General features: G+C 68.9%; 42 protein-coding genes, 1 tRNA gene, 1 pseudogene and 1 riboswitch. Of the genes and pseudogenes, 12 read left to right on the plus strand and 32 right to left on the minus strand.

Annotation, left to right across the window (positions count from 1 at the left end; genetic code table 11):
• Positions 1-120: 120 nt before the first annotated feature.
• The 23 genes and pseudogenes from IP93_RS16090 to IP93_RS10890 all read right to left on the minus strand — a co-directional run.
• Positions 121-300 (minus strand): annotated as a pseudogene (locus IP93_RS16090) (transposase); the annotation flags it as partial.
• A gap of 3 nt (positions 301-303) precedes the next feature.
• Positions 304-555, minus strand: a complete 252-nt coding sequence (locus IP93_RS10780; protein ID WP_144815576.1) for a hypothetical protein — start codon at positions 553-555, stop codon at positions 304-306.
• A 62-nt stretch (positions 556-617) separates the two neighbouring features.
• Positions 618-971, minus strand: coding sequence for a flagellar hook-basal body complex protein FliE (gene fliE / locus IP93_RS10785; protein ID WP_144815578.1), 354 nt, complete (start codon positions 969-971; stop codon positions 618-620).
• Positions 972-1,032: 61 nt separating this feature from the next.
• The gene (locus IP93_RS10795) at positions 1,033-2,778 is read right to left on the minus strand and encodes a sigma-54 dependent transcriptional regulator (protein WP_242006844.1); all 1,746 of its coding nucleotides are present in this window, start codon (positions 2,776-2,778) and stop codon (positions 1,033-1,035) included.
• Complete coding sequence (locus tag IP93_RS10800; protein ID WP_144815580.1) at positions 2,775-3,185, minus strand: response regulator; 411 nt, start codon at positions 3,183-3,185, stop codon at positions 2,775-2,777. Before IP93_RS10800 ends, IP93_RS10795 begins: the two co-directional genes overlap by 4 nt.
• Positions 3,185-4,606 (minus strand): RNA polymerase factor sigma-54, encoded by a 1,422-nt coding sequence (rpoN, locus tag IP93_RS10805; RefSeq protein ID WP_144815583.1) that lies wholly within the window; start codon positions 4,604-4,606, stop codon positions 3,185-3,187. Before rpoN ends, IP93_RS10800 begins: the two co-directional genes overlap by 1 nt.
• Before the next feature lie 101 nt (positions 4,607-4,707).
• Positions 4,708-5,271 (minus strand): PilZ domain-containing protein, encoded by a 564-nt coding sequence (locus IP93_RS10810; protein WP_144815586.1) that lies wholly within the window; start codon positions 5,269-5,271, stop codon positions 4,708-4,710.
• Positions 5,268-5,552 carry a hypothetical protein gene (locus IP93_RS10815; RefSeq protein ID WP_144815588.1) on the minus strand — a complete coding sequence of 95 codons (285 nt, stop codon included), beginning with the start codon at positions 5,550-5,552 and terminating at the stop codon, positions 5,268-5,270. Before IP93_RS10815 ends, IP93_RS10810 begins: the two co-directional genes overlap by 4 nt.
• A complete protein-coding gene (gene fliS / locus IP93_RS10820) occupies positions 5,549-5,953 on the minus strand; it encodes a flagellar export chaperone FliS (RefSeq protein ID WP_144815590.1) in 405 nt (134 codons plus the stop codon). The genes IP93_RS10815 and fliS overlap by 4 nt, the downstream gene beginning before the upstream one ends.
• Before the next feature lie 8 nt (positions 5,954-5,961).
• The gene (fliD, locus tag IP93_RS10825; RefSeq protein ID WP_144815592.1) at positions 5,962-7,302 is read right to left on the minus strand and encodes a flagellar filament capping protein FliD; all 1,341 of its coding nucleotides are present in this window, start codon (positions 7,300-7,302) and stop codon (positions 5,962-5,964) included.
• Positions 7,303-7,591: 289 nt separating this feature from the next.
• On the minus strand, positions 7,592-9,001 hold the full coding sequence (locus tag IP93_RS10830; RefSeq protein WP_144815594.1) for a flagellin: 1,410 nt from the start codon (positions 8,999-9,001) through the stop codon (positions 7,592-7,594).
• A gap of 161 nt (positions 9,002-9,162) precedes the next feature.
• Complete coding sequence (flgL, locus tag IP93_RS10835; protein ID WP_144815597.1) at positions 9,163-10,383, minus strand: flagellar hook-associated protein FlgL; 1,221 nt, start codon at positions 10,381-10,383, stop codon at positions 9,163-9,165.
• 18 nt (positions 10,384-10,401) lie between these two features.
• Positions 10,402-12,276, minus strand: a complete 1,875-nt coding sequence (gene flgK / locus IP93_RS10840; RefSeq protein ID WP_144815600.1) for a flagellar hook-associated protein FlgK — start codon at positions 12,274-12,276, stop codon at positions 10,402-10,404.
• A 5-nt stretch (positions 12,277-12,281) separates the two neighbouring features.
• Positions 12,282-13,292, minus strand: coding sequence for a flagellar assembly peptidoglycan hydrolase FlgJ (flgJ, locus tag IP93_RS10845; RefSeq protein ID WP_144815602.1), 1,011 nt, complete (start codon positions 13,290-13,292; stop codon positions 12,282-12,284).
• A 3-nt stretch (positions 13,293-13,295) separates the two neighbouring features.
• Positions 13,296-14,393 (minus strand): flagellar basal body P-ring protein FlgI, encoded by a 1,098-nt coding sequence (locus IP93_RS10850; protein WP_144815604.1) that lies wholly within the window; start codon positions 14,391-14,393, stop codon positions 13,296-13,298.
• 8 nt (positions 14,394-14,401) lie between these two features.
• Positions 14,402-15,097 carry a flagellar basal body L-ring protein FlgH gene (gene flgH / locus IP93_RS10855; RefSeq protein WP_144815607.1) on the minus strand — a complete coding sequence of 232 codons (696 nt, stop codon included), beginning with the start codon at positions 15,095-15,097 and terminating at the stop codon, positions 14,402-14,404.
• A 5-nt stretch (positions 15,098-15,102) separates the two neighbouring features.
• Positions 15,103-15,888, minus strand: a complete 786-nt coding sequence (flgG, locus tag IP93_RS10860; RefSeq protein ID WP_144815609.1) for a flagellar basal-body rod protein FlgG — start codon at positions 15,886-15,888, stop codon at positions 15,103-15,105.
• A gap of 29 nt (positions 15,889-15,917) precedes the next feature.
• Entirely contained in the window at positions 15,918-16,661 is a 744-nt protein-coding gene (locus IP93_RS10865) for a flagellar basal body rod protein FlgF (RefSeq protein ID WP_144815612.1), read from the minus strand.
• Positions 16,662-16,679: 18 nt separating this feature from the next.
• Complete coding sequence (gene flgE / locus IP93_RS10870) at positions 16,680-17,900, minus strand: flagellar hook protein FlgE (protein ID WP_144815614.1); 1,221 nt, start codon at positions 17,898-17,900, stop codon at positions 16,680-16,682.
• 52 nt (positions 17,901-17,952) lie between these two features.
• Entirely contained in the window at positions 17,953-18,627 is a 675-nt protein-coding gene (locus tag IP93_RS10875) for a flagellar hook assembly protein FlgD (protein WP_144815617.1), read from the minus strand.
• Between the two features lie 29 nt (positions 18,628-18,656).
• On the minus strand, positions 18,657-19,064 hold the full coding sequence (gene flgC / locus IP93_RS10880; RefSeq protein ID WP_144815620.1) for a flagellar basal body rod protein FlgC: 408 nt from the start codon (positions 19,062-19,064) through the stop codon (positions 18,657-18,659).
• Between the two features lie 19 nt (positions 19,065-19,083).
• Entirely contained in the window at positions 19,084-19,449 is a 366-nt protein-coding gene (flgB, locus tag IP93_RS10885) for a flagellar basal body rod protein FlgB (RefSeq protein WP_144815623.1), read from the minus strand.
• Between the two features lie 77 nt (positions 19,450-19,526).
• A complete protein-coding gene (locus tag IP93_RS10890) occupies positions 19,527-20,456 on the minus strand; it encodes a chemotaxis protein (protein ID WP_144815625.1) in 930 nt (309 codons plus the stop codon).
• A gap of 103 nt (positions 20,457-20,559) precedes the next feature.
• On the opposite strand from IP93_RS10890, the gene flgA reads away from it, so the two are divergent.
• From flgA to IP93_RS10910, 4 genes are all read left to right on the plus strand, one after another.
• The gene (flgA, locus tag IP93_RS10895) at positions 20,560-21,210 is read left to right on the plus strand and encodes a flagellar basal body P-ring formation chaperone FlgA (RefSeq protein WP_242006845.1); all 651 of its coding nucleotides are present in this window, start codon (positions 20,560-20,562) and stop codon (positions 21,208-21,210) included.
• 90 nt (positions 21,211-21,300) lie between these two features.
• The gene (gene flgM, locus IP93_RS10900; RefSeq protein ID WP_158636329.1) at positions 21,301-21,615 is read left to right on the plus strand and encodes a flagellar biosynthesis anti-sigma factor FlgM; all 315 of its coding nucleotides are present in this window, start codon (positions 21,301-21,303) and stop codon (positions 21,613-21,615) included.
• Positions 21,615-21,953, plus strand: coding sequence for a flagellar protein FlgN (locus IP93_RS10905; RefSeq protein WP_144815631.1), 339 nt, complete (start codon positions 21,615-21,617; stop codon positions 21,951-21,953). Before flgM ends, IP93_RS10905 begins: the two co-directional genes overlap by 1 nt.
• A gap of 20 nt (positions 21,954-21,973) precedes the next feature.
• Positions 21,974-23,161, plus strand: a complete 1,188-nt coding sequence (locus tag IP93_RS10910; RefSeq protein ID WP_199747190.1) for an ATP-binding protein — start codon at positions 21,974-21,976, stop codon at positions 23,159-23,161.
• A 9-nt stretch (positions 23,162-23,170) separates the two neighbouring features.
• Here the strand turns inward: IP93_RS10910 and IP93_RS10915 are convergent, their stop codons facing one another.
• The 5 genes from IP93_RS10915 to IP93_RS10935 all read right to left on the minus strand — a co-directional run bounded on the left by IP93_RS10915 (position 23,171) and on the right by IP93_RS10935 (position 28,032).
• A complete protein-coding gene (locus tag IP93_RS10915; RefSeq protein ID WP_242006846.1) occupies positions 23,171-24,913 on the minus strand; it encodes an EAL domain-containing protein in 1,743 nt (580 codons plus the stop codon).
• Between the two features lie 12 nt (positions 24,914-24,925).
• Entirely contained in the window at positions 24,926-26,365 is a 1,440-nt protein-coding gene (locus tag IP93_RS10920) for a M28 family peptidase (RefSeq protein ID WP_144815636.1), read from the minus strand.
• 107 nt (positions 26,366-26,472) lie between these two features.
• Positions 26,473-26,880 carry a large-conductance mechanosensitive channel protein MscL gene (gene mscL, locus IP93_RS10925; RefSeq protein ID WP_144815638.1) on the minus strand — a complete coding sequence of 136 codons (408 nt, stop codon included), beginning with the start codon at positions 26,878-26,880 and terminating at the stop codon, positions 26,473-26,475.
• A 45-nt stretch (positions 26,881-26,925) separates the two neighbouring features.
• The gene (locus IP93_RS10930) at positions 26,926-27,660 is read right to left on the minus strand and encodes a fumarylacetoacetate hydrolase family protein (protein ID WP_144815641.1); all 735 of its coding nucleotides are present in this window, start codon (positions 27,658-27,660) and stop codon (positions 26,926-26,928) included.
• Between the two features lie 78 nt (positions 27,661-27,738).
• Positions 27,739-28,032 carry a hypothetical protein gene (locus IP93_RS10935; protein WP_242006847.1) on the minus strand — a complete coding sequence of 98 codons (294 nt, stop codon included), beginning with the start codon at positions 28,030-28,032 and terminating at the stop codon, positions 27,739-27,741.
• Between the two features lie 73 nt (positions 28,033-28,105).
• Here IP93_RS10935 and IP93_RS10940 point away from each other — a divergent pair, with 73 nt between their 5' ends.
• On the plus strand, positions 28,106-28,459 hold the full coding sequence (locus tag IP93_RS10940) for a Rieske (2Fe-2S) protein (protein ID WP_144815644.1): 354 nt from the start codon (positions 28,106-28,108) through the stop codon (positions 28,457-28,459).
• A 1-nt stretch (position 28,460) separates the two neighbouring features.
• On the opposite strand, the gene IP93_RS10945 is transcribed toward IP93_RS10940, so the two are convergent.
• Genes IP93_RS10945 through IP93_RS10955 form a run of 3 tightly spaced genes read right to left on the minus strand, consistent with a single transcriptional unit; the run spans position 28,461 to position 31,877 of the window.
• Entirely contained in the window at positions 28,461-30,302 is a 1,842-nt protein-coding gene (locus IP93_RS10945; protein ID WP_144815646.1) for an SLC13 family permease, read from the minus strand.
• A gap of 22 nt (positions 30,303-30,324) precedes the next feature.
• Positions 30,325-31,068 (minus strand): tRNA (guanosine(46)-N7)-methyltransferase TrmB, encoded by a 744-nt coding sequence (gene trmB / locus IP93_RS10950; protein ID WP_144815649.1) that lies wholly within the window; start codon positions 31,066-31,068, stop codon positions 30,325-30,327.
• On the minus strand, positions 31,065-31,877 hold the full coding sequence (locus IP93_RS10955) for a thiazole synthase (protein ID WP_144815652.1): 813 nt from the start codon (positions 31,875-31,877) through the stop codon (positions 31,065-31,067). Before IP93_RS10955 ends, trmB begins: the two co-directional genes overlap by 4 nt.
• 285 nt (positions 31,878-32,162) lie before the next feature.
• On the opposite strand from IP93_RS10955, the gene IP93_RS10960 reads away from it, so the two are divergent.
• The 5 genes from IP93_RS10960 (at position 32,163) to IP93_RS10975 (ending at position 39,404) form a co-directional block, all read left to right on the plus strand.
• Positions 32,163-34,388, plus strand: a complete 2,226-nt coding sequence (locus IP93_RS10960; RefSeq protein ID WP_144815655.1) for a PAS domain S-box protein — start codon at positions 32,163-32,165, stop codon at positions 34,386-34,388.
• Positions 34,385-35,014 carry a response regulator gene (locus IP93_RS10965; RefSeq protein WP_144815657.1) on the plus strand — a complete coding sequence of 210 codons (630 nt, stop codon included), beginning with the start codon at positions 34,385-34,387 and terminating at the stop codon, positions 35,012-35,014. Before IP93_RS10960 ends, IP93_RS10965 begins: the two co-directional genes overlap by 4 nt.
• A gap of 299 nt (positions 35,015-35,313) precedes the next feature.
• Positions 35,314-35,658, plus strand: a complete 345-nt coding sequence (locus IP93_RS15665; RefSeq protein ID WP_158636330.1) for a hypothetical protein — start codon at positions 35,314-35,316, stop codon at positions 35,656-35,658.
• The gene (locus tag IP93_RS10970; protein WP_158636331.1) at positions 35,639-37,948 is read left to right on the plus strand and encodes a putative bifunctional diguanylate cyclase/phosphodiesterase; all 2,310 of its coding nucleotides are present in this window, start codon (positions 35,639-35,641) and stop codon (positions 37,946-37,948) included. The genes IP93_RS15665 and IP93_RS10970 overlap by 20 nt, the downstream gene beginning before the upstream one ends.
• A gap of 49 nt (positions 37,949-37,997) precedes the next feature.
• Entirely contained in the window at positions 37,998-39,404 is a 1,407-nt protein-coding gene (locus tag IP93_RS10975) for a GGDEF domain-containing protein (RefSeq protein ID WP_242006848.1), read from the plus strand.
• 256 nt (positions 39,405-39,660) lie between these two features.
• A riboswitch (cyclic di-GMP riboswitch) is annotated at positions 39,661-39,750 on the plus strand.
• A 59-nt stretch (positions 39,751-39,809) separates the two neighbouring features.
• On the opposite strand, the gene thiS is transcribed toward IP93_RS10975, so the two are convergent.
• A complete protein-coding gene (thiS, locus tag IP93_RS10980; RefSeq protein WP_144815662.1) occupies positions 39,810-40,010 on the minus strand; it encodes a sulfur carrier protein ThiS in 201 nt (66 codons plus the stop codon).
• A gap of 181 nt (positions 40,011-40,191) precedes the next feature.
• Here thiS and IP93_RS10985 point away from each other — a divergent pair, with 181 nt between their 5' ends.
• Positions 40,192-42,036 (plus strand): autotransporter domain-containing protein, encoded by a 1,845-nt coding sequence (locus IP93_RS10985; RefSeq protein WP_144815665.1) that lies wholly within the window; start codon positions 40,192-40,194, stop codon positions 42,034-42,036.
• A 74-nt stretch (positions 42,037-42,110) separates the two neighbouring features.
• Positions 42,111-42,184: transfer RNA gene (locus IP93_RS10990), tRNA-Gly, on the plus strand.
• Positions 42,185-42,261 lie beyond the last annotated feature (77 nt).

The following is a 42,261-nucleotide window of genomic DNA, read 5'->3' on the forward strand; positions in this document are numbered from 1 at the left end:
CCCCTTGGCAAAGTACGCGGCGGCTTTTTTTAGGATGTCGCGCTCCTCGGTCACACGCCGCAGCTCGGCCTTGAGCCGGCGGATCTCGGCCGAGTCGCTCGGCGCTGCTGAAGCGCCCGATGCCGGCGCCATTTTCCTCGCCACCTGCACCCAGCCATACAGGGTGTGCTTGGGGATCCCGATCCGGGCGGCGACGTCCACCACCGTGAAGCCGCGCTCGATCACCTGCTTCACCGCCTCGGCCCGGAACTCATCCGTGTACTGCTTGCTGTTGCCCATAAACACCTCGGTCATTGCCATGAATTATGGCGTCCGGATGTCTACGAAAGGCTGGTCGGTCCACAGCTCGCTGGCCTCGGTGGTGGACTTGGCGTCCAGCCCGGCAAAGACCGGCACGTAATCCGGCTTTTGTGTCCAGAAGAACAGCCACAGGCCCAGCGCGATCGCGGCTGCGGTCACGGCCAGCACCCCCAGTTGGCGGACGATGGGGATGTCCTGCAGGCGGCCCAGGTTCTTCAGGCGGTCCTGGGCGGTGTTGGCGGGCACGACGCTCATCGGGCGGGTCTCGGGGCGGGTCTCGGGGCGGGGCGGTCAGTGGGACGGTGGTTGGACAGGACTCAGACCGGCATGTTCATGACGTCCTGGTACGCTTGGACCAGCCGGTTGCGGACTTCGACCGTGGCGCGGAAGGCCACCTGCGACTGCTGCATCGCCACCATCACCCGGGCCAGGTCGGCGCGCGGATCGCCCAGTTCGAAGGCCTGGGCCAGCGCCCCGGCGTCGTTCTGCGCCTTGCTGACGCCGTCCATCGCCCGGTTGAGGGTCTGGGTGAAGCCCGCGCCTTCCCCGGGCTTGGCGCCCGCCGGCCCCGGCGCGATGGCGCCCGACGGCGGCGCATCGGCCAGCACGCTGCGGCTGCGCATCTCGTGGGCGCGGATCTGCGAAAGGATTGAGGAAATCGCGTCGCTCATGGTCGGGCGGTGGTTCTCCTTGCTTGACGGTGATCAAGCAAGGCCCGTGCCAGAGGGGGTGTCAGGATTCCGGCGTTGCGCCGTCGTCGTCGCGTTCGATGCCGTACTTGCGCAGTTTTTCCACCAGGGTGGTGCGGCGCAGGCCCAGCAGGGTGGCGGCGTGGGCCACCACGCCCCCGGACTGCTGCAGCGCCGCCCGGATCAGGTCCAGCTCGATCGCGGCCATATGCTCGCGCAGGGCGATGCCTTCCGGTGGCAGGGTCGCGGTCGGTGAAATCGTGGCCGGGGCAGTGGTGCCCACGGATGGATCCGCCACCGCGACAGCCGCTGGCGGCGCCAGCGTGGCGAAGGGTGCCTCGGCCCCCGGCAGTGCCCGGGCCGGCCCACTGACGTCCGTCGGCGAGCCGAACAGGGCGTCAAAACTGGAGCGCCCCGGCGGGTTGGGGGGGCGGCCATGCAGCAGGGCGAACTCGGCGGCGCGCTCGTCGGCCGAATCCGGCAGCAGGTCCGGGGGCTCGGAGCGCCGCGGTGCCGCCATGGCGACTTCAGCCCCGGTGGCGGCCACGGGGGTTCCCGCTGCAGCAGGCATGGTCAGCGTGGGTGCGGCTGCGACGGCGGGTGCGGATGCGACGCCCCCGGCCGCACCGGGAGCCGGCGGCGCGTGACGGTAACGCGTCGGCAGGTCGTCCACGTCGGCCACCCCCTCGGGGTGGAGCACGGCCAGGCGTTCCAGCAGGTTGCTCAGCTCGCGCACGTTGCCGGGCCAGGGGTAGGCCTGCAGCACCTGGATCGCCGCCGGCGTCAGCCGGATCCGGCCACGACCGCCCTCGTCCAGCTGCTGCGTGATCTCGCTGATGAGTTCCGGCAGGTCATCGGTACGCTCGCGCAGCGCCGGCATTTCGATGGGGAACACGTTGAGCCGGTAGAACAGGTCTTCGCGAAAGCGCCCGTCGGCGATGGCGGCCTCCAGGTTGCGGTGCGTGGCCGCGATGACCCGCACGTCGCAATGCATGGTCTGGGTGCCGCCGACCCGCTCGAAGCTGCGCTCCTGCAGCACGCGCAGCAGCTTGACCTGCATCGGCATGCTCATGTCGCCGATTTCATCCAGCAGCAGGGTGCCGCCTTCGGCCATCTCGAAGCGGCCCTTGCGCTGGGTCAGCGCGCCGGTGAACGCGCCCTTTTCGTGGCCGAACAGTTCGCTTTCCAGCAGGTCGGCCGGGATCGCACCGCAGTTGATCGCCACGAACGGCTTGGTGCGCCGGCGCGAACGGTCGTGGATGGCGCGGGCCGCCACCTCCTTGCCGGTGCCGGATTCGCCCAGGACCAGCACGGTGGTGTTGTGCGGGGCCACCTGGTCGATCATCCGCGACAAGCGGGAGGCCGCGGCGCTGTGGCCGGTGGGGCCGCCGCGCGGCAGTTCCGCCTGCTCGTCCTGGCTGATGCGGCGCAGGCTGGCACGCCGCAGCGCCTCCTGCAGCTGGGCATGGCGCACCGGATATTCCAGCGGCCATACGGTTTCCGGGTGCAGGCGGCCGCGCACCAGCGCATTGGACTGGCCCGGCAGCACCAGCACCGGTGGCGGCTGTGGCTGGCTGGCCAGCCAGTCGACGAAGGCGGGGGCGTCGGGGTCGTGGCTGAGGTCGCCCATCACCACTGCCAACCATTGGTTGGCGCGCGCCCGCGACAGGTCGATGTCGGCCGCGTCGGTGCACAGCCGGGGCACGAAATCCATGAACTCCAGCAGCGCCGCGAATTTCTCCGCGCGCTCGAAGTCCTGGTCCAGCACCAGTATCCGCGACTCGCTCATTCCGCCGGTGCGTCCCCTGCCACCGCGTCGGCAAGGCGTCGGTCACGCAGTTGTTCCAGCAACGGAATCGCGTCGTGCAGGTAGGTCAGCTTGCTGATGAAGGCATCGGCGCCCGCGCGTGCGGCATGCTCGCGGTGCTCCGGATCGTCGAAATGGCTGGCGATGACCACGTAGGGCGCGCCATCCTCGGCCTTGATCAGCCGCGTGGCCTGCAGGCCGCCCATCTCGGGCATGGCCAGGTCCATCAGCACGACATCGGGGCGCAAGGCATCGCAGCGCACGATCGCCTCGATGCCGTTGGCCGCGGTACCCACCACCCTGAGCCAGTCCAGGTGGCGCAGCTGGCGCAGCGTCGCATTGATGAAGGCTTCGTGGTCGTCCACCAGCAACAATGTCAATGGAGGCATCAGCGGCTCGCTTCGGCAGGGGCGCCGCCGGAGGGCGCGCGCATCCGCGACCGGGCAGGACCGATCGCCAGCTGGTCACGATACTTGGCCACGGTCCTCCGCGCGACCCGTACCCCGTTGCGGGCCAGCAGCACGGCGATGGTTTCGTCGGCCAGCGGGGCGTCCGGCGGCTCGCTCTCGATCAGCCGCTTGACCATCGCCCGGACGGCATTGCCCGACACTTCCGCGCCTTCCAGGCGCACGGCGAAGAACTGTTTCAGCTCCAGCACGCCGCGCGGGGTCTGGATGTACTTGCCGCTGGTGACGCGGGAAACGGTGGACTCGTGCATCCCGATCTCCTCGGCCACCTCGTTGAGGGTCAGGGGGGCCAGGGCTTCCGCTCCGCGCTCCAGGAACCCGCGCTGGCGCCTCACCAGCACGTGGCCGGTGCGCAGCAGGGTGTCGTTGCGCATGCCGATGCCGCGCAGCAGCCAGCGGGCTTCGTCCAGCAGGCCGCGCAGCGCCGAGGTGTCGCCCGGGGCGCTCGCAAGTGCCCGCTCGCAATGGGCGGCGATGCGCACCCGCGGCAGCGCGCGGTCGTTCAGGGCGACGCGCCATTCGCTGCCGACGAAGGTGGCCACCAGGTCGGGAATGATGTGCTCGGCGGCGGGCGTCGCGGCATCGTCGACCGGCGTCGGGCGCAAGGCCCGGATCTCGGCGATGGCGGCCGCGACCCGCGCCGGGTCTTCGCCCAGGCGCGCGGCCAGTGCAGTCACGTTCCCGCTGGCCAGCGCGTCAAGCGCCTCGGCGACGATCCGTCGCGCCAGCAGCACGGGCGGGGTGTCGGGGCGCCGCGCCAACTGCGCCAGCAGGCATTCGGCGGCGGTTTCCGCGCACATGCCGGGCCATTCGCCGTGCAGCAGCCGTTGCCGGATCACTTCCAGCTCGCCCGCGTCCACGCCCAGCGCCTGGGCGCCTTCGGCCAACAGCGCCTGGCGTGGCTCTTCCAGCAGGCCCAGGTCGCTGCAGCGGTCCAGCCACCAGGCTGCCAGCCGCAGGTCGGCGGGCGCCCAGTGCAATGCCAACCGTTCCAGCAGGCGCATCCGCGGATCGGTCGATTCGCCCGCCGCGATGCGTGCCGTGGCGTCCAGCTCACCGTCGGGCGTGCCGCTGCCGGACCCCGACAGGAACGCCGGCTCCGGCAACTCGTCCCAGGCGCCGGCATCGAGCGCGCTGTCCGCAGCAGTGGCGTCGTGGGCGTCGGTATCGGTCTCGCCGACGTCCTCGCCCTCGTCGCGCTCCAGCATCGGGTTCTGCTCCAGCGCCTGCAGCAACTCCAGTTCCAACTGCTGGGCAGTCAGTTGCAACAGCCGGATCGACTGCAGCAGTTGTGGGGTCAGGTTGAGGGTCTGACCCAGTTGCGGGCGGAGCGTGGTTTTCACGACGAACAGGCACGGACCTTGCTAGTCAATGGTGCCAGTGTGGCGAAAAGTGGCCACGGCGCAACCCCGCCGCGGACCAAAGTCGCCGGTCGTGCAGTGAATCAGGGCTTGCGTCGCAGTTCGGCGATGGCGCGACGGTGCACGCGGAACACATGGCGCTCCAGCGCAGTCTGCAGCGACTCGGGCAGCGGGGCGAACCGCAGCCACAGCCGCCATGCGCCGGCGTAGGGTTCAGCGGCGACCACGGTAACGGGCAGGCGCATCGGTTGGGGCAGCCAGTCCGCGGGCTGCAGGCACAGCAGGCCCGGCGTGCCGGGCGTGGCTTCGTGTTGGCCATCCAGGCACGCGCCGGTCGCCGACCACCACAGCAGGCGCAGCGGGTCCTGCCGTTCGCGTACCGCGTTGAGCCCGGCAATCAGTGCCATCAGCAGGTCAAGCTTGGCCTCGACCCGCTGCAGCGCGTGGGCTTTCTCGCTGGGTTCGTCGTTGTCGTCGCCGCGGTGGTCTTCAACCACCGCCAAGGCGCGCAGCAGGCCTTCGGCAGCACCCAGGGCCGCCCGCATGACGGCCGGGTCGGGCGCGCCGGGGATGAACGCCGCAGGCCGCAGCTCCTCGCACACCAAGGCGTCGTCAAACAGCCTGGCGTGGGGGCTGTCGGGGATCATCCCAGAGCGCCGCGCAGGTAGGCGTTCATGCCGCGGCGCTGCTGGGCCATCTCGCGCAGCCGCTGGCCGGTCTGGTCGCGGGCGACCTGCAGCTCGGCCAGCAATTCCAGTTGCTCCACCAGCAGCGACTGCCACTGCGACAGGTCTTCGGCGGTCAGCGTGGCGCTTTCGAGCGTGCGCTGTACCGCGGCGTCGTGCGTGGCAAGCAGGTTGGACGATGCCTCCCAATCCCCCTCGGACATCGCGCGGCGCACGGCTTCAACGGGCAGCTTGGGGATCATGGCATGGCATCCGGCGTGATCGCGTTCCATGCGCTTTCGATGTCGGCCAGCAGGCCGTCGATCTCCGCAAGCGGCGCGGCATCATTGTTGACGTTGGCATCCACCAGGCGGCGTTGCGCGTAGTCATACAGCGCCGCGAGCCCGTCGGCGATGTCGCCACCGGCCTCCAGGTTCAGCGAGCCGTCCAGCCCGCCAATGATGGTGGACGCTTCGTTGATGGCCTTGGCCTTGCGCGGCAGGTCGCCGCGTTCCAGACACGCGATGGCCAGTTGCGCACGCTCGCGCGCGCCGGCCAGCATCAGCGAAACAAGCTGGTGGGGACTGGCGTCGAGCACGGCGCTGCTGACGGCAGTCTGTCGGTACTGGTTGGCGTAGCCGCGTGGTGACATGGCAAGGCTCATGGAAGAAGTCAGGAGGATTTCTGGAACTGGCTGATCTGCTGCGCGAGGTAGCTGGACGTGCTCTGCATCTGGCTCATCATCGTGTCGAGCGCGGTGAACTGGCGGCGGTACATCGCCGCGATGCCCTCGATGCGCTGGTCGAAATCCGCCCGCTGCTTGGTCAGGTCTTTCAGCCGCTTGTCCAGCGATTCGCTGCGCGACTGCAGCATCCCGTCCACGCCCACGTACGACGCCAGCGAATCACGCAGCCGCCCGCCCAGGCCGGACTCGTTGCCGGCCAGGCGCTTCACGGCCTCCGGATCGGCCAGCAGGGCTGCGTCGAACTTGCTGCCGTCCAGCGACAGCGAGCCGTCCACGCCGGTCTTCAGGCCTAGTGCACTCAGCTCGCCGTAATAGGTACTGACGGCACCGCGCAGCGACTGCATGATGGCGCGCGGTGCCGCGTCGCCGCTCAGCGGGCCGGCGGCCTTGCCCTCGCCGCCGGATGCACTCTGCGTGCGCAGCGCGCTCAGTGCGGCGTTGTAGGCGCTCACGAAGCCCAGTACGGCGGCCTTGAGCGTGCTGGGGTCGGACGTGACCTCCAGGCTGAAGGTTTCGCCCGGCTTCGCCTTGGTCAGGTCCAGGGTGACCCCGTCGATGAGGTCGGTGATGTTGTTGCCCGAAACGGTGCGGGTGATGCCGTCCACGATCACCTGCGCGTCCTGCGCCGGCGTCACCTCGGTCATGCCCGGTCCGCCGGTGGCGAGCGCCGAGAGCTTGCCGTCGCCGCCGCTGGCGGTGACGGTCAGCGCCCCCGCACTACCCACCTTGGCCGAGCCCAACACCAGCACCTGGCCGGCATTGCCATTCACCAGCGTGGCGGTGATGCCCTTGCCGGCAGCCTGCGTGTTGATCGCATCGCGGATGTCGGCCAGCGTGCCCTTGCCCTCGCCGATGGCCACGTCGAAGGCCTCGCCGCTGCCCACCTTCAAGGTCAGCGTGCCGTGGCCCACCTGCGCATCCTTGGCATGCGCCGTGGACTGCAGCTTGTGCGCCGTGGCCAACCGCTCCACGCTGATGGCGTACTTGCCCAGCGCCGCGCTGGGCGAGGCGCTGGCGGTAAAGCCTGCATCGGCGCCCACCGTGGTCTTGCGGCCGGGCAGGGCGCCGTTGCCTTCGAATTTCTTCAGCGTGCTTTCAAGGCCCGACAAGGCCGACTTGATGGCACCGAAGGCCGACACCTGCGCCTTGGTCGACGACTCGATCCGGCCAAGCCGTGCATCGCCGGGCGCACGTTCCGCGGCCACGAGCTGCGAGACCAGACCGTTGACGTCCAGACCTGAGCCGATGCCTGCGCTGGAAATGGCCATGCTGTCTCCTCGGCGGCGTCCGCGACGGCGGCGCCATGGGGTATGGGGAAATTAACGGCGCGGTTGGCCCATGCTTGAGCGTACCGTGTCGCGTGGTGGCGCCTGGCCTCTGACCGGGGCGGGTAGGTCGGGCGCCGGATACGACGACGCCCCGGCGCCGGGCGTCGGGGCGAAGCGGTCCTCGCTGGGCGAGGCATTGACGGACGCGATGCTCGACATGGCGACTCATCTTTGCAAACCGTGCGGGGAGGCCGGCGAACCGGCCTCCCCGACGGGTACCACCGGGAAATCAGCGCAGCAGGCTCAGGACGCCCTGCGGTGCCTGGTTGGCCTGGGCCAGCATCGCGGTGCCGGCCTGGGTCAGGATCTGCGTGCGGGTCAGCTCCGCGGTTTCCTTCGCGAAGTCGGTGTCGCGGATGCGGCTGCGCGACGCGGTCAGGTTCTCGGAGGTGGTGTTGAGGTTGGCGATGACCGACTGGAAGCGGTTCTGGATGGCACCCAAGTCGGCGCGGCTCGAAGTGATCCGCTCCAAGGCCGCGTCCATGGACGTGATCGCGGTGTTGGCGCCGCCGACCGTGCTGATGTCAATGGCGCTGAGGGCCGTGCCGGTCGCCGCCAGGGCCTTCGCGGCGGGAGCGAAAGCACCGGTGAACGAAACGTTGCCGGAAGCGCCCGCCGGAGCGCGGTAGGTGACGTCGATCGTCGCGCCCGTCGTGCCGGCCGCCATGCCGAAGTCGGCGATCGTCGTGCCGACGGCAGTGCCGAGGGCAAAGCCGGAGACGGTCACGTTGCGGCCGTCGGCGGCGACCATGCTGATGCCGGAGCCGGTGTCGGTGGCCACCACGCCGGTGGTGGACGAGACCGCGTTGATGGCGGCCAGGGCGTTGGAGCGGTTGGTGCTGGCGTTCGTCGTCGCGTTCAGGGAAATTTGCTGGCCGTTCAGGCTGAAGCTGGCGGTGCCACCTGTGGTGGTGGTTACGGCTTGCGCTGCGGCCGCCACTGACGTGGCGTCGGCGCTGGCCGACAGGCCGGCGATGCCCGACGCATTCAGTGCATTGGCGATGGCCTTCGCATCATTTGCAATCGTGCCCAGCGAGGTCGTGGTGGTGCCGATGGTGATCGACTGCGCCGCGGGCGTGTCGCTCGCGGTACCGATGCTCTGGTTGGTGAAGGTCGCGCCGGTGAACTGGCCGAGGGCGCTTGCACGGGCGTTGGCGACGCTGGACACGGTAATCGTCTGGCCGGCGTTCGCGCCTACCTGGAACTGCTGGGCGGAGAACGTGCCGTCGAGCAGCTTTGCGCCGTTGAACTCGGTCTGGGTCGCAACGCGGTCGATTTCCGCAACCAGCTGGGAGACTTCGGACTGGAGCGCCTGGCGGTCGGACGCCGAGTTGGTGGCGTTGGCCGACTGCACGGCCAGTTCGCGGATACGCTGCAGGTTGTTGCCGACTTCCGCCAACGCGCCTTCGGCGGTCTGCGCCAACGAGATGCCGTCGTTGGCGTTGCGGGACGCCTGGTTCAGGCCGCGGATCTGGGTGGTGAAGCGCTCGGAAATGGCCAGGCCGGCGGCGTCGTCCTTGGCGCTGTTGATGCGCAGGCCCGACGACAGGCGCTGGATGGTGGTACCGAGGCTGGCGTTGTTGGTCGCGAGGTTGCGCTGCGAGTTCAGCGACATCACGTTGGTGTTGATCATGGACATTGCATTGGTCTCCTGGGTAGCGATGCCGGCGTAGGTCAGGGCGTTGCCGGTGGGTTCCGCAGGGGCTTGCCGTTCCGTCCGGCCCTGTCCGCTGCTGAGCTAGCTAACGGCGTTGTCAAGAGGATCTTTAGCGAAATTCCGGAATTTTTTTGACCTGCTGCTCAAAGCTTGCTGAACAACGACATGCCCTGCGCCTGCAGGATGGTCTTCTGCGCGGCTTCCAGCGCCACCAGCTGCAGGTTGAGCCGGCTGATGGCCTCGGCGTAGTCGGTGTCGCGCAGTGTCGACAGCGATTCGGCCAGCGACACTTCCTGCAGGCTGCGGTCGTCGTTGGCGGTGTCGATGTTGGCCAACCGCCCGCCCACATCTGAGCGCAAGGCCAGCATGTGGTCCTGCGCGGTGGCGATGTCGGCGATGGCGCTGCCGAAGGCATTGGCGCGTTGTGCGGCGTCGGCGGGCGTGGTGCCGGGCGAGGACAACGCATCGGCCAGCGCCTGCAACGTGGCGAACACGTCCTGGTTGGGCGCGGGCTGCAACGTGAAGCTGTCGCCGGCGACCGGACTGCCGGTCACGCGGAATTCCACCCCCAGTCCCGCCGAAGCCGGCGGCACCGCGGCACCGCTGCTCCAGCTGCCGCCGACGGTAGGGCTCAGCGGGTTGCCCGCGCCGTCCACGATTTCGTAGGCGTCCGGCGCGGTGAAGCGCAGCGTGAGTGCCGCGCCGCTCCAGTTCGCCGCATTGGTGACCTGGGCGGTCTGCAGCATGCCGCTGCCGGTGTTGGTACCGCCGGCCGTGCCGCGCACCTGCCCATCGCCGGTGCGCACGCGCATGAACACCGCGCTGCCCGGGTCGCCATCGGTGATGGCCACATCCGGCGCCACGTCCACGCGGTTGCGCCCGTCGTCGCCGTGGTAGGCGACGCTGCCGGCGTTGTCCACGAACGGCGTCACGCCATCGCGCGTACCGGCGAACAGGCGGCGCCCGTTGCCGTCATCGCGATTGGCAATGTCCAGCAGGTTCTGCCGCAACTGCACCACTTCCGCGGCAATCGCCTTGCGGTCGGCGGGAGACAGTGCGCCGGTGTTGGCCTGGATGGACAGCTCCCGTGCGCGGGTGAGGTTGTCGTTGGCGTCCTGCAGCGCGTTCTCCTGCAGGCGCAGCCGGTGGTCGACGCGGTCGGCGTTGCGGCCGAACTGCTCCAGCGCGGCCTGCACGTGGTCCAGCCGCTGCGCGGTGGCCATGCCGATGGGGTCGTCCTTGGCCTGGGGGAGCTTGCTGCCGCTGGTGAGCTGCTGCTGGGTGCGGGCAACGTCGGCCTGCCGCGCAAGCAGGCTGCCGAGTCCCTGCATGTGCAGGCTTTCGGTGGACAGGCGCAGGGTCATGTGGGCTCCTTCGCGACGTCAGCGGCGCACGGCGCCGAGCAGGGACTGGAACATGGTGTCGGCGGTGGCGATCACCTGCGCGGCGGCCTGGTAGGCCTGCTGGAAGCGCAGCATGTTGGCGGCCTCCTCGTCGAGGTTCACGCCGGACACGGATTCGCGCTCGGCCACCACCTGGTCGTGGATGGCCTGCTGGGCTTTCAAGTTGAGCTCTGCGTGGCGGGCGCCGCTGCCCACGCGCGCGGTGAGCTGCGTCATCGCCGCGGTGACGTCCATGCGGCCGCCGTCCAGCACGTCCTGGCCGTCCACACCCGCCAACAGGCGCGCATTGGCGTTGTCGGACGAACGCGGTCCGGTGCGGCCCAGCGTGATCTCGTCACCCGCGGCCGGGGCGCCGTCCAGTACCAGCGACCAGCCGCTGCCCGTGATGGTGTCGCCGGGCGCATAGGCCACCGGCGGACCGCCATCGAGGCTGTAGGTGTTGGCATCGATGAAGCTGATGTTGGCGCCAGCGAACGAGGCGAACGCCGTGGCGTCGGTGATGCGCGCGGAGCCGCCGGTCACGTTGCCCAGGTTGCCGCTGTCCAGGCCCACGGTCATGGGGGCGGCCGCCGCGATGCGGCTGGGGTCGGACAAGGCCACCTGGATACCCGCCGCGGCCTGCGCCGTCGGGCGCAACAGGAACCGGTCCCCGGCCGCCGCCGTGTTGGACACCACCAGCTCCACGCCCTCCACCCGCAGCGGGTCGGCAGCGGTACCGGTACCGGTGACACTGACGGCCTGTCCGGTTTCGGCACGGATGGCGCTCCAGTTGCTGCCGTCGAAGCGCATTACCAGGTCATGCCCGGTCAGCGCGCCCACGTCGGCCACGCGCGTGGTGAAACTTGCATTGCCGGTATTGGTGGCGTGTTCGTTGATATGCGGCGGCGGCAGGGTGAAGAAATCGCTGCCCGCTGCGCCGGTGTAGTCCACGCCGCCGCGCTGCACTGCATTGAAGGTTTCGGCGAAAGCGGTGGCCAGGCGCCCGAGTTCGGCGCGGGCCGGATCCAGCGTGCTGGCGCGGAACTCGAGCAGTCCGCCGATTTCGCCCGACACCGCGCCCTGCGGCAGGGCGATCGTGCCGCCCGGCGTCTGCAGGGCCAGTTGCATACGGTCGGCCTGGTAGGGGTCGGCCGTGGTGGACAGCGGCATCGCCTTGGTGCCCAGCACCATGGGCTGCCCGCCGGCGGTGAACACGTTCAGTGCCCCGTCGTCCTGCAGCACGGCATTGCCCCCCACCAGCGCGGACAACTGGCCCACGCGCAGTTCGCGCTGGTCCAGCAGGTCGGGAGTGACGTTCGTACCGGCGGAGAGGATGTCCCGGTTCAGCAGGGCCACTTCGCCGGCCAACTGGTTGGCGGCGGCGACCTGGCCTTGCAGGCGCGCCTCGGTATCCGCGCCGACCTGGGCCAGATGGCTGTCGAGCGAGCGCCAGCGCGCGGCCAGTTGTTCCCCGGTGGTCAGCAGCTGGCTGCGCGCGGCCGACGAGGTCGGGTCGGCGACCACGCCCTTGGCCGCACTGAAGAATGCCGACCAGCTGGTGGACAAGCCGGTCGTGGGGTTCGAAACCAGCTTGTCCACGCGCGACGACAGGTCGGCCAGCTGGGTCAGGCGTCCCAGTTCACCGCTGCTGTCCACCTGCCGGGCGAACACCAGGCCGTCGGCCAGCCGTTGCAGGCGCGCCACGTCCACGCCGTTGCCGATGGCGCTGGAACCATGGCCAGGGCGCGCTTCCAGCTCCACCCGTTGCCGGCTGTAGCCGGGCGTGGCGGCATTGGCCACGTTGTGGCTGACGGTCGACAGCGCACGCTGGAAGGCCAGGAGCGCGGAACTGCCGGTGGAGAGCACATCGGCCATGGTCTTCAGCCCCGGGTGGTGGCCGGCAGCGCGTCAATGGCGCGGCGCAGCGTGGTGCCATTGGCAATGGCGGAAATCTTGGCGGCGTAGCTCGGGTCGGTGGCATAGCCCGCCGACTGCAGCGCCGAAGCGAAGCGGTGCACGTCGTCGCCGGTGCCGCGCGCCGCGGCATAGCGCGGCGACTGCAGCAGGCGTGCATAGTCGGCAAAACTTTCCGCCGCCGAACCATAGGCGCGGAAGTCGGCGCGTTCGCTTACCCGCGCGCCACCGACGAACTCATGGGTGGCCGCGCTGACGCGGGCACCACCCCAGGATTGGCCAGCCTTGATGCCGAACAGGTTGTGCGAGGCCACGTCGCCGCCCGTGCCCACCAGGCGACGTCCCCAGCCGGTTTCCAGTGCCGCCTGCGCGACCAGCGCCTTGGCCGGCACGCCCAGTTCGTCGGCGGCCTTGCGTGCGTGCGGCCAGACCGAGCGCACGAAGGCCTCGGGACTGCTGCAGTCCAGGGGCGCCGCGGGGTCACAGGCGGCCGCGGCATCGGGCGCCGCCAACGACGGCGGCAACGCGGTCGTCGGCAGCGCTGCCATCGACACGCCGCTGTGGCTGGGGGCCAACGCCAGGCCGCCATCCGTGGAAAGCGGCATCGGCGCCGCCGCCGGTACCGACAGCGGCAGCCCGGCAGGCGTGCCGGTGGTCCCGGGCAGCGGCAGCGGTGCATCCGGTGCGGTCACCGCCGGTGTGGTGCCCATGCTCCGCTCCAGCTGCTGCATGATCATCGGCGCCAGCCCCAGGCCACGGCCCTTCGCCAGTTCCTTCGCCAGCTGCTGGTCGTACATCTCGCGGTAGGTGGTGTTGTCGCCGCCCAGCGGATCGCCGAAGCTGGCGCTGCGCATGGACTTGATCAGCATGTGCGCGAACTGCGTTTCCAGCTCGCGCGCGGCCTTCTCGATGCGCTCGCGCGATGCGCCCCCACTGGGCGTCAACGGCAGTCCGGCAGCGGAAGGCAGCGCGATCACGGCTCAGATCACCTCGAGTTCGGCGCGCAGTGCCCCGGCCCGCTTCAGCGCCTCGAGGATGGCGACGATATCGCCCGGCGCCGCACCGACTGCGTTGACCGCGCGCACGATCGCCTCCAGCGAGGTGCCGCCTTCGAACATGAACATGCGGCCGCCGTCCTGGCGCACGTCCACGCTTGACTTGGGCACCACGGCGGTGCGCCCGTTGCCGAACGGCTCGGGCTGGCTGACCTGCATGTCCTCCACGATGGACACCGTCAGCGAGCCGTGCGCCACCGCTGCGGGCAGCACGCTTACCTGGCCGCCCATCACCACCGTGCCGGTGCGCGAGTTGACGATGACCTTGGCCGCAGCCGCGCCCGGGGCCACGTCCATGGATTCGAGTTGCGCGAGGAAGGCGATACGGTCGCCGGCCGGCGGTGTCACCTCGATGGTGACGCCGTCCAGCGCACGCGCGTGCCCGGCACCGAACACACCATCGATCGCCGACACGATGCGTGCGGCGGTGGTGAAATCGGCGCGGTGCAGGTTCAGTGTCACCGGCCCCGATTGCGCGCCGCCCGGCACGGCGCGCTCCACGATGGCTCCGTTGGGAATGTTGCCGCCGTTGGGGGCATTGACCGAGATCCGAGAGCCGTCCTTGCCCGACGCGCCAAAGCCGCCCACCACCAGGTTGCCCTGCGCGATCGCATAGACCTGGCCATCGGCGCCGCGCAACGGCGCCATCAGCAGGCTGCCGCCGCGCAGCGAACCGGCGTTGCCGATCGACGAGACGGTCACGTCGATGCTCTGGCCCGGCTTGGCGAATGCCGGCAGTTCGGCATGGATCGCCACCGCCGCCACGTTCTTCAACTGCGGGTTGACGCCCGGCGGAATGCTGACGCCCAGCTGGTCCAGCATCGACTTCAGGCTCTGCACGGTGAACGGCGTCTGGCTGGTGCGGTCGCCGCTGCCATCCAGGCCCACCACCAGTCCGTAGCCCACCAGCGGGTTGCCGCGGACTCCGGCCACCTGGGCGAGGTCCTTGATGCGCTCGGCGTGCGCCGCGGGCACCGCCAGGGCGGTGAGGGCGGCGATCAGCAGGGGGACCAGGATGCGCATGGATCGCCTCAGTAGGGGAATGCGGCGGAATTGAAGAAGCGTCCCAGCCAGCCCATCGCATTGGAGCGGGCCAGCGTGCCGCGCCCGCCATAGACGATGCGCGCATCGCCCACCCGGTCGGACGTGATGCGGTTGTCAGGACCGATATCGGCGATGCGGACGATGCCTTGAACCTGCACCACCTCGTCGCCCTGGTTCAGGCGCACGCGCTTCTCGCCGCCCACCAGCAGGTTGCCGTTGCCCAGCGCCTGCAGCACGCGCACGGTGACGTTGCCGTCCAGCTCGTTGCTCTGGGTCGAGTTGCCGTTGCCGTCAAAGCCGCGACTGCCTTCGATCTCCGCCTGCAGCACCGGCTTGCCGTTGAGCGTCACGCCCTGGCCGAAGATCGTGGGCGCGGCCATGCCGACGCTGCTGTCCTTGGCCACGCTGGTCTTGGCCGCCGTGCGCGCGCTGGTGCTTTCCACCAGCACGATGGTCAGCAGGTCGCCCACCTCGCGCGCCTTGTTGTCCTGGAACAGGCGCAGGCCGCCGCCGCCGGCGTAGATCGAGCCGGACGAAGCGGCAGCGGGGACCGAAGCCGGCGCCGATGCGCCCGCCGCAGCCGGTGCCACCGGCGGCGCGAACGTGCGCACGTCGCCCATCGTGGCGGCGCAGCCGGCCAGCACGGGCAGGGTGAGCAGGGCGGACAGGGCAAGGCGCTTCATGGCGGTCACAGCTGGTTGTTGAGGTAAGCCAGCATCTGGTCGGTGGTCGAGATCGCCTTGGCGTTGGTCTCGTAGGCGCGCTGGGTCTCGATCATCGACACCAGCTCTTCCACCACGTTGACGTTGGAGCCTTCCAGCGCGCCCTGCACCAGCCGGCCCACGCCGCCGGTGCCGGGCGCGCCGCCCTGCGCCGGGCCGCTGGCGCCGGTTTCCAGGTACAGGTTGCCGCCGATGGCCTGCAGGCCCGCCGGGTTGACGAAGTCGGTCAGGGTCAGCGCGCCCACCTGCACCGACTCGGCCTGCCCGGCCACCTGCACGCTGACCGTGCCGTCGGCCGCGATCGACACGCTCTGCGCGCCCTCGGGAATCTGCAGGCCCGGCTGCACCGGGTAGCCCTCGCCGGTGACCATCTCGCCCTGGGCGTTGATCTGGAAGCTGCCGTCACGGGTGTAGGCGCTGCTGCCGTCGGGCATCAGCACCTCGAAGAAGCCGCGGCCGTTGATGGCCACGTCCAGCGCATTGCCGGTCTGCGCGAGGTTGCCCTGTGCGTGCTGCTTGGCGGTGGTGGCCACGCGCACGCCCGTGCCGACCTGCAGGCCGGTGGGCAGCTGGGTCTGCTCGGAGGAGGCGCCGCCGGGCTGGCGCACGGTCTGGTACAGCAGGTCCTCGAAACTGGCCCGGTCGCGCTTGAAGCCGGTCGTGCCCACGTTGGCAAGGTTGTTGGAGATGACCGCCATGCGCGTCTGCTGCGCATCGAGGCCGGTCTTGGCGATCCACAGGGCCTGGGTCATGGCAAATCCTCGGTCATCATCGGTAGGGGTCAGCGCGTCGACAGCAGGGCGTTGGCGGCGCGGGCGTTCTCATCACCGGTATGCAAGACCCGTACCTGCATCTCGAACTGGCGCGAGAGTTGGATCATTGACACCAGCATCGCGGTGCCGTCGACGTTGCTGCCCTCCACCGCGCCGGCCACCAGCGACGGGCCGTTGGCGGCGGGCGGGGTGGTGCCGGGGGCGGCGCGCATCAGCCCGTCATCGCCGCGCACCAGCGCGTCGGTGCGGGCTTCGACCACGTTCAGCCGGCCCACCGTGGTCAGCGTGGAGGCGGGCTGACCCTGCGGCACGATCGACACCGTGCCGTCGGCGCCGATGTCCAGCGACTGGTGCGGCGGCACCGCCATCGGCGCGCCCCCCGCATCCAGCACCGGCAGTCCGGTGCCCGTGACCAGCATGCCGTTGGGCGTCAGGCGCAGGTCGCCGGCCCGGGTGTAGGCCACGCCGCCGGCGGGGTCCTGCACCGCCAGCCAGCGGTCCTGGCGCAGGGCCACGTCCAGCGGGTTGCCGGTGTTGGTGACCGCGCCGCCGGCATCGCTGACCCCGAAGGTGCGGCTGGAGGCCGCCACCCGCGAAGCGAACCCCGGGCCCGCCACCGGCACCGCCACGGTGCCGTTGAGCGTGGCCTGGAAGCCGACGGTGTTGGCATTGGCCAGGTTGTGCGACACCGATGCCTGCGTGCGCAGCGTGGCGCTGGCGCCGGTCATCGCGACATACAGGCTCTTGTCCATGGCGGCTCAGCCCCGGCCTTAGCGGATGTTGATCACGGTCTGCGTGATCTGGTCCTGGGTGGAGATCATCTGCGCGTTGGCCTGGAAGTTGCGCTGCGCGGTGATCATGTTGACCAGCTGCTCGGTCAGGTTGACGTTGGAGGCTTCCAGCGCGCCGCCCTGCACCAGGCCGAACTCGGAGGTGCCGGCCGGCCCGCGGCGCGGTTGCCCGGAGTCGAAGGTCTCGGCCCAGGTGTTGTCGCCCAGCGACTGCAGGCCCTGCGGGTTGTTGAAGGTAGTCAGCGCCACCTGGCCCAGCGGATTGGCCACGCCGTTGCTGTAGCGCGCCAGCACCACGCCTTCCCTCGACACCTCGATGCCGGTCAGGCGGCCGGTCGCATACCCGTCCTGGCTCAGCGAGAACACGCTGAAATCGTTGCCGTATTGCGTCGACTGGGCCATGTCCAGCGTGATCGTCATCGGCGCGGCACCGTTGGTCGGGGTGAACGCCGGCATCGCGATCTGGCCGTTGGCCGGGACGAGCAACGCGCCCGTGTCCGAGTACTGCACCAGGTCGGGGCCGGCCGCGGCGCCGCCGTCCATCTGGGTGTACACCTGCCACTCATTCGGGTTCGCGGTCTTCACGTAGTAGATCGACTGCGTGTGGCTGGCGCCCAGCGAGTCGTACACGGTCAGCGAGGTGGTGTGGTTGTAGGTGTTGGGGTCGGTCGCATCGAATGGCGTCACCGACGGCACCGCCGCGTCGGCCGGCAGGTTGGTGCTCACCGTGGACAGCGTCGTGGCGTTGGGCGCGGAATCGCCCGTGGCCAGGCGCAGGTCGTCCATGCGGCCGGTGTCGAAGCCCGCACCATTGGGGTTGGGCATGAACACCTGCAGGCGATGGCCGGCCGGGTTGACCACGTAGCCGTCGCGGTCGGCACCGAAGTTGCCGGCGCGCGAGTAGGTCGTGGCGCCGCCGTTGGACAGGGTGAAGAAACCCTCGCCGGTCAGCGCCATGTCCAGCGCACGGCCGGTGACGTCGACGTTGCCCTGGTCGAACTGCTGCGCGACCTGGGCCAGGCGTACGCCGGCGCCGATGGCGTTCTTCGACAGCCCGTAGGCCGAGGCGGGGAACACATCGCCGAATTCCGCGCGCGACTGCTTGAAGCCGGTGGTGTTGGCGTTGGCGATGTTGTTCGAGGTGACGTTGAGGTCAGAACTGGCGGCGTTCATGCCGCTGAGGGCGATACGGAAACTCATGCGGGCTGCTCCTGGGTGGTGGCGTTGTCGCCGTCGTTGCGGGGCGTCCGGATCAGCTGATCCGGCGGACCGAGCCGAGCGCGAAGCCGCCCAGTCCGGAGAGGTTGAGGGTCAGGCCGGTGGGCTCGATGGACACGCTGTCCACCCGCGCGACCATGCGCACCGGCAGCGTCGCGGCGTTGTCGCCGACGCCGCTGCCGGCCTTGATGGTGTAGGCACCGGCGGCCACCGGGCGCCCAGCGTCGTCGCGGCCGTCCCACTGCCACGCCACCGGGCCGGCGGCTGACGCCTGCACCGTGCGCCGCGCCACGCGCTGGCCATTGGCGTCGAGGATGTCGACCTGGACCGCGCCCGCACCTTCGGCGACGACTTCGCCGCGCAGCGTGCCCTCGCCGGAGAACTGGAACGCATTGGCCTCCACCAGGGCCTCGCGGCCGACCAGGGAAGCCGCGCGCAGGGTCTGGTCGGACTCCATGACGCTGGCCACCGCGCCCATCGCCGAGTTCATCTGCTCGATGCCCTGCACCGTGGAAAACTGCGCCAACTGGGCCAGGAACTGCTGGCCATCCAGCGGCTTCAGCGGGTCCTGGTTCTTCATCTGCTCGCTCATCAGGCGAAGGAAGTCCGCTTGGCCGAGTCCGTTGGAGCGCGCCGTCGTGGCCGTGTTGCTGGACAGGCCGAGGGCGGCATACGGGTTGTCGTTGCTGGTGGGTGCGATGGCGCTCATGGCGTCTTGGGCTCCAAGGGGGCGATCGGTCAGCGGCCCATGGCCAGCGTGGCCTGGGCGAGTTCGCGGGCGGTGTTGAAGACCTCGACATTGGCCTGGTAGCTGCGCGAGGCCGAGATCATGTCCACCATCTGTGCCACCGGGTCGACGTTGGGTGCGTACACGTAGCCCTTCTCGTCGGCCAGCGGGTGGCCCGGTTCATAGCGCTGCACCGGCGCGGCCGTGCTCTGCACCACCTCGGTGACGCGCACGCCCGACAACTCCGGCTGGCCGGCCACCTGCTCGGCGGCGAACACCGGCATGCGGGCGCGGAACGCGTCCTCGGGCTTGCCGGCCACCGAGTCGGCATTGGCCAGGTTGCTGGCGATGGTGCTCAGGCGCACCGATTGCGCATTCATCGCCGAGCCGGCGACGTCGAAAATCGGAAGGTTGCTCATGGCTTTGGGTCCCCTGGCCTTACTGGCCGGTGATGGCGGTCAGCATCGAGCGCACCTTCGACTCGACGAACGACAGCGAGGCGCGGTATTCCAGGGCGGCCTGGCCGAAGGCGGCCTTCTCCCGGTCGCCGTCCACGGTATTGCCGTCCAGACTGGGCTGGCTGGAGGCGCGCTCGTATTGGGCCAGGCTCCCCGCCTGGGCGATGCGGTCGCCCGGGCCGGCCTGCATCGCGGCCTGCAGGGCGCGGTTGAAGTCCAGGTCCTGTGCCTTGTACTGGGGGGTGTCGGCATTGGCCAGGTTGGCCGACAGCAGCTGCAGCCGCTGCTCGCGCAGGGCGAGGGCGGTGCCGTGGATACCCAGGAAACTCGAAGTTGGCTCGGCCATGGCTGGCCTCCGTCAGGGATTCGACGAAGGTCAAGCAAGCGGCGTGCCACGGCCGCTGCGGCGGTCGGCCCGGCCGGTCAGGCCATCGACATCAACCGGTGCTGGACCCTCGCCGAAAGCTCCTGTTCGGAGTACTTGGGCACAAAGTCGTCGGCCCCCACCCGCTCGACCATGGCGTGGTTGAACACGCCCGACAGGGAGGTGTGCAGCAGCACGTACAGGTCGCGCAGCACCGGGTGGCGTCGGATTTCCGTCGTCAGGGTGTACCCGTCCATGGCCGGCATCTCGATATCGGAGATGACCATCGCGTAGCGCTCGGCCGGGGATCGGCCCGCGTCGACCATCTGCAGCAGGTGGTCCAGCGCCTGGCGGCCGTCGGACAGCAGGTTGGCGGCCAGTCCCATCTGCTCCAGCACCATCCGGATCTGGTTGCGCGCCACCCGCGAATCGTCCACCACCAGCACCTCGCGCGGACCGTCGGGGGTGGTGGCCGGCAACGGCGCCACTTCCAGCGCATCGCTGGCCCGTGGAATCGCCTCGGCCAGCACGCTCTCCACGTCCACCATCTGGATCAGCTCGCCGTTGTAGCGGGTCACGCCCGTCAGCGAGCGGCAATCCCCGCCGAAATCCGGCGGCGGCAGCACGTCCTCCACCGCGACGTTGACGATGCGCTCCACCCCCGACACCAGGAACCCCTGCACCGAGCGGTTGAACTCGGCCACCACCAGGTACATCGGCTCCGGCGCGTCGGCCGGCGTGCCGTGGCCGATGGCGCGCGCCAGGTCCAGCACCGGCACCGTCCGCCCGCGTATGTCGGCCGCACCGGCGAAGGCCGACGGCAACTGCGGCAGCGTGAACAGGGGCGGCCGGGCGATCACCTCCTGCACCTTGAAGACGTTGACGCCAAAAAGCTGACGCGTTCCCAGCCGGAAGAGCAGCAGTGCCAGCCGGTTGTGGCCGGCGAGGCGGGTTCGTTGGTCGATGCGGTCCAGCAGGTCACGGCTCATGGCCGGATTGACGGCGCCCGCGGCGCAATCTTGAGTCCGGGCCGCGGCACGTCCCTTGCTTTATCCGGGGAACCGGCCCCGTGGCCGACCCCTTGAGGTATGCGTGCGAGGTCTGCTGTTGCTCCTGTGGCTGTGGAGTGCCGCCACCGTGATGGCGGGGGCTTGGGAGCCGCACGCCCGCATCCGCGACGTGGCCGTGGCGGCGGTGGGCGGGCGCGTGCCACCGGAGGACGTCCTGGTCGACCCCGCGCTGCGCGTAGTGCCCTGTGTCCGGCCATTGGCCGCCGCCGTTGCAGGCCCGCGCTCGGTCGAAGTCCGCTGCCCCGACAGCCCCGGCTGGCGGGTCTTCGTTCCCCTGCGGCTGCGGGAGGAGTCCAGTGTGGTCGTGCTCGCGCGTTCCGTCCGGGCCGGTACACCGCTGCGCGCGGAGGACCTGGCCGTGCAGGCCCGCGACGTGGCCGCCGTCGCCGGCACGCCTTTCGCGGAGCCGGCGCCGCTGGTCGGACGCGTCCCGCGCCGCGGCTTGCCCGCCGGCGCCGTGCTCACCGAGCAGGCGTTGGCCAACGAAATTCTGCTGCGGCGCGGCGACCCGGTGGTCCTGGTGTCGCGATTGGGCGGCATTGAAGTGCGGGCGGAGGGCCGTGCCATGGGCAACGCCACCGCAGGGGGTACGGTTTCGGTGGAGAATCTGGCCAGCCGCCGCATCGTCCGGGGCCGCGCCACCGCCAAGGGCGAGGTGGATGTCCTGTACTGAATGCCGGCCGACCGTGCCCAATCGGGGATTAAAGTTCCCAAATGGGCGGCCGTTAGGGTGCTCGAGCCCAGAAAACAGGACGACAGTCACATGACCTCCAGGATCGATGCCACCCCGGTGCCAGCCGCACGGCCGGTAGAGACGGCCCAGGGCAGCACCGTGTCCCGCGCCGGCAACGAGCGTGGCGCCCCCGTCGTGGCTGCCGCCCCGTCCGAAAGCCTGCGCCTTACCGGTGAGGCCGAAGGCCTGATGGCCCTGGAACGCAAACTGGGCAATGCCCCGGCGGGACTGGACCTGGCCAAGGTCGAGTCCGTGCGCGCCGCCATCGCCAACGGCAGCTACCGCGTGGATCCGCAGGCCATCGCCGAGCGCATGCTCGACCTCGACGCGGCACTGGGTGGCTGATGGGTACGGCCGTGCATCCGCTGGACGCACTCGAGCAGGCGCTGCATGCCGAGCGCCAGGCGTTGCTGGACCGGGATGCCGAACGCCTGCTCGATTCGACCCAGGCCAAGTTGCGCGCGTTGCGCTCGATCGAAGCGCTGGCCCTGGATGACGATGCCCCGGCACGCGTCACCGCGCTGAGCGAGCTCAACCAGGCCAACGCGGCGCTGTTGTCCCGGCGCCGTCGCGAGCTCAACTGGGCCCTGCGCCACCTCGGCATGGCCGAGGGCGGTAACGTGTACGATGCAGCGGGAAGGGTGGGCATGCGCCCCCAGCTGCGTAGTCTCGGTACCGGATGAATGAACCACCCCTGCCTGCCATGATCTCCCCGGGCGTCGAGCCCGCCTGGATCCTGTCCCAGATAGACCGTGCCGCCGTACTGCTCGATGATCGCGGTGCGGTCATCCATGCCAACCCGGCCGCCTACCAGCTGCGGATGCGGCTTCCTGTGCAGGGCAAGGACGGATTCGCCGTGCTGCTGTCCAACCTGCCCACCACCGCCTGGGACACCGCCCGCCAGGACCAGCGCTGGAGCGGTTTCGTGCGCATCGATGCCGCGGACGTGACCCTGGCGGCCACCCTGTTGCGCCAGCCCAGGCCCATGGATGGCGTCTACCTCGCCACCTTCCACGATGCCGCCGGCAATGACGGCGCACGCGCGCACGCGGGCGAGCCGCCCCTGGCGCTTTCGCGCGAGCAGCTCCAGCAATCGGAAAAGATGGCCTCCATCGGCCAGCTGGCCGCTGGCGTGGCGCACGAGATCAACAACCCCATCGGCTACGTCCACTCCAACCTCGGCACCCTGCAGGGGTACGTCGAAGGCCTGCTGAACATGCTCGATGCCCACGAGCGCGCGCTTGCGGCCGGCGACCTCATCGCCGCGCGCGCCGGCATCCTCGCCTTGCGCGAGCGGCTGGACATCGACTTCATCATCAACGACGTGCCCAAGCTGCTCGCCGAATCGCGCGAGGGCATCGAACGCGTCTGCAAGATCGTGCAGGACCTCAAGGAGTTCTCGCACGCCGGCCACAACGAGCCCATGCGCCTGGCCGACCTGCACCGCGGCCTGGAATCGACCCTCAACATCGTCTGGAACGAGTTCAAGTACAAGGTGCGGCTGGAAAAACACTACGGCGAATTGCCGCTGGCGGAATGCCGCATCTCCGAGATCAACCAGGTGCTGCTCAACCTGCTGCTCAATGCCGGACAGGCCATCGAGGAAAGCGGCACCATCACCATCGCCACCGGCAGCGAGGGCGAAGAGGCGTGGATCAGCATCGCCGACACCGGCTACGGGATTCCGCAGGACGCGCTGACGCGCATCTTCGACCCGTTCTACACCACCAAGCCGATCGGCCGCGGTACCGGCATCGGGCTGGCGGTCGCCTACGGCATCATGGCCCGCCACCACGGCCGCATTGAAGTGCGCAGCCGCGTCGGCGCGGGCAGCATGTTCCGCGTCGTGTTGCCGCTGCGCCAGCCCGAGGCCGTGCCGGTCGAGGCCTGACCCGCGTACTCAGGCGGGTTCGGTGCCGCGTGCGCTGTGGTTGCGCTCGTAGTCGGCGAAGGCGTCCTTGATGTGCCCGCGCAGTTCGTCGTCGTTCCACGGCTTGACCAGGAAGCGGTAGATCGCGCCGCGGTTGATCGCCTCGGTGATCGTCGCCAGGTCGGTGTAGCCCGACAGCACCAGGCGCACCGTGTCCGGGTACAGGTCGCGCACCCGCGACAGGAATTCGGTGCCCGGCATGTCGGCCATGCGCTGGTCCGACACGATCACCTGCGGGCGGTGGCTGGCCAGCAGGTCGAACGCCTCGCGCACGCTGTTGGCGGTCAGGATGCGGTAGCCGTCGCGCCGGAACAGGCGTGCCAGCGAACGCAGCACGTTCTCCTCGTCGTCCAGCAGCAGCAGCGTGCGTTCCGACTGCGGCGTGGCAAAGACGTCCTGCAGCAGGAACCGGTTGCGGATCAGTTCGTCCAGCGCCTCCGCCGGTTGCGGCGGGCTGAGCACATAGCCCTGCAGCAGGTCGCATTGGCTGCTGCGCAGGAACGCCAGCTCGGCTTCGCTGCCCACGCCCTTGGCGATCACCTTCATGCCCAGCTGGTGGCCCAACGCGATGATGCCGCGCACGATCGCCGCGCTGCGGGGGTTGCTGGCCACGCTGTGGATGAAGCTGCGGTCGATCTTGATATGGTCGATGGGATAGTGCGACAGCGCGTTGAGCCCCACGCCGCTGATGCCGAAGTCCTGGATGGTGAGGGTGATGCCAAGCTTGTGCAGGCCCTCCAGCGACTGCAGTACCCGCCGCGCATCCAGGGTCAGCGCGTTCTCGCTGATCTCGAGTTCCAGCCGATCCCCGCCCAGGTCGTGCTGGTGCAGCAACTCGCCGATCCGGTCGACGCAGTCGGCCTGCTGCAGCAGCCCGTCGGGCACATGCACGGCGAGGTCCAGGTATTCCAGCCCGCGTTCACGCCAGCTGGCGATCTGCCGCACCGCCTCGCGCACCACCCACCAGCCCAGATGCGCGGTGAGGCCCACGCGTTCCACCGTGTCCAGGAATGCGTGCGGCTGCAGCACGCCGTGTGTCGCGCTGTGCCAGCGCAGCAGCGCGCTGAAACCGGAAATGCTGCCATCGCTGGCGGCGACCCTGGGCTGGTAGTAGAGCTTGAACTCGCCGTTGTCCAGCGCCTCGACGATGCGGTTGGCATCGGCGTCGGCCGGCCGCTCCATCGGGACCTGCCTGGCATACATGCCGATGCCGGCGAGCCCGGATTGCTTGGTCTGGCGTCGCGCCTGGTCCGCGCGCGCCAGCAGGCTCGCGGCGTCGCCCGCGTGGTCGGGATAGATCGCGATGCCCGTGAACAGCCGGACCGGGAACGTGTAGGGCGGTAGCGACAGCGGCGCATTGAACGCCTCGTGCAGCCGCTCGGCCAGGCCTGCACCGTCCAGTTCCCCCGGCAGGTAACCGATGCCGGCCAGGAACTCATCGCTGGACAGGCGCCACAGCCAGCTTTCCGACGGCATCGCGGCGCGCAGCCGCTGCGCGATCGCGGCCAGCGCCTGGTCGCCCACGTCCTCGCCCATGTTCACGTTGATCAGCCGGAACATGTCCACGTCGATGTGCAGCAGCGCGATGCGGCGTCCGGTGGCACCCGCCGCCGCAATGGCCGCCGTGAGGCTGGGGCCGTTGGCGCCCAGCCGGAACAGGCCGGTCACCGGGTCGACCGGGGTTCCACTGCTGTAGCCGTACCCGTGTGGCACCGTTGCCCCTGCTCAGTCCCGCGCGCCCTTGGACGCAGTGTTGGGCGCAGTGTTGGGCGCACTGCCGAAGTCGCCGTCCGCCTGCGCCGCCAGGTACGCGAACACCGCGTACGCCGCCACGTTCTGCGCCAGCGCCTGCGGATCGATCTTGTCGAAGGTGTCGTCCGGCGTGTGGTGCAGGTCGAAGTAGTCGCTGCCGTCCTGCGCCAGTCGCGCCCAGGCCAGGCCGTTGGCGGCAAACGGGCTGATGTCAGGCCCTGGCCCGCCTTCGCCCGGCGTGTGCGCGATGCCGAGCGGCGCCAGCACGGCCGCGATCTGGCGGTCCGCCGCCTGCGCGTGGGCCGGTGCGGAGCTGGAATACCCGTAGATGCGGCCCGCGCCAAAATCGCTCTCCGCAGCGATCTGGTGCCGGCCCAGCGCCTTGGCGTGCTGCTGCGCGTAGGCCTTGCCGCCATGCAATCCCTGCTCCTCGTTGGCGAAGGCCACCACGCGGATGCTGCGCGCCGGTGCCTTGGGCAACTGGCCGATCAGCGCGCCGGCGGCCATCGTCAACCCCACCCCCGCGCCGTCGTCCACCGCGCCGGTGCCCAGGTCCCAGGAGTCCAGGTGGCCGCCGATCAGCACCACCTCATCGGGGCGCTTGCTGCCGCGGATCTCGCCGATCACGTTGTAGGAGGTGGCGGTGCCGGTCCAACCGCAGTCCAGGTGCATCCGCACGCGCTGCGGGCCGCGCTGCAGCAGCCGGGCCAGCTGGTCGGCATCGGGCACGGCGAGCGCCGCCGACGGCACCGGCGTCAGGCCCTCGTCGAAGCGGGTGATGCCGGTGTGCGGCTGCCGGTGCGAATCCGTGCCCGCCGAGCGCATCAGGAAGCCGACGGCACCCTTGTTGATTGCGACCGAAGGCGCACGGCTGCGCACGCGCGAGCCCGGCCCGTAGCCGCCACCGTTGCGCGCGCGCTCCATGCGGTAGTCAACGAACGCGATCTTGCCGGCCAGGGAGCCGGCCGGCGCCGCTTCCAGCGCGGCAAGATCGGCGAAGCGCACCACCTCCGCCTCCACCGTGCCCCCCGGGCTGCCACCCAGGGCGGTGAGTATCAGCGGCTGCGCATGCGCGCCCACGACCTTGGCCTGCTCGGCGCGGCGTTCCCACTTGGGAAAGGTCACCGGCTCGATCCAGACCTTGTCGTAACCCAGCTCGCGGAACTTGGCCTGCGCCCACGCCACGGCGCGCGCATCGCCGTCGCTGCCGGCCATGCGCGGCCCCACCTCGGTGGTCAGCGACTCGGTGACGCGGTAGCCCAGGTCGCTGGCCAGGGCGGTGTCGCGCAGCGTCGTCGCGACGGTGATCGCCGAGTCGGCGATCCGTGTCTGGCGTTGCGCGGCGTCGGCCGTCAGGGGGAGCAGGGTGGCCGACGCCAGCACCATGCCGATGGCGGCAGACAGAACGCGCATTCCGGTTACCTCGGGTCAACGGATGAAACCACGAGCATACCGACCGGTCACGTCCGCGGTGTGTGCCACCGGTCATGCCTCGCATGCCGGTGGCGTACGCGACTTACTTACTTGCGCAGCGCGTCGCGGATGTCGCGCAGCAGCAGCACTTCCTCGCTGGGCCCGGCCGGCGCGGCTTCGGCTGGCTTGCGCACGCGGTTGTAGGCCTTGAGGAACACGAAGATGACGAGGGCGATCAACACGAAGTCGATCACCGTCTGCAGGAACATGCCGTACTTCACCGCCACTTCGGCGACGACTTCCTTGCCCGCGGCATCCAGTTGTGCCGGGCTGATCACGTACTTCCAGTCACTGACGCTCACGCCGCCGGTTGCGGCGCCGACCACCGGCATGACGATGCCGTCGACCAGTGCCGTGACGATCTTGCCGAACGCCGCACCGATGACCACGCCGACCGCCAGGTCGACGACGTTGCCGCGCGCGATGAACTCCTTGAATTCGCTGATCATGCCCATGGGCCGATGCCTCCAGTCGTTGGTACGTCGGATGACGTGCCGCGACTATAGCGTGGCCGTCGTCGACGGCGTCACCCGCCCCTCCAGCGTGACCACGCCGTCCAGCGCAGCCACGAACGCATCGCCCACCTGCAACGGTCCCACCCCGGCGGGGGTGCCCATGAAAACCAGGTCACCGGCCTTCAGCGCGAACAGTTTCGACAACTCGTGCAGGATGTCCGGCACCGTCCAGATCAGGTCGCCCAGGGCCCCGTGCTGGCGCTCGGTTCCGTTGATGGCCAGCGTCAACGAACGGCCACCCAGGTCGCCGACTTCGGCCGCGGGCACGATCGCGCTGATGGGGGCGGAGTGGTCGAACGCCTTGCCGGTATCCCATGGCAGGCCCTTGGCCTTGGCCGCGCCCTGCAGGTCGCGCCGGGTCAGGTCCAGCCCCACCGCATAGCCATAGACCAGGGCTCCGGCGCGGACCGGGTCCAGCACCCCGTCGGGTGCATCGGCACCCAGCGCCACCACCAGCTCCACCTCGTGGTGCAGGTCGTGCGTGCCCCGCGCATACGGCACCTGGCCATCCAGGACCAGGGCATCGGCAGGCTTGCAGAAGAACACCGGTTGCCCGCGTTCGGCCGGGGAGGCCGGTACCGCCGCCCCCATCTCCCGGGCGTGGTCGGCGAAATTGCGGCCCACGCAGAAGATGCGGCGGACCGGGAAGGTGGCGGACAGCTGGCCGCCGAGGCGGACCGGGACACGCGGCGTGGTCGCCGCCGGAATGACGTCGCTCATGGGGACTCGAGGAAAGCGGAGCGGGTGGGGTGTGCGCCCCCTCGGCCCTCAAGGGCCGGGCAGCGGCACGGGATCAGATCAGCGGCTTTGGCCCAGCACCTGCGGTGCGACCACGCGGTACTCGCCTTCCACCACCTGGGACGGCCGCGCGACAGGCTTGCCGCGACGCTTCCACAGGCGGTACAGCAGCCCGCCACCGATCATGGCCGCGCCGACCACCAGGCTGAACGCCAGCAGCACCAGCACCAGGCCCAGCCCGACCAGGCCCAACGCGAAGCGCAGCACACGGTGGCGCGGCTTGCGCAGCCCCAGGGCGGAGCGCATGCGGGACTGGAAGGCAAAGCTATCGAAGCGGAAGGCTTGGGCGGACATTCGGCACGTCGTGACACAATGGCGCAATACGCCGGTCACCCAAGTATCGTTCAGCCTTCCCGGTGGAGGTGTAATGGAATCGTTAAACGAAGCGTCGGTCCCCCGCCCCCTGCTGACCCTGGACCACATCCCCGTGGGCGGTTTCGCCGAAATCGAGGCCGTGGTCGAGGGTGACGCCGAGTCGCTGATCCTGTATCGCGAAGGCGACACGGTCCGGGCGTGGCTCAACGTCTGCCCGCATGCCGGCCGCCGCCTGGACTGGGCGCCGGGCGAGTTCCTGCGCAGCAAGGATGGCCTGCTGGTGTGCGCCGTGCACGGCGCCAGCTTCGAGTTGAACGGGGGCGGGTGCGTGGCCGGGCCGTGCCGCGGCGAGGCGCTGCGTGCGGTGCCCGTCGTCGTCCGCGATGGGGCGGTGTTCCTGTTGTGAATCAGTACATCAGGTTGACCATCACCACCGCGATCACCGTATAGATCAGCGACAGCGGCCCGCCCACCTGCCACAGATCCTTGCCTGTGTAGCCGGCCGGGCCGGTGACCATCGAGATCACAGGGTTGGACGCGGTCATGAAGTTGTTGGACGCCGACAGCGCCACGATCAGCGCATAGGCCGTGGGGCTGTCGCCCGCCGCCAGCGCCAGGTTGATCGCCAGCGGCACCATCACGATGGTCGCGCCCACGTGGCTGATCACCAGCGAGAACGCAGTGGTCAGCAGCGCCAGCGCCAGCTGCAGCACCCACGATGGCGTCCCGTCCGGAAACTGCTCGATGCTGTGCCCGGCCACCCACGCCGCCGCGCCGCTGGAATCCATCGCCCAGCCCAGCGGGATCAGGCAGGCCATCAGGAACACGGTCTTCCAGTTGATCGCCGCGTAGGCCTCGTCGATGTTGATCACGCCGGTGATCAGCATGCCGGCCACGCCCGTCATCAACGCGATCGACACCGGCAGACGCGACGACAGCGCCAGCAGCATCGCCACCGCGAAGATGGCCAACGCGACCTTCAGCTTGTGCGGACGCTGCTCGCCCTTGGGGTAGTCGGTGACCACCACCAGGTCCTTGGACTTGGCCGCCTCGGCCAGGTCGGTCCAGATGCCGTGGATCACCATCATGTCGCCGGCGCGCAGGGCCACGTCACGCACGTTCTCGCGCAGCACGGTCTTGTCGCGGTTCACCGCCAGCAGGTCCAGGCCCATCTGCCGGCGCAGCGCCAGCGCGCGCGCGGTCTTGCCGATGAACCCGGAGGTGGCGGGGATCACCGCCTCGGCGATGCCCGCGCGGCTGGGGTTGAACAGGTCGCCGAAGTTGCGCAGCCGCGCGCTCAAGCGCAGGAACTGGTTCTGGGCGAAGTCGCCGATCTGCTCCTTCGGGCCCATCGCCCCCAGCACGCTGCCCACCCACAACCGGGTATCGGCCGGCGGGGCCAGTCGCGCGTCGTCGCCGGTCTTCAGCGCCAGCAGCAACGGCGCACCGTGCAGCGCCTCGGCCTCGCCCAGCGACATGCCCACCAGCGGGCTCTCGGCGGTGACGGTCAGCTCGTAGACATCGCCCTCGATGCCGTACGCCTTGGCGAAGTAGCTCTGGGTGCGCGCGGGGGTGGCCCCGGTGCCCGGCTCCTCGCGCTCCAGCCTGTGGCCGCGGAAGTGGAAATAGACCAGCGAGGCGGTGAGCAGCACCAGGCCGATGGGCAGCGGCGCGAACATCTTCAGCGGCTCGATGGTCGCCGCGCCGGAGGGCAGGTTGCCGTTGGCCGCCAGCAACAGGTCGTTGAGCAGGATCAGCGGCGAGTTGCCGACCATGGTCAGCCCGCCACCCATCACGATGGCGGCGGCGATCGGCAGCAGCAGGCGCGGCAGGGTCAGTCCGGTGCGCGACGACAGCCGCGAGGCGACCGGCAGGTACAGCGCCATCACCGACGGGTTCTGCATGATCGAGGAGTTGATGCCGGCCACCGCACAGGTCAGCAGCATCAGCCGCGACTCGACGCCATGTGCGCGCCGCAGCAGCCAGCCGGCCAACCGGTTGAGCGCGCCGGTGCGGTCCAGTCCCGCGCCCAGGATCATCGTGGCGATGATGCTCATCACCGCGTTGGAGGAGAAGCCGTTGAAGATCTCCTCCGGCGCCACCAGCCCGGCCAGGCCAAGCATCACCAGCACCACCAGCGCGACCACGTCGGCGCGGATGCGCTCGAACAGGAACATCACCATCGTGAAGCCCACCAGCCCGAGCACGAGCATCATGTCGGTGGTGAGCGTCAGCGCGGTGTCTTCCATGCCGTTCGGGTCAGGCTCTCAGTCAGGTGTCCGCGCAGCGGTCGTAGAGAAGGTCCCACACGCCGTGCCCGAGCTTCTGGCCCCGCGTCTCGAAATGGGTCTGTGGACGCCATTCGGGGCGCGGCACCGATCCACGCGGGCCGGCACGATTGCGGATGCCGGGCGTGGCGTCGAGCACGTCCCACATCTGCTCAGCATAGTCGTGCCAATCGGTGGCAAGGTGCAAGCGGCCGGTGGGCGCGAGTTTACGGACCAGCAGGGCGGCGAACTCCGGGTTCACCAGCCGGCGCTTGTTGTGCCGCTTCTTGTGCCACGGGTCGGGGAAGTAGATGCGGGCCTCGTCGAGGCCGCCGTCGGCGATCTCGTGCTCCAGCACCTCCACCGCATCATGGTGGTACACGCGCACGTTGTCCGAGCCGTCCTCGGCCAGCGCGTTGAGCACGCGACCCACGCCGGGGGCGTGCACTTCCAGGCCGATGAAGTCGCGGGCCTTGTCATGGGCGCCGGCAAAGCGCAGCGCCTCGCCGTTGCCAAAGCCAATTTCCACCACGCGCGGCGCATGGCGGCCGAACACGGCGTCGAAGTCCTTCGGCGTACCCGTGTAGTCCAGGCCGAAGCGTGGCCACAGCGCGTCGAACGCCCGCTGCTGCGCCGGCGTGAAGCGGCCCTGGCGCAGCACGAAGCTGCGGATGCGGCGGTGGCCCTCCTCCACGGTGAAGGGCTTGGGCGGCACCTTGGCGCCTTCGCTGTTGAACGGGTCGGTCACCCGATCAGTCCGTCGATGGGCGAAGACGCACTGGCGAAACGCTTCCGCGGGATGCGACCGGCCTTGAACGCCGCGCGGCCGGCTTCCACCGCCAGACGCATGGCGTGCGCCATCAGCACCGGGTCCCTGGCGCCGGCAATGGCGGTGTTCATCAGCACGCCATCGCAGCCCAGTTCCATCGCGATCGCCGCATCCGACGCGGTGCCCACGCCGGCATCGACGATGATCGGCACCCTGGCGTTCTCGATGATCTCGATCAGGTTGTACTTGTTCTGCACGCCCAGGCCCGAGCCGATCGGCGCGGCCAGCGGCATCACCGCCACGCAGCCGATCTCCTCCAGGCGCTTGGCCAGGATCGGGTCGTCGCTGGTGTAGACCATCACCTCGAAGCCGTCCTTCACCAGCAGTTCGGCCGCGGCCAGGGTCTGGACCACGTCGGGGTACAGGGTCTTCTGGTCGCCCAGCACTTCCAGCTTGACCAGCGTGTGGCCGTCCAGCAGCTCGCGCGCCAGGCGGCAGGTGCGGACCGCGTCGTCGGCGGTGTAGCAGCCGGCGGTGTTGGGCAGGATGGTGTAGCGGTCCGGCGGCAGCACGTCGAGCAGGTTGGGCTGGCCCGGGTCCTGCCCGATGTTGGTGCGGCGGATGGCGACGGTCACGATCTCCGCACCCGCGGCCTCGGTGGCCAGGCGGGTCTGCTCCAGGCCGGTGAACTTGCCGGTGCCGGTCAACAGACGGGAACGGTAGGGCTTGCCGGCAATGACGAGCGTATCGTTGGCCAGCGGAGTGGGGGCGTGCGGGCTTGGTGGCATAGGGGGCGTAGGAGTGCGCGGTTGGCCAGTGTACCCGCTCCACCCACCACCCTTCGAACAAAACGGTGGTCATGCCAGCCGGTTTCCGGCGCGGTTCCATTGCCGCACGGGACACACGGCCTGCTCCCAGGGCTGCATTTGGGGCGGCCCTTCGCCATCGTCATGCGGGCGGGCCTTTGCCTCGGCTGGACCCAACCAATGGCACGGGGGTAGGCCGGGCATACAGGTTAAGGTCGGCGGGCTGGCATGGTCGGGGTGGTGCAGTCAACGATGTAAAGGAACGGCATGCAGTGGAAGAAGTCCTTGGCAGGCAGGCTCTGCCTGAGCCTGCTCCTGTTGCTGCTCTCGTTGGGGGCCGTGGTGGTGACCGCCGTGCTGGAGCTCGGCGAGGTCAGCAACCGGGTCCAGAACCTCGCCGTCGACCGCTTCCCCAAGGTGGTGCAGGCCAACCTGGTGATCGACCGGGCCAACGAGATCGCTCGCACCATGGGCGAAATCCTGTTGGCGAACGATGCAGTGACGTTCGAGCGCGGGCGCCGGACGATCATGGTGGCGCGGGGCAAGGCCCTGGAGCATCTGACGTGGCTGTGGCGGCAGGGCGGTTCGCCGTCCGAACTCCGGCTGCTGGACGAGGTCGACCGTGTCCGGGCCGATTATGTCGCCGCGCAGAACCGGTTCTTCGCGCTGTGGGAGGGCGGCGACCATGAGGCGGCGCGGACCTACTACATGCAGGAAGCGCTCGCGCTGCAGGATGCGTACGTCGCCGCGCTCGGTGCGCTGACCCGCCTCCACGGGGACATGACCACGCTGGAGAACGAGAAGGCCCAGCGTCATGCCCGGTTGGCCATGGGCCGACTGGCGGCGATTTCCCTCATCGTGGCCCTGCTGACCGCCATTATCGGCCGGCGCCTGGTCCAGGGCATCACCCGCCCGCTGGCTTCGGCGGTGGACATCGCCAACCGCGTGGCCGCAGGACAGCTTGAGATTCCGGCGTCGCCAACACCTGACGATGAACTTGGGCAACTGCTTCATGCGTTGCGGGTGATGGCGCGCACGCTTGGCGAGGAGCGCCTGGCGCTTTCAAGGAGCGAGCGGATGTACCGGCTCCTCGCGGTGCACGCCAGCGACGTGATCTGCCTGCACAGCGTCGACTGCCGTTACACCTACCTGTCGCCGGCTTGTGCAACGCTCCTGGGGCGCAGTCCGCAGGAACTGATCGGGAAAACCCCGGAGGCGCTCGTGGCACCGGAGGACATGCCGCTCGTGCGGGCCGAGCATGCCACGTTGCGCAACCTTGGAGCGGAATCCACCTACAAGATGACCTTCCGCGTGCGTCATCGGGATGGCAGCCACCGCTGGGTCGAGACGGCCGGGCGAAAGGTGTGTGATCCCGTGACCGGAGAAACATCGGGCATCGTCTCGGTCATGCGGGATGTCACTGCGCGGTGCGAGGCGGACGAACGCCTGCGGGAGAGCCGGGAACTGCTCGCCCAGTCGCAGGACCAGGCCCAACTGGGCAGCTGGTGGTACGACCTGGACAGCCACCGCCTCACCCTGACCGACACCGCGATCCAGATCTTCGGGGGCTTGCCTGCTGGGCCACCCGGCAGGCGCTGGATGCTTTCGGTCGTGCATCCGGACGACCGCGCGCGCATCAAGGCCAGCTGGGACGAGGCCGTCGAAGGCGTGGCCGTCGACATCGAGTACCGGCTGCTGGTGGCGGGCGTGGTGTGCTGGGTGCGTGGGCGCAAGGAATTGAAACGGGCCGACGATGGGCGGCCGCTGCGGATCCTGGGTACGGTCCAGGACATCGGCGCCATGAAACAGAAGGAAGCCGAACTTCTGGCCTCGCGCCAATTGTTGCGCGACCTCGCCGCCCACCACGAGCAGGCGCGTGAAAGCCAGCGATCGCACCTGGCACGGGAGATCCACGACGAGTTGGGCCAGTTCCTGAGCGCGCTGCGGATGGACGCGGCCATGTTGCGCATGCGTTTCGGGCACCTGGACCCCGACATCGCCCAGCACGTGGGCCACATGAAGCAGACCATCGACCTCACCATGACCGTGGTGCGCGACGTCGTGGCGGCATTGCGACCGGGAGCGCTCAATGAAGGCCTGGTCCCGGCGGTCGAATGGCTGCTGGGCGACTTTTCCCGTCGCACCGGCATCATCGGCCACCTTGACGCCCCCGACAGCGACATCGAACTGGACGGCGAGCTGGCGACGGCCGCCTTCCGCATCCTGCAGGAATCCCTCACCAACGTCGGCCGGCACGCGCAGGCCACCGAGGTGTCGATCAGGATCGCGTGCATGGACGGACAACTGCATCTTCGGATCGACGACAACGGGGTCGGCTTCGACCCGGTCGCGGTTGGAGAGCGGCGGACGTTCGGCCTGCTGGGCATGCGCGAGCGGGTCCTGGTGTTCGGCGGCTCCGTTTCGATTGACAGCGCGCCGCAGAGCGGTACAACTCTCACCGCGATACTTCCCATTGGCACCGCACCTGCATGATCCAGATCCTGATCGCCGACGACCACGCCATCTTCCGCCAGGGGGTGCGCCGCGTCATCGAGTTCGCCGCGGACATGCGCGTGGTCAGCGAAGCCTCCAATGGCCGGGAAGTCCTCGAGAGCATTCGCAGCCAGGAGCCGGACATCCTGCTGCTGGACCTGGCCATGCCGAGTCCCAGCGGGATTGAACTCATCAAGCGGGTTCGCGAAGTCGCGCCCAGCCTGCCAATCCTGGTGCTCACCGTGCACAACGAGAGCGAGTTGGCCAGCCGCACGATCCGCGCCGGCGCCGCCGGTTACCTGACCAAGGACGGTGAGCCGGAGTTGCTGTTGGACGCGATCCGGACCGTGTCCAAGGGGGGCAACTACGTCGCGCAGCCGATTGCCGCCAAGCTGCTGTATGACCGCTTCGACCGCGATGCCGCGCCACACCGCCTGCTGTCCGACCGGGAGTACCAGGTGTTCCTCAGGTTGGCGCGCGGCCTGGGCATCGGTGTGATCGCCGATGACCTGTACATCTCGCCGAAGACGGTCAGCACGCACAAGTTCCGGGTGCTGCAGAAGCTGGGGCTGAAGACAGAGGCTGAACTGGTGCGCTATGCAATCAGGCATCAGTTGGTGGACTGACGTCCAGGACGGTCTTTCGCCAGTGCGGTCCATGGCGATCGCTCGATGCGGAGCAAATTAATCCTTCGCCTACACGTTGCCTAATCCACACCCGATTGGCGGGCGCCTTTTCTGGCGACAGAGTCGGACCTTCCAATGGGTGCTGCAGGCGAGATGTGGATGACGATTCCCTCTTCGGCCGAAGGCTGGCCGACGGCGCATTCCGATACCTTGCCGCGGTGGCGGCCGGGCGAGGCGAGCCCATGAGTGCGCCCACCCGGGTCAGATCGCCGCGGCCCTCCGCGGGCGGACGCACCTCCATGCCGCTCGTGGCCGTCAATGGCGGATTCGCCACGCTTGCACGCGTGGCGCGCGCGGTGAAACGGCGGCCAGGGGGCTCGGTCCTGGACGATCTGGGCGCTTTCGCCTGCCAGGTGGAGACCGTGCTCGCATACGCCCGCCATGGGCACCTGCGGTTGGACGACGAAGTCACGACGCTGTTGCTCCGGTGCGGCAGCCACCTTGAGCAATGGAGTGTCTTCGCAGCCCGGCGACTGGACGCAGGCATCCGGTTCGAGCGCGAAATGCTGTCGGAAGCACTATCGGACCTGCTGGAAACGGCAAGTGTGGCCGCGATGGACGCGTATGAGCATTCCGTCGGCTGAGCGCGTGCTTTGGCCGGTGGAGAAGGGTCCCTGGCCGCGGATCGCACTCGCGTTGCTGCTGGCGGTGCCGCTGCTCGCCTGGACGCAGGCAGTCGGCATGGCGCCGCCGACGCAATGGATGCAACCATTGCATGCGACCACCAGCCTGTTGGCGACCACGGTCGCCTTTGCCATCGCCATCCTCGCGTGGCTGATTCGCATTCTTTACCGTGACGGCATATCGCTGCCGTTGGTCTGGGCGTTCTGTGCGATGGCGGTGCTCGAGCTGGCATGGACCCTGACCGCAGCGGACGACACGGCGGCGGGAAAGATGCAGCACTCGCCATTCGCCAACAGCGGGGCCGTAGTGGGGATGGCGTTGGTGCTGGGCATGGCCTGGTCACACCGGAGCGATGCCTGGACCAGGCCCGCCTTGGCCAGTGCGGGTCTGGTGCTGCTGGCGAGTGCCGGTTTCATGTTGGTTGGCAGCGGGTCGGATTCCTCGGCGGTCCTGGGGGGTGGCTACAAGCTGGCGGCCTATGCGCTCATCCTGTGCGGCCTGTGCCGCGGGCAGCAGCGCAAGTGGCACCAGCGATCCGACCCGGTGCGCCAAGAGGCCGGCGCCCACGACCGGCATTACCGCACGATCATCAACAGTGCTCCCGATGTCATCCTGCTGGCCGATGCCGAGGGCATGATCCGCGCCTGCAACAACCGATGCGAGCAGCTGTTTGGTTACGAACGTGCTGAACTGATTGGCAAACCGGTGGAAGTATTGCTGCCCGAGCGCTACCGCGAGCGTCACGTCGGCCACCGCACCCGCTTCGATCCGACCGTGCATGGCCATGCCATGATGGGGGGGCGCGAGATCCTGGGGCGGCACCGTGACGGCAGCGAGATTCCCCTCGGTATCTCGCTTAGCCCTTTGTCCGGCGACGATTCCGGGCGCGTCATCGCCTTCATCCGCGATATCCGCGAACGGGTGAATATGCGGCAAGCCTTGATGGACCAGGCGCGCCGGGATGCGCTGACAGAGCTTCCCAACCGGATGCATTTCACGGCGCAACTGGCACAGACGATTGCCTCGACAGGGGATGGACTGCGGGTTGGCGTCATCCTGGTCGGCCTCGACAACTTCAAAAGCATCAACGAAAGTCGGGGGCACCCCTACGGCGACCAGTTGCTGGTGCTGGTTGCGCGTGCCTTGGGCGGCCTTGTGCCGGGTGGTGGTGTGCTCGCCAGGATGGGAGGCGACGAGTTCGCGATCCTGCTGCCGGAACTCGAGGATGCCCAACCCGCACTGGATGTCTGTACCGACGTGCTGGAGGTGTTGCGGCGGCCGTTCGAGCTCGATGGCCACAGTACTCCCAGCGGGGCTAGCATGGGGATCGCGCTGTATCCCGACGATGCCGATGACCACGATGGGTTGCTCCGGCGTGCGGATATCGCGCTGTTCCAGGCCAAGTCCGAGGGCCGCGGTTGCGTCAGGCGCTTCGATCGAGGGCTGGAGGTTCGCATCGCCGACAGGTTTGGACTGCAATCACTCCTGCTCGAGGCGCTCGCGGAGGATCAGTTCCGTTTGCACTACCAGCCCCAGGTTTCGCTCACGGATGGCCACATCTGCGGGTTCGAGGCGCTGTTGCGCTGGACCCATCCCGTGCGCGGACCGATTGACCCCGGGCAATTCGTGCCGGTGGCGGAGGCAAGCGGGTTGATCGTCCCTATCGGCAACTGGGTACTCGACGAGGCGTGCAGGCAGATCGGCGAGTTGCACCGCCGTGGCATTGCGCGACCGATTGCCGTCAACCTTTCAGCCCACCAGTTGCACCAGTCGGACCTGGTGCAGCGCGTCTCCGCGGCCCTCCAGAGCAACGCCATTCCCGCCCAGCTGCTCGAACTCGAGCTTACCGAAAGCGCCGTCATGCGGGATCCCCACCGCGTGACCCAGACCTTGCAGCGACTCAGTGAGCTGGGCGTGCGGTTGGCGCTTGACGACTTTGGTACCGGTTATTCCTCGCTCGCCTACTTGAAGGACTTCCCGTTGCATAAGCTCAAGGTCGATCGCTCGTTCATCGTGGACCTGGAAGGTACCGGCAATGGCGTGGCCATCGTGAAGGGCGTCATAGGCCTGGCCCACAGCCTTGGCCTGACGGTGCTGGCCGAGGGAGTGGAAACCGAGCGGCAGCGGATCATCCTGCAGCAAGCCGGCTGCGACGAGTTCCAAGGCTGGTTGTTCAGCCGGGCCTTGCCGGAGGATGCGCTTTGGCCGCTGCTGAGCGGCGAGGGCGCGCGCGAATGCGTTTCGCAATAGCGTTGTCGCGCGACGTCGCAGTCGGACAGGCATGGGCGAGGCGTGCGTCATGCCGTTGAGCACCTGGGGAATGGAGCATGACGCCGACATCGTGCGGCGGTTCGAGGTGTTCTCGCAGGTGGCCGGACTGGTCATGATCGGGTTCGGGTTGGCAGTGCTGCTTGGCTGGTCCCACGACTTTTCGCTGACGGGCGCGGCAATCGTAGGGCGGTGGGATATGAAGCCCGGTGCCGCGATCGGTTTCATGATGGCTGGGGTCGCCTTGCTCCTGAGTCGAAATCGCGGGCGGGTACCGCAGGCGGCTGGTCGGATGCTCTCTTTGTCCGTGCTTGTGCTGGGGGCGCTCACCCTGGTCGAGTACCTGTGGACGTTGGATTTGGGGATCGATCATTTGTTCGATGACGTCGACGCGCATCGCTTGGGCCGGCCGCCAGGGCGGATTGCGGAACTTGCCGCGTTGGCCTTCGTCTTCCTGGGAGGGGTGGGATACCTGGTGTCCGTTCGCCGCGGGCTGTGGTTGAGGGAATGCCTTGCGATTGGGGTAATCGCCATCGCGATGACCGGAATGGCGTCTTATGGCTTCGCGCTGGCCGGCCAGGGCAACGATCTGTTTGCCCATATGCCCATCCATACGTCGCTGATGCTTTTGCTGGGTGCACTGGGGTGGATGTCCTCGGTGCCGACCACGGGGCTGACCAGTGTCGCAACAGCCAACAGCCTGGGCGGCGCTTTTGCCCGTCGGCTGTTGCTCCCGGCCCTGCTCCTGCCCGTGGCGTTCTCGTTCGTGTTCAAGGCGCTGCAGTCGCGGTTCGGCGTTTCCGAGGTGTTTGCGTCCGTGCTGGCGGCCCTGTTTACCGGTGGCACGGTGTCGTGGACGATCTGGTGGGTTGCGGCACTGCTCGACCGGGTAGAACGCCAGCGATGTGAGTCCAAGGTGCTTCGCAACGATGCCAGCACCGATGCACTCACCGGGCTGGCGAACCGCCGCGCCTTTGACGCCGCGCTGGCCGGGCTGGTGGCGAAGCAGCGCGAGCACGAGTTCGCGTTTTCCCTGCTGATGCTCGACCTGGACCGTTTCAAGACATACAACGACACGTTCGGTCACCCGGCGGGTGACGACGTGATGCGCCTCACCGGCCATCTCCTCGTCTCGGCGCTACGCCCCCAGGATGTGCCCGCGCGCTACGGTGGCGAGGAGTTCGCGGTTCTGCTCCCCAACACCACCGCTGAGCAGGCAAGGGACGTGGCGCTGCGCATCCTCGATGATTTTCGCGCGTTCCCGTGGAAGCATCGTGCCGTCACCGTGAGTATCGGCGCAGCTCAAGCGCGGGAGGGCGAGGATGGGGCCGCCTTGGTTCATCGCGCCGATAGCGCCCTCTACGTGGCAAAGCGTGCCGGCCGGAACCGGTTGATGATGGCGCAGTGCTACCCGTTGCCGGTGGCCTTGGGTGCGTGATCGGCACGGGCACGGGCATGGGCATGGGCATGGGCACTGGTTGGTCGGGAGCCCCTGCCAACGCCAAGCGCAAAGCCACCCTTGGCCAGGCCTGGCCGCATTTGACGGTTCAACAATCGTCGGGACCTGGCCGTTGCGGCAAGCGTGGCCGGAACGCGGGGGTTAACCCGTATCGGAAAGTGGGCGGCGCATCGACCTCAGCCGGCGTTCCCCCCTGTACCCGGCGTCGATCGTGGCCCGCGGCACAGGCTCGCGCGGTACGAAATGGCACGGCGGGTGCAAGCCCGCTTCGCAAAACTTCGGGTCCGGACGCTCAGGATGAGTGGCGGGCGGCCGGGTTACCTCACCGCGTGGGCCTGTCCGCATTTGCCTTGTCCGCGGGCAGCCAACCGCGTTGGCATATGCTCAGCCGCCCCCCAGGGCGTGCACGATCTCGACCCGGTCGCCGTCGCCCAGCACCCACCCGGCATGACGGCTGCGCGGCACGATCTCGCCGTTGACCTCCACCGCGACGCGCCGGTGTTCCAGTCCCTCGGATTGCAACAGCGACAGCACCGTTGCCGATGCGGTCAGGTGGCGGGGCTCTCCGTTCAACACGATGTCCATGCGCGTATTGTCGTCGCTTCCTCGCCGAGGAGCCAGTCGCGAGGTGGCCAGGTGCGGTGGGCAAATGTCGCGGTGCACCTTGTCGCGCGGCGGCCGGCGTGTTTCGATGGGCCATCCGCGTGGGTATGTTGCAGGGGTGTGCCCGTCGCGATCGTTCGCATCACCATTTCCAGGGACAGACATGAAGAAGATTGTTCGTTCGGCGCTCGCAGCGGCGCTGGCACTGGCGGCTGCGCCGGCGCTTGCCCAGACCTACTCCCAGACCGTATTTTTCGGCGACAGCCTGACGGACTCCGGCTTCTACCGGCCGTTCCTGGTCCAGCAGAACCCGCAGGCAGCGATCCTGGGCAGGTTCACCACCAACCCGGGCCTGGTCTGGTCGGAGTATCTGGCGGACTTCTATGGCACAGGTGCGGCACCGGCCTGGGGCCTGACCACCACCGGCATCGTCAATGGCACCGGCACCAACTATGCCGCGGGTGGCGCACGGATCACCCTGCAGCCGGGCTTCCGGCCGCAGCCGCCCACCAGCGCGGCACCCTCGCTGGCGATGCAGGTCAACGCCTACCTGGCGCGCAACGGCGGCCGGGCGGATCCCAACGCCCTGTACACCGTGTGGGGCGGTGCCAATGACCTGTTCTTCCACATCAATGGCCTGACCACCCAGCAGCAGTTCCTGACCGCCGCGGTGGAGCAGATCGGTCTGGTCGGCAAGCTGCAGGGCGCTGGCGCCCGCTACGTCCTGGTGCCGACCATGCCTGACGTGGGCACCACGCCACTCGGCCTGTCACTGGGTGCGGCCAACGCCGCCGGTATCAGCGCGCTGGTCGGCGGCTACAACCAGACGCTGTTCGGCGGACTGGCACAGGGCGGGCTGCGGGTGATTCCGCTCAACACCTTCGCCCTGTTGCGGGAAATCTCCGCCTCGCCCAGCGTGTATGGCTTCGGCAACGTCACGCAGGCAGCGTGCGGTGCGACCAGCGCGCTGATCTGCAGCCCCGCTGATTACCCCGCGGGCGCGCAGGAGTCGTATCTCTATGCGGACAATGTCCATCCCACCGCGGCGACGCACCGGATGCTGGCCGAATACGCCGTGTCGGTGCTGGAAGGTCCGCGCCAGGTGGCGTTGCTGCCCAATGCCGCATCGATGGTCGGCCGTGCGCGCGCCGAGCGCGTCGCGGCGCAACTGGACCCGGCGGAGAGCGATGGCCTGCGCTGGTGGGCGGACGTGCGTGGCGACTTCCAGCGCTACGGCAAGGGCGACACCTACGACGGCGCAGGCCCGACGCTGACCGTGGGCGCCAGCTGGACGCGCGGCGACCTGGTGTTCGGCGCCTTTGGTGGCTACGGCCAGCAGTCGCAGGACTGGGGGCGGCGCGGCGGCAGCTTCGACCAGTCTGATGCCAGCCTGGGCGGCTTCGTCGGCTGGAAGGCCGACAGCGGCCTGTGGGTCAACGCCCAGGCCAGCTACAGCCAGCTGGGCTTCGATACCGACCGGGACGTGGTCCTGGGGCCGGCGACCCGCACCCATGAGGGCTCCGCGGACGGCAGCAATGTCAGCATTGGCGCCAGCGCCGGTTGGGAGTTCGGCTGGGGCGCCTTGCGCCACGGCCCGGTGATCGCCGTGCTGTCGCAGAAGATCGAGATCGATGCGTTCGCCGAGAGCGACCCGGCGCTGTCGACTTCGCTGGCCTATCCGGAGCAGAGCTTCGATTCGCTGATCGGCTCGGTGGGCTGGCAGTTCAGCGGCACCATCCACGAGCATCTGAAGCCCTATGCCCGCGTGACCTGGGACGAGGAGTTCGAGGACGCGCCGGCCGAGGCGTTCGCGCAACTGCAGTCCATGTCCGTCACGCTGCCCTACGCAGTGCCGGGCCATCGCTTCGACCAGACGTACGGAACGCTGACGTTCGGTGCGCGTACCCAGTTGATGGGCATGGATGCCAACCTCGGCACCAGCGTCACCGTTGGCCAGGAAGGCGGCAACCACGCCACCGTGTTCGCCACCATGGGCATGGGCTTCTGAGTGCGACATGCGGCGCCCGCGGGCCGGGCGCCGCGTTGCCAAGTGCGTGGCCCGCGGCATAGACTGGTGCGGTCGCGGGTGTAGTTCAATGGTAGAACTGCAGCTTCCCAAGCTGCTAGCGTGGGTTCGATTCCCATCACCCGCTCCACTGCATCAATCTGCGGACTTCCGCAGAAGTCCAAGAGAGTCTACAAGTCGTTGCCTCACAAGGACTTTTCCTCTCTT

It is taken from the genome of Aerolutibacter ruishenii (assembly GCF_007830115.1).
GTDB classification, from domain to species: Bacteria; Pseudomonadota; Gammaproteobacteria; order Xanthomonadales; family Xanthomonadaceae; genus Aerolutibacter; species Aerolutibacter ruishenii.

Bases quoted from the DNA above. Each gene is read 5' to 3' on its own strand.
- IP93_RS10850 (WP_144815604.1), bottom strand. From the start codon at position 14,393: ATGCGCATCCTGGTCCCCCTGCTGATCGCCGCCCTCACCGCCCTGGCG.
- fliD (WP_144815592.1), bottom strand. From the start codon at position 7,302: ATGGCCATTTCCAGCGCAGGCATCGGCTCAGGTCTGGACGTCAACGGT.
- fliE (WP_144815578.1), bottom strand. From the start codon at position 971: ATGAGCGACGCGATTTCCTCAATCCTTTCGCAGATCCGCGCCCACGAG.
- IP93_RS10890 (WP_144815625.1), bottom strand. From the start codon at position 20,456: ATGAGCCGTGACCTGCTGGACCGCATCGACCAACGAACCCGCCTCGCC.
- IP93_RS10795 (WP_242006844.1), bottom strand. From the start codon at position 2,778: ATGAGCGAGTCGCGGATACTGGTGCTGGACCAGGACTTCGAGCGCGCG.
- flgM (WP_158636329.1), top strand. From the start codon at position 21,301: ATGACCTCCAGGATCGATGCCACCCCGGTGCCAGCCGCACGGCCGGTA.
- IP93_RS10935 (WP_242006847.1), bottom strand. From the start codon at position 28,032: ATGTCCGCCCAAGCCTTCCGCTTCGATAGCTTTGCCTTCCAGTCCCGC.
- IP93_RS10800 (WP_144815580.1), bottom strand. From the start codon at position 3,185: ATGCCTCCATTGACATTGTTGCTGGTGGACGACCACGAAGCCTTCATC.
- IP93_RS10940 (WP_144815644.1), top strand. From the start codon at position 28,106: ATGGAATCGTTAAACGAAGCGTCGGTCCCCCGCCCCCTGCTGACCCTG.
- IP93_RS10780 (WP_144815576.1), bottom strand. From the start codon at position 555: ATGAGCGTCGTGCCCGCCAACACCGCCCAGGACCGCCTGAAGAACCTG.
- flgK (WP_144815600.1), bottom strand. From the start codon at position 12,276: ATGGCCGATGTGCTCTCCACCGGCAGTTCCGCGCTCCTGGCCTTCCAG.
- fliS (WP_144815590.1), bottom strand. From the start codon at position 5,953: ATGAGCCTTGCCATGTCACCACGCGGCTACGCCAACCAGTACCGACAG.
- IP93_RS10830 (WP_144815594.1), bottom strand. From the start codon at position 9,001: ATGTCCATGATCAACACCAACGTGATGTCGCTGAACTCGCAGCGCAAC.
- IP93_RS10810 (WP_144815586.1), bottom strand. From the start codon at position 5,271: ATGATCCCCGACAGCCCCCACGCCAGGCTGTTTGACGACGCCTTGGTG.
- thiS (WP_144815662.1), bottom strand. From the start codon at position 40,010: ATGGACATCGTGTTGAACGGAGAGCCCCGCCACCTGACCGCATCGGCA.
- IP93_RS10945 (WP_144815646.1), bottom strand. From the start codon at position 30,302: ATGGAAGACACCGCGCTGACGCTCACCACCGACATGATGCTCGTGCTC.
- IP93_RS10875 (WP_144815617.1), bottom strand. From the start codon at position 18,627: ATGAGCGCCATCGCACCCACCAGCAACGACAACCCGTATGCCGCCCTC.
- IP93_RS10905 (WP_144815631.1), top strand. From the start codon at position 21,615: ATGGGTACGGCCGTGCATCCGCTGGACGCACTCGAGCAGGCGCTGCAT.
- IP93_RS10910 (WP_199747190.1), top strand. From the start codon at position 21,974: ATGATCTCCCCGGGCGTCGAGCCCGCCTGGATCCTGTCCCAGATAGAC.
- flgB (WP_144815623.1), bottom strand. From the start codon at position 19,449: ATGGCCGAGCCAACTTCGAGTTTCCTGGGTATCCACGGCACCGCCCTC.
- IP93_RS10865 (WP_144815612.1), bottom strand. From the start codon at position 16,661: ATGGACAAGAGCCTGTATGTCGCGATGACCGGCGCCAGCGCCACGCTG.
- IP93_RS10985 (WP_144815665.1), top strand. From the start codon at position 40,192: ATGAAGAAGATTGTTCGTTCGGCGCTCGCAGCGGCGCTGGCACTGGCG.
- IP93_RS10965 (WP_144815657.1), top strand. From the start codon at position 34,385: ATGATCCAGATCCTGATCGCCGACGACCACGCCATCTTCCGCCAGGGG.
- IP93_RS10930 (WP_144815641.1), bottom strand. From the start codon at position 27,660: ATGAGCGACGTCATTCCGGCGGCGACCACGCCGCGTGTCCCGGTCCGC.
- IP93_RS10955 (WP_144815652.1), bottom strand. From the start codon at position 31,877: ATGCCACCAAGCCCGCACGCCCCCACTCCGCTGGCCAACGATACGCTC.
- flgG (WP_144815609.1), bottom strand. From the start codon at position 15,888: ATGACCCAGGCCCTGTGGATCGCCAAGACCGGCCTCGATGCGCAGCAG.
- IP93_RS10920 (WP_144815636.1), bottom strand. From the start codon at position 26,365: ATGCGCGTTCTGTCTGCCGCCATCGGCATGGTGCTGGCGTCGGCCACC.
- IP93_RS10815 (WP_144815588.1), bottom strand. From the start codon at position 5,552: ATGATCCCCAAGCTGCCCGTTGAAGCCGTGCGCCGCGCGATGTCCGAG.
- IP93_RS15665 (WP_158636330.1), top strand. From the start codon at position 35,314: ATGCCGCTCGTGGCCGTCAATGGCGGATTCGCCACGCTTGCACGCGTG.
- mscL (WP_144815638.1), bottom strand. From the start codon at position 26,880: ATGGGCATGATCAGCGAATTCAAGGAGTTCATCGCGCGCGGCAACGTC.
- flgE (WP_144815614.1), bottom strand. From the start codon at position 17,900: ATGAGTTTCCGTATCGCCCTCAGCGGCATGAACGCCGCCAGTTCTGAC.
- IP93_RS10970 (WP_158636331.1), top strand. From the start codon at position 35,639: ATGAGCATTCCGTCGGCTGAGCGCGTGCTTTGGCCGGTGGAGAAGGGT.
- flgH (WP_144815607.1), bottom strand. From the start codon at position 15,097: ATGAAGCGCCTTGCCCTGTCCGCCCTGCTCACCCTGCCCGTGCTGGCC.
- flgC (WP_144815620.1), bottom strand. From the start codon at position 19,064: ATGAGCAACCTTCCGATTTTCGACGTCGCCGGCTCGGCGATGAATGCG.
- flgL (WP_144815597.1), bottom strand. From the start codon at position 10,383: ATGACCCTGCGCCTGTCCACCGAAAGCCTGCACATGCAGGGACTCGGC.
- IP93_RS10975 (WP_242006848.1), top strand. From the start codon at position 37,998: ATGCCGTTGAGCACCTGGGGAATGGAGCATGACGCCGACATCGTGCGG.
- IP93_RS10960 (WP_144815655.1), top strand. From the start codon at position 32,163: ATGCAGTGGAAGAAGTCCTTGGCAGGCAGGCTCTGCCTGAGCCTGCTC.